This window comes from Streptomyces mobaraensis, from assembly GCF_020099395.1.
In the GTDB taxonomy this organism is placed as follows: domain Bacteria; phylum Actinomycetota; class Actinomycetes; order Streptomycetales; family Streptomycetaceae; genus Streptomyces.
In genome coordinates this window covers 7,136,351-7,191,886 of sequence record NZ_CP083590.1, presented here as the reverse complement: position 1 = coordinate 7,191,886, position 55,536 = coordinate 7,136,351, and the positions used below count along the sequence as shown (strand labels likewise).

General features: G+C 73.3%; 56 protein-coding genes (2 of these 56 only partly in view). 31 read left to right on the top strand and 25 right to left on the bottom strand.

Annotated elements, in window-relative coordinates; all coding sequences use genetic code 11:
- Nucleotides 1–512 carry the 5' portion of a hypothetical protein gene (locus K7I03_RS31630; protein ID WP_185944780.1) on the bottom strand. 346 nt of this gene lie to the left of the window's left edge, so the window shows 512 of its 858 coding nt (coding positions 1–512); the start codon lies at nt 510–512; the stop codon falls past the left edge of the window.
- 9 nt (nt 513–521) lie between these two features.
- The gene (locus K7I03_RS31625) at nt 522–1,082 is read right to left on the bottom strand and encodes a papain-like cysteine protease family protein (protein ID WP_185944781.1); all 561 of its coding nucleotides are present in this window, start codon (nt 1,080–1,082) and stop codon (nt 522–524) included.
- A 657-nt stretch (nt 1,083–1,739) separates the two neighbouring features.
- Between K7I03_RS31625 and K7I03_RS31620 the strand changes: the two genes are divergently transcribed.
- A complete protein-coding gene (locus K7I03_RS31620; RefSeq protein WP_185944782.1) occupies nt 1,740–2,174 on the top strand; it encodes a hypothetical protein in 435 nt (144 codons plus the stop codon).
- A gap of 126 nt (nt 2,175–2,300) precedes the next feature.
- Here the strand turns inward: K7I03_RS31620 and K7I03_RS31615 are convergent, their stop codons facing one another.
- On the bottom strand, nt 2,301–3,287 hold the full coding sequence (locus tag K7I03_RS31615; protein ID WP_185944783.1) for a hypothetical protein: 987 nt from the start codon (nt 3,285–3,287) through the stop codon (nt 2,301–2,303).
- 733 nt (nt 3,288–4,020) lie between these two features.
- Nucleotides 4,021–4,917: an AraC family transcriptional regulator gene (locus K7I03_RS31610; RefSeq protein ID WP_185944784.1), complete on the bottom strand. Its 897-nt coding sequence runs from the start codon at nt 4,915–4,917 to the stop codon at nt 4,021–4,023.
- A gap of 107 nt (nt 4,918–5,024) precedes the next feature.
- On the opposite strand from K7I03_RS31610, the gene K7I03_RS31605 reads away from it, so the two are divergent.
- Nucleotides 5,025–5,828, top strand: a complete 804-nt coding sequence (locus K7I03_RS31605) for an alpha/beta fold hydrolase (protein WP_185944785.1) — start codon at nt 5,025–5,027, stop codon at nt 5,826–5,828.
- Between the two features lie 64 nt (nt 5,829–5,892).
- Here K7I03_RS31605 and K7I03_RS31600 read toward each other — a convergent pair whose 3' ends face one another.
- Nucleotides 5,893–6,552 carry a TetR/AcrR family transcriptional regulator gene (locus tag K7I03_RS31600; protein WP_185944786.1) on the bottom strand — a complete coding sequence of 220 codons (660 nt, stop codon included), beginning with the start codon at nt 6,550–6,552 and terminating at the stop codon, nt 5,893–5,895.
- An 87-nt stretch (nt 6,553–6,639) separates the two neighbouring features.
- Between K7I03_RS31600 and K7I03_RS31595 the strand changes: the two genes are divergently transcribed.
- Together K7I03_RS31595 and K7I03_RS31590 are read left to right on the top strand one after the other, a co-directional pair.
- Nucleotides 6,640–7,569: a zinc-binding dehydrogenase gene (locus tag K7I03_RS31595; RefSeq protein WP_185944787.1), complete on the top strand. Its 930-nt coding sequence runs from the start codon at nt 6,640–6,642 to the stop codon at nt 7,567–7,569.
- 205 nt (nt 7,570–7,774) lie between these two features.
- Nucleotides 7,775–8,692 (top strand): hypothetical protein, encoded by a 918-nt coding sequence (locus K7I03_RS31590; protein ID WP_185944788.1) that lies wholly within the window; start codon nt 7,775–7,777, stop codon nt 8,690–8,692.
- 19 nt (nt 8,693–8,711) lie between these two features.
- On the opposite strand, the gene K7I03_RS31585 is transcribed toward K7I03_RS31590, so the two are convergent.
- On the bottom strand, nt 8,712–8,930 hold the full coding sequence (locus K7I03_RS31585) for a hypothetical protein (RefSeq protein WP_185944789.1): 219 nt from the start codon (nt 8,928–8,930) through the stop codon (nt 8,712–8,714).
- Nucleotides 8,931–9,112: 182 nt separating this feature from the next.
- On the opposite strand from K7I03_RS31585, the gene K7I03_RS31580 reads away from it, so the two are divergent.
- On the top strand, nt 9,113–10,477 hold the full coding sequence (locus tag K7I03_RS31580) for a cryptochrome/photolyase family protein (RefSeq protein ID WP_185944790.1): 1,365 nt from the start codon (nt 9,113–9,115) through the stop codon (nt 10,475–10,477).
- Nucleotides 10,478–10,608: 131 nt separating this feature from the next.
- A complete protein-coding gene (locus tag K7I03_RS31575) occupies nt 10,609–12,351 on the top strand; it encodes a pyruvate dehydrogenase (RefSeq protein ID WP_185944791.1) in 1,743 nt (580 codons plus the stop codon).
- A 409-nt stretch (nt 12,352–12,760) separates the two neighbouring features.
- On the opposite strand, the gene K7I03_RS31570 is transcribed toward K7I03_RS31575, so the two are convergent.
- Nucleotides 12,761–12,985 (bottom strand): hypothetical protein, encoded by a 225-nt coding sequence (locus K7I03_RS31570; RefSeq protein WP_185944792.1) that lies wholly within the window; start codon nt 12,983–12,985, stop codon nt 12,761–12,763.
- Between the two features lie 20 nt (nt 12,986–13,005).
- Nucleotides 13,006–13,284, bottom strand: coding sequence for a hypothetical protein (locus K7I03_RS31565; RefSeq protein ID WP_004941989.1), 279 nt, complete (start codon nt 13,282–13,284; stop codon nt 13,006–13,008).
- 268 nt (nt 13,285–13,552) lie between these two features.
- Here K7I03_RS31565 and K7I03_RS31560 point away from each other — a divergent pair, with 268 nt between their 5' ends.
- Nucleotides 13,553–14,233, top strand: a complete 681-nt coding sequence (locus K7I03_RS31560) for a response regulator (protein WP_185944793.1) — start codon at nt 13,553–13,555, stop codon at nt 14,231–14,233.
- A 10-nt stretch (nt 14,234–14,243) separates the two neighbouring features.
- Here K7I03_RS31560 and K7I03_RS31555 read toward each other — a convergent pair whose 3' ends face one another.
- From K7I03_RS31555 to K7I03_RS31540, 4 genes are all read right to left on the bottom strand, one after another.
- Nucleotides 14,244–16,643: a phosphoketolase family protein gene (locus K7I03_RS31555; protein ID WP_185944794.1), complete on the bottom strand. Its 2,400-nt coding sequence runs from the start codon at nt 16,641–16,643 to the stop codon at nt 14,244–14,246.
- Between the two features lie 454 nt (nt 16,644–17,097).
- The gene (locus K7I03_RS31550; protein ID WP_185944795.1) at nt 17,098–17,568 is read right to left on the bottom strand and encodes a hypothetical protein; all 471 of its coding nucleotides are present in this window, start codon (nt 17,566–17,568) and stop codon (nt 17,098–17,100) included.
- Between the two features lie 23 nt (nt 17,569–17,591).
- Complete coding sequence (locus K7I03_RS31545; protein ID WP_224347314.1) at nt 17,592–18,458, bottom strand: Hint domain-containing protein; 867 nt, start codon at nt 18,456–18,458, stop codon at nt 17,592–17,594.
- Nucleotides 18,346–20,580, bottom strand: coding sequence for an RHS repeat domain-containing protein (locus K7I03_RS31540; RefSeq protein ID WP_224347313.1), 2,235 nt, complete (start codon nt 20,578–20,580; stop codon nt 18,346–18,348). The genes K7I03_RS31545 and K7I03_RS31540 overlap by 113 nt, the downstream gene beginning before the upstream one ends.
- Before the next feature lie 173 nt (nt 20,581–20,753).
- Between K7I03_RS31540 and K7I03_RS31535 the strand changes: the two genes are divergently transcribed.
- Entirely contained in the window at nt 20,754–21,251 is a 498-nt protein-coding gene (locus K7I03_RS31535) for an NUDIX domain-containing protein (protein ID WP_185944796.1), read from the top strand.
- Between the two features lie 45 nt (nt 21,252–21,296).
- Here the strand turns inward: K7I03_RS31535 and K7I03_RS31530 are convergent, their stop codons facing one another.
- Together K7I03_RS31530 and K7I03_RS31525 are read right to left on the bottom strand one after the other, a co-directional pair.
- Nucleotides 21,297–21,635 carry an NIPSNAP family protein gene (locus K7I03_RS31530; RefSeq protein WP_185944797.1) on the bottom strand — a complete coding sequence of 113 codons (339 nt, stop codon included), beginning with the start codon at nt 21,633–21,635 and terminating at the stop codon, nt 21,297–21,299.
- A gap of 39 nt (nt 21,636–21,674) precedes the next feature.
- Entirely contained in the window at nt 21,675–23,426 is a 1,752-nt protein-coding gene (locus K7I03_RS31525) for a sensor histidine kinase (protein WP_185944798.1), read from the bottom strand.
- A gap of 311 nt (nt 23,427–23,737) precedes the next feature.
- Here K7I03_RS31525 and K7I03_RS31520 point away from each other — a divergent pair, with 311 nt between their 5' ends.
- The 3 genes from K7I03_RS31520 (at nt 23,738) to K7I03_RS31510 (ending at nt 28,675) form a co-directional block, all read left to right on the top strand.
- The gene (locus tag K7I03_RS31520) at nt 23,738–24,415 is read left to right on the top strand and encodes a vitamin K epoxide reductase family protein (RefSeq protein WP_185944799.1); all 678 of its coding nucleotides are present in this window, start codon (nt 23,738–23,740) and stop codon (nt 24,413–24,415) included.
- Between the two features lie 351 nt (nt 24,416–24,766).
- On the top strand, nt 24,767–26,449 hold the full coding sequence (ctaD, locus tag K7I03_RS31515) for an aa3-type cytochrome oxidase subunit I (RefSeq protein ID WP_221903407.1): 1,683 nt from the start codon (nt 24,767–24,769) through the stop codon (nt 26,447–26,449).
- A 267-nt stretch (nt 26,450–26,716) separates the two neighbouring features.
- Nucleotides 26,717–28,675 (top strand): ABC transporter ATP-binding protein, encoded by a 1,959-nt coding sequence (locus K7I03_RS31510; protein ID WP_313772170.1) that lies wholly within the window; start codon nt 26,717–26,719, stop codon nt 28,673–28,675.
- A 120-nt stretch (nt 28,676–28,795) separates the two neighbouring features.
- Here the strand turns inward: K7I03_RS31510 and lepB are convergent, their stop codons facing one another.
- Complete coding sequence (gene lepB, locus K7I03_RS31505) at nt 28,796–29,707, bottom strand: signal peptidase I (protein ID WP_185944800.1); 912 nt, start codon at nt 29,705–29,707, stop codon at nt 28,796–28,798.
- 336 nt (nt 29,708–30,043) lie between these two features.
- Between lepB and K7I03_RS31500 the strand changes: the two genes are divergently transcribed.
- Nucleotides 30,044–31,108: a methyltransferase gene (locus K7I03_RS31500; protein ID WP_185944801.1), complete on the top strand. Its 1,065-nt coding sequence runs from the start codon at nt 30,044–30,046 to the stop codon at nt 31,106–31,108.
- A 150-nt stretch (nt 31,109–31,258) separates the two neighbouring features.
- Here K7I03_RS31500 and galE read toward each other — a convergent pair whose 3' ends face one another.
- Nucleotides 31,259–32,269 carry a UDP-glucose 4-epimerase GalE gene (gene galE / locus K7I03_RS31495; protein WP_185944802.1) on the bottom strand — a complete coding sequence of 337 codons (1,011 nt, stop codon included), beginning with the start codon at nt 32,267–32,269 and terminating at the stop codon, nt 31,259–31,261.
- A gap of 323 nt (nt 32,270–32,592) precedes the next feature.
- Nucleotides 32,593–33,165: an NUDIX domain-containing protein gene (locus tag K7I03_RS31490; RefSeq protein ID WP_185944803.1), complete on the bottom strand. Its 573-nt coding sequence runs from the start codon at nt 33,163–33,165 to the stop codon at nt 32,593–32,595.
- A gap of 166 nt (nt 33,166–33,331) precedes the next feature.
- Between K7I03_RS31490 and K7I03_RS31485 the strand changes: the two genes are divergently transcribed.
- The 4 genes from K7I03_RS31485 to K7I03_RS31470 all read left to right on the top strand — a co-directional run bounded on the left by K7I03_RS31485 (nt 33,332) and on the right by K7I03_RS31470 (nt 35,064).
- Complete coding sequence (locus tag K7I03_RS31485; RefSeq protein WP_185944804.1) at nt 33,332–33,841, top strand: DinB family protein; 510 nt, start codon at nt 33,332–33,334, stop codon at nt 33,839–33,841.
- A gap of 33 nt (nt 33,842–33,874) precedes the next feature.
- The gene (locus K7I03_RS31480) at nt 33,875–34,324 is read left to right on the top strand and encodes a DUF523 domain-containing protein (protein ID WP_185944805.1); all 450 of its coding nucleotides are present in this window, start codon (nt 33,875–33,877) and stop codon (nt 34,322–34,324) included.
- Between the two features lie 91 nt (nt 34,325–34,415).
- Nucleotides 34,416–34,754: a DUF3140 domain-containing protein gene (locus tag K7I03_RS31475; RefSeq protein ID WP_185944806.1), complete on the top strand. Its 339-nt coding sequence runs from the start codon at nt 34,416–34,418 to the stop codon at nt 34,752–34,754.
- Nucleotides 34,755–34,872: 118 nt separating this feature from the next.
- Nucleotides 34,873–35,064, top strand: coding sequence for a CsbD family protein (locus K7I03_RS31470; RefSeq protein ID WP_185944807.1), 192 nt, complete (start codon nt 34,873–34,875; stop codon nt 35,062–35,064).
- 198 nt (nt 35,065–35,262) lie between these two features.
- On the opposite strand, the gene K7I03_RS31465 is transcribed toward K7I03_RS31470, so the two are convergent.
- Nucleotides 35,263–36,237: a quinone oxidoreductase family protein gene (locus K7I03_RS31465; RefSeq protein ID WP_185944808.1), complete on the bottom strand. Its 975-nt coding sequence runs from the start codon at nt 36,235–36,237 to the stop codon at nt 35,263–35,265.
- A 187-nt stretch (nt 36,238–36,424) separates the two neighbouring features.
- Here K7I03_RS31465 and K7I03_RS31460 point away from each other — a divergent pair, with 187 nt between their 5' ends.
- Nucleotides 36,425–36,991 carry a flavodoxin family protein gene (locus K7I03_RS31460; protein ID WP_185944809.1) on the top strand — a complete coding sequence of 189 codons (567 nt, stop codon included), beginning with the start codon at nt 36,425–36,427 and terminating at the stop codon, nt 36,989–36,991.
- Nucleotides 36,992–37,207: 216 nt separating this feature from the next.
- On the opposite strand, the gene cynS is transcribed toward K7I03_RS31460, so the two are convergent.
- Both cynS and K7I03_RS31450 read right to left on the bottom strand, forming a co-directional pair.
- Entirely contained in the window at nt 37,208–37,678 is a 471-nt protein-coding gene (gene cynS / locus K7I03_RS31455) for a cyanase (RefSeq protein WP_185944810.1), read from the bottom strand.
- 135 nt (nt 37,679–37,813) lie between these two features.
- A complete protein-coding gene (locus K7I03_RS31450) occupies nt 37,814–38,440 on the bottom strand; it encodes a carbonic anhydrase (RefSeq protein WP_185944811.1) in 627 nt (208 codons plus the stop codon).
- 127 nt (nt 38,441–38,567) lie between these two features.
- Between K7I03_RS31450 and cynR the strand changes: the two genes are divergently transcribed.
- Nucleotides 38,568–39,476, top strand: a complete 909-nt coding sequence (gene cynR, locus K7I03_RS31445) for a transcriptional regulator CynR (RefSeq protein ID WP_185944812.1) — start codon at nt 38,568–38,570, stop codon at nt 39,474–39,476.
- Between the two features lie 45 nt (nt 39,477–39,521).
- Nucleotides 39,522–39,989 carry a hypothetical protein gene (locus K7I03_RS31440; RefSeq protein ID WP_185944813.1) on the top strand — a complete coding sequence of 156 codons (468 nt, stop codon included), beginning with the start codon at nt 39,522–39,524 and terminating at the stop codon, nt 39,987–39,989.
- Here K7I03_RS31440 and K7I03_RS31435 read toward each other — a convergent pair.
- Both K7I03_RS31435 and K7I03_RS31430 read right to left on the bottom strand, forming a co-directional pair.
- On the bottom strand, nt 39,961–40,683 hold the full coding sequence (locus K7I03_RS31435; protein ID WP_185944814.1) for an alpha/beta fold hydrolase: 723 nt from the start codon (nt 40,681–40,683) through the stop codon (nt 39,961–39,963). The two genes, K7I03_RS31440 and K7I03_RS31435, sit on opposite strands and share 29 nt — an antisense overlap.
- 173 nt (nt 40,684–40,856) lie before the next feature.
- Nucleotides 40,857–41,345: a hypothetical protein gene (locus K7I03_RS31430; RefSeq protein ID WP_185944815.1), complete on the bottom strand. Its 489-nt coding sequence runs from the start codon at nt 41,343–41,345 to the stop codon at nt 40,857–40,859.
- Between the two features lie 94 nt (nt 41,346–41,439).
- On the opposite strand from K7I03_RS31430, the gene K7I03_RS31425 reads away from it, so the two are divergent.
- The gene (locus K7I03_RS31425) at nt 41,440–41,931 is read left to right on the top strand and encodes a hypothetical protein (protein ID WP_185944816.1); all 492 of its coding nucleotides are present in this window, start codon (nt 41,440–41,442) and stop codon (nt 41,929–41,931) included.
- Nucleotides 41,932–41,951: 20 nt separating this feature from the next.
- On the opposite strand, the gene K7I03_RS31420 is transcribed toward K7I03_RS31425, so the two are convergent.
- The 3 genes from K7I03_RS31420 to K7I03_RS31410 form a co-directional block, all read right to left on the bottom strand.
- Nucleotides 41,952–42,554, bottom strand: a complete 603-nt coding sequence (locus K7I03_RS31420; protein WP_185944817.1) for a GTP-binding protein — start codon at nt 42,552–42,554, stop codon at nt 41,952–41,954.
- Nucleotides 42,555–42,833: 279 nt separating this feature from the next.
- Nucleotides 42,834–43,457: a DUF4232 domain-containing protein gene (locus K7I03_RS31415; protein ID WP_185944818.1), complete on the bottom strand. Its 624-nt coding sequence runs from the start codon at nt 43,455–43,457 to the stop codon at nt 42,834–42,836.
- A gap of 75 nt (nt 43,458–43,532) precedes the next feature.
- Complete coding sequence (locus K7I03_RS31410; protein WP_185944819.1) at nt 43,533–44,735, bottom strand: 4-hydroxybenzoate 3-monooxygenase; 1,203 nt, start codon at nt 44,733–44,735, stop codon at nt 43,533–43,535.
- 460 nt (nt 44,736–45,195) lie between these two features.
- Here K7I03_RS31410 and K7I03_RS31405 point away from each other — a divergent pair, with 460 nt between their 5' ends.
- The 11 genes from K7I03_RS31405 to K7I03_RS31355 all read left to right on the top strand — a co-directional run.
- The gene (locus K7I03_RS31405; RefSeq protein WP_185944820.1) at nt 45,196–45,732 is read left to right on the top strand and encodes a hypothetical protein; all 537 of its coding nucleotides are present in this window, start codon (nt 45,196–45,198) and stop codon (nt 45,730–45,732) included.
- 58 nt (nt 45,733–45,790) lie between these two features.
- Nucleotides 45,791–46,879, top strand: a complete 1,089-nt coding sequence (gene gmd / locus K7I03_RS31400) for a GDP-mannose 4,6-dehydratase (RefSeq protein WP_185944821.1) — start codon at nt 45,791–45,793, stop codon at nt 46,877–46,879.
- Nucleotides 46,876–47,820, top strand: a complete 945-nt coding sequence (locus tag K7I03_RS31395; RefSeq protein WP_185944822.1) for an FkbM family methyltransferase — start codon at nt 46,876–46,878, stop codon at nt 47,818–47,820. Before gmd ends, K7I03_RS31395 begins: the two co-directional genes overlap by 4 nt.
- A complete protein-coding gene (locus K7I03_RS31390) occupies nt 47,808–49,547 on the top strand; it encodes an N-acyl-D-amino-acid deacylase family protein (protein WP_185944823.1) in 1,740 nt (579 codons plus the stop codon). Before K7I03_RS31395 ends, K7I03_RS31390 begins: the two co-directional genes overlap by 13 nt.
- A gap of 305 nt (nt 49,548–49,852) precedes the next feature.
- Nucleotides 49,853–51,022: an aspartate aminotransferase family protein gene (locus K7I03_RS31385; RefSeq protein ID WP_221903389.1), complete on the top strand. Its 1,170-nt coding sequence runs from the start codon at nt 49,853–49,855 to the stop codon at nt 51,020–51,022.
- Nucleotides 51,019–51,294 (top strand): acyl carrier protein, encoded by a 276-nt coding sequence (locus K7I03_RS31380; protein WP_224347312.1) that lies wholly within the window; start codon nt 51,019–51,021, stop codon nt 51,292–51,294. The genes K7I03_RS31385 and K7I03_RS31380 overlap by 4 nt, the downstream gene beginning before the upstream one ends.
- Complete coding sequence (locus K7I03_RS31375; protein ID WP_185944824.1) at nt 51,291–52,421, top strand: beta-ketoacyl synthase N-terminal-like domain-containing protein; 1,131 nt, start codon at nt 51,291–51,293, stop codon at nt 52,419–52,421. Before K7I03_RS31380 ends, K7I03_RS31375 begins: the two co-directional genes overlap by 4 nt.
- Nucleotides 52,421–53,635: a hypothetical protein gene (locus K7I03_RS31370; protein WP_185944825.1), complete on the top strand. Its 1,215-nt coding sequence runs from the start codon at nt 52,421–52,423 to the stop codon at nt 53,633–53,635. Before K7I03_RS31375 ends, K7I03_RS31370 begins: the two co-directional genes overlap by 1 nt.
- Nucleotides 53,636–53,637: 2 nt before the next feature.
- Entirely contained in the window at nt 53,638–55,008 is a 1,371-nt protein-coding gene (locus K7I03_RS31365) for a class I adenylate-forming enzyme family protein (RefSeq protein ID WP_224347311.1), read from the top strand.
- Between the two features lie 47 nt (nt 55,009–55,055).
- Nucleotides 55,056–55,346 carry an acyl carrier protein gene (locus K7I03_RS31360; protein WP_185944826.1) on the top strand — a complete coding sequence of 97 codons (291 nt, stop codon included), beginning with the start codon at nt 55,056–55,058 and terminating at the stop codon, nt 55,344–55,346.
- 84 nt (nt 55,347–55,430) lie between these two features.
- A protein-coding gene (locus K7I03_RS31355) for a BtrH N-terminal domain-containing protein (RefSeq protein ID WP_224347310.1) crosses the window boundary here: on the top strand, nt 55,431–55,536 show its start. It continues 842 nt past the right edge of the window; 106 of the gene's 948 nt are visible here — the first part of the coding sequence; the start codon lies at nt 55,431–55,433; its stop codon lies off the right edge, out of view.

Here is a 55,536-nt window from a genome sequence, read left to right as displayed (position 1 = left end):
CCGGCGTAGGTGGCGTCCGTGTCGCCTTCGCGGACGGCGGCCAAGTGCCAGCCGGTGGTGCCGGTGGGGGCGAGCAGGACGGTGGCGGTGCGGCCGGCCGAGGTGGTCACGCCGGCGACGGCGTAGGCGAGCATGACCGCGTCGGCGAGGGTGGGCTGGGCGGTTCCCGCGACGAAGGCCGGTGCGACCTCGTTCAGGGCCAGCGGGTCCTTGATGGTGAAGGACGGCACGCCCTCACAGGGGTCGGCCTTGGCGGGGAGCGTCACCGCCGCGCCGGGGGACGCGCCGTTGGGCACCGGTGCGCTGAGGAAGCGGCAGACCGCGTCGTGGGTGGCGGTCGACTTCAGCGTGTCCAGGGCCGCCTGGAGGTTGGGGAGGTCGGCCGGGCCCTTGGCCGCGCCGGCCGGGCCGGCTCCCACCGACAGCAGGACGGACGCGCCGAGGGCCAGGATGACGGGGAGGCGGGAGAAGCGGGCGGCCCGCCGCGTCGTGGACGTTCTCTGGTCGCACATGTCGCTCTCCTAGCCTGAGATGCCGGTGCGGGAGTGGGTCCACTTGAACGAGCTGTTGCTCACGTAGTCGTTGTAGTTCCACCACGTGTAGGTGGTCGTGTCCGGCCAGGGGTCGCCCACGCCGATGGTGTTGTTCGACGTGTCGTAGCCGTAGACGACGTTCATGTGCCCGCCGCCGGAGGTCCAGCCGATGCGTGCTCCGACGGGCCGGGGGCCCCGGACCTCGGTCTGGACCTCGCTGAACGTGGCCGCCCTGCTCAGTCCGGTGCCCGTGTGGGACATGCCGAGACTGCCCCAGGCCCTGGCCATGTCGTCGAGCGTGGCCGGCTGGTTGTTGCAGCCGTAGGCCGGGTTGGCGCGGGTGCAGAAGTCGGTCTGCGTCGAGCCGTAGCCCTGGTACTTGGCGATCGTCAGGCCGGAGGCCACCCAGCACCACTGGGTCTTCTCCTGCTTGAGCATGGTGATGTCGTCGTACGCGGCGTCCGCGTGCGCCGTGGCGGCGGTTCCGAGGAGCCCGGACACGGCCAGTGCCAGAGCCGACGCCGTGGTCGCGCGCTTGAGTCTGCTCATGTTCCTGCCTTCCCGTCGTGGGTGCGACGAGCAGATGGCCGGATCATCCGACCCCCTCCGTGGAGGGCAGTCATATGACAGCTCGCGTTGCCAAGGCTGACTAGCGCCTATCGCCGAGTTCAACACTAAAGAGTGCTATATCCGCTTATCGTTCTTATGCAAGATCTTTGCTCTCCGCCCCATTGCACTCCGTCACCAAGGGGCCATCTGTCCTTCTGTGGCGCCCACGCCAACACGCGCCCAGACGGCCTCTTTTCGAACGCGAAGGAAGTGGAAGCCCGCAGCGCTCAGCTGTGATCAGGCGTTGTCGAAAACCCACTGCGTGTCATGCCGTGGGCGATTGGAGCTTGATCGGGTGGTGATCGGGAAGCGCTCCAGCGTGATCGTTGTGACCGCCGCGGCCCGGCGCGGGTGCGGCGCGGGCACCCTCACGCAAAACCCACGCCGCCTCCGGAACACCGGCACCAGGAGACCACTCCCGGCTCACTGTGCAGCCCGCAACCCGGAGAGCGGCGTCACCGTGCAGGGCGGAACTGCCGCACGACCGGAGCACGGCGTTAGGTTCCGGAACGAAACGGCAGTTGTTCCGGAGCGCCGGGAAGCGCGTCCGCGCGGCCGGTTTGCGCCACAGACATTTCTTGCGAGGAGAGACCACCGATGTCCGAGAAGCCCATGGGGATGAAGAACAGGGTCGCGCTCGCGGTCCCCACCGTGCGCAAGCGCACCCTCGGCACAGCCGTGGCCTCCGGCGCCCTGGCCGTGGCCGCGGTGCTCGGCGCGGGCGGCCAGGCCCTCGCCGGCACCAACGGCCAGCAGATCCGCATAGTGGACTACACCGGCAGGGTCAACTCGGTGAAGATCATCGGCCAGGTCCAGAAGGGCCAGCCCCGCACCTACTGCCTGGCCACGCCCCACAAGGAGACCAGCCTCGTGGGCTGGTGGTGGCGCGACTACACCCGCCTGGCGAAGTGGACCGACTCCAGCTGCGGCGCCGACGGCGGCACCTACCTCGGCAGCCAGGACGAGTGGGTGAAGGCCACGCAGTACGACAGCGACTGGACGGGACTCACCATCTACACGAACACCTACTGATCCCCCGGGTGCGGGCGGCTTCCACCGCCGCCCGCACCCGGTTCTCCCGGAGGACGCGTTCCTCCCGGCGGATCCGGACGCTGACGCCCGACGCCCGACGCACCCGGGCTACCCGACGCACCCGGGCTACCAGGTGACGATCATGTACCCCTTGCCGCCGGACCCGCCCCGGACCCCGTCGCCGCCATTGCCCCCGGGGTCGGCGGCGGAGTGGTGCAGCACCGCACCCGCGCCCGAGGACCCACCGCGCCCTCCGCGACCGCCGGTGCCCCCGACGCCGACGCCCTGGGGCAGCTTCGTTCCTCCGGGCCCCACGGTCTTGGCCGGTTCGCCGCCGGTCCCCGGCCAGTACTGCTTCGTCCCGTGCTGACCGGCGCCGCCCTGGAGGGATTCCGCCACCGTGCCTCCGGGGCACCTTCCCGGCCACGCCTTGCGCGTGGCCCCGCCGGCGGCACCCGCCTTGCCGTGGCGGGCCCGGCCACCGCTCCTGCCGCCGCCCTCGCCGCCGGTGCCTTCCAGCCCACGGAGGCCGGCGGGCCCTGCGTCGACATTGGCCACCTGCACGTCCTTCGTCGTGTCGAACAGCTCGGTCCGGCGCCGGGCCTCATTGCCGTTGTTGCCGGGGCGGCCCGACCGGCCGTTCTGCCCGTCCTGACCGGATTTACCCGAACCGGCCGCACCGCCCTGGCCCTTGAGGCCGCCTTCGCCCCCGCTTCCGCCACCGGCGACGGTCACCTGGTAGGTGTGGGAGGCGTCCAGTGTGATGTGGCACGCCAGGTAGGAGCCGGCACCGCCGCCACCGCCCGCCCCTCCCGCTCCGCCCGAGCCGCCGTCGCGCCCGTCGGCCCCGGTGTTGGGGTCCAGGACGTCCTTCACGGGGGCCTCGCCGCCGCCACCGCCACCACCGGCCCCTCCCCCGCCACCCGTGCCGCCGGCGCCCCAGATGTAGACGGTCGCCTTGCTCACTCCCGCCGGGGGCTTCCACGACGTGGACGACTCGAAGGTCTTCTGCCGCTCGGAGGGGGCGGCCTCGGCATCGGGACTCGGGGAGACCGCCAGCAGGTGGGCGACGACCAGCGCGGCAGTGGCTCCCCATGCCGCACGGCGTCTCACCGAGGGCAGTCGCAGGTGCTTCGTCCGCGTGTTCCTCTCCGTCCGACCGTCCACCGGACCATCCATCCGACCGTCCATTGGGGTCTCCCTTCGGCTGCTCATTCGGCTGCTCATTCGACGTGTTCCTTCCGGAGGAGCCGGGGGCGCCGCGGGATCCGGCCCGAGCCCGTCAGGGCGCCGCGGACCACCGCCTTCCGGCAACGGCGGGAACGCGGCGGCTGCGAGCAGCCGGGCGGCGGGCAGTGCCGTCGCCAGGGACCGTCCGGCGGCAGGTCTGTTTCTTACGGTCACAGCGCAAGCCGGTCAAATGATCCGACGAGCAGGCCGAAAGCGATCCCTTACACGTGTATGGAGTTCGACCTGACGTGCCGGTGCGGTACCGCCCCGGCGTCACCCGCCAGTCGATCGGAGGGCTGCCTCAAACCCTCCGCCGACGTACCGAAGGAGTGAACCCGGGTCCCGCAGAGAACCCCGGGCGTCCGCCGGCAGGCACATCGTCCCCGTCGGGATGACCCGGTCCACTCCACGCGACCGTCTCACCTGTACGAGGGCCGGGCGTGACCCGGCCGCCGGTGGGACGGGGGTGGAAGCCGCTCCCGTCGCATATAAGGGCGAGGACGCCGGGACGGCACCGGTGAAGCGACCCCTCGCACCCGAAACTCGACGCGACATCGCCCCGAACGGCACCACGAGGTTCCCGCGTCGCCCGCGACCGGACCACGCGCGGAGGAACTCAGGCCCCAAGGCCGCCGGTTGCCCCGTGGGCGGCACGCCAGGCGGCCGGCGGTACGGCGGCCTGGCGCCGGAAGAAGGTGGTGAAGGCGGCGGCGTCCCGGAAGCCGAGCCGCCGGGCGCAGCCGGCGACCGGCAGGTCGGTGTGCGCGAGCAGCCTCTTGGCCTCCAGCAGGACGCGCTGGTCGAGGAAGACCTTGGCGCCCGTGCCGGTGGCGGCGCGTGTGGCCCGGGTGAGGGTGCGCACGTCGTAGCCCAGCGCCCGGGCGTAGTCGGCCACGTGGTGCCAGTCGGTGAAGTGCTCCTCCACGGCGGCCCGGTAGCGGCGGAACACGTCCGCGGACCGGCGGTGGTCGGACGCGGCCGCGGCCGCGTCCGTGCGGGCGAGCGTGTCGGGGAGCGCGCGCAGGAACAGTGCCGCCAACAGGTGGGTGAGCAGCGCGGGAGACGCCGCCAGGTGCGGTGCGCGCACGGCCGTGTCGTGCTCGCGACCGAGGTGCCCGGCCGCGAACAGGGCGAGCTCCAGGCGCTGTCGGTCAAGGTGCCAGCACGCCGGCGTGGCGGCCTCCGCCGCGGTGAAGCCGGGGAGGAAACCGGGCCGGAAGAGGATCAGCGGGCCGTCGCAGGCGTCGGTGTCGCTCCAGCGGTGCACCATGCCGGGCCGTATCCATACGGCGCTGCCTTCCGTCAACCGGTAGGTGCCGAAGTCCGCTTCGTGGCTGCCGGTGCCGGAGGCCACCAGGGCGAGGACGTGGAAGTCGGGGCGCTGAGGCAGTACGCGACGGCGGCGGACGTCCATGCGCCGCAGCGCGGCGAAGTCCAGGACCTCCACGCCGCGGGACGAGCCGACGGCGGGCGAGTAGCGCAGCTGCCGCACCGCCGGGTGTCCGTTTTCCACAAGGACCGTGTTCCTTTCCTCCGGGCGGCGGATCCCGCCGCTCGTACGGTCGGACATGTGCCCGGCAACCGGGCCGGGACCCACGCAGGTTACGTGTTCGAGGTGTGATGACGATGGAAACGACAAGGCCGGTGGCGGTGGCGGGCGGGACCCTGGACGTACGGGTCGGAGGCCGTACCGGGCCGGCGCTGGTGTTCGTCCACTACTGGGGCGGCTCCGCCGACACATGGAACGGTGTGATCGCCCGGCTCCCGTCCGGGCGGGCGACGGTCCGCTACGACCAGCGCGGCTGGGGCACCTCCCGGTCGCTGCCCGGTCCCTACGGCCTCGGCCGGCTCGCCGACGACCTCGCCCGCGTGCTCGCCGCGTGCGTACCGGGCCCCTTCGTCCTCGTGGGGCACTCCATGGGGGCCAAGGTGAGCCAACTCCTCGCGGCCCGCGGGCCCGCCGGTCTGGCCGGCCTGGTACTCGTCGCGCCCGCGCCGCCCGAGCCGCCCGGCACGGTGACCGAGGAGTACCGGCGGGGGCTGTCCCACGCCTACGACTCACCCGCCGCGGTACGGCACGCCCTCGACCATGTCCTGACCGCCACACCGCTGCCCGAACCGGTGCGGGCCACCGCGGTGCGCGACAGCGTCGCCGCCGGACCCGAGGCACGGAGGGAGTGGCCGCTGCACGGCATCGCCGAGGACATCACGGCCGCCGCCCGCCGCATCGCGGTTCCGGTGACCGTGCTGACCGCGGAGCACGACGTGGTGGAACCACCGGACGTGCTGCGGGAGTTCCTGCTGCCGCACATTCCGCACGCGGCCCTCGTCACCGTCCCCGACGCCGGCCACCTGCTCCCCGTGGAGCGCCCCGACGCCGTCGCGGCGGCGATCGCCGACTTCCTCGCGGTCCTCCGGTCCTGACCGCCTCGCCCCGACCCTGCTCGGACCGGACCCCACCGCCCCCGGACCGGCCCCGGCCACCCGCCTACGCGGTCCTCGGCTCCGCCGAGAAGGTCAATGCCCCCGGGACGACCTCGAAGACGCGCCGCAGTTCGGCCGCCAGGGCGTCGCGGCCCGGGGCGCCGGGGAGGGTCACCCACGCCTCCAGGGCGTGCCGGTGGGCGGCGACGAAGAAGTCGAGCGCGAGGCGGAGGCGGATGTCGTCCCGAGGGTCGTCGATTCGCAGCCGACGCGTCAGGATTCCGGCCGCCCTGCGCACGGTGCGGTCGCAGAAGTGCAGGCCGTGGGCGTCCATGGACGGTGTCTCGGCGGCCAGTCGGCGGCTGAGGCGGATGCTTCGCGCCCAGCCCTCGGCGGTCATCCGCTCCAACGCGCCGTACAGCGACGCCTGCAGCGTCTCCAGAACGGTCCCGCCGCTCGGCTCGCGGGTCTCCAGGTCGTCGAGGAACGCGGCCCACAGGTCCTGGGTCGGTGCCATCGCCACGTCTTCCTTGCTGGAGAAGTAGCGGAAGAAGGTGCGCTTGGACACCTCGACGGCGTCGCAGAGTTCGTCCAGCGTCGCGCCGTCGAAACCGCGTTCCGTGAAGAGCTCCAGGGCGGTGTCGGTCAGCGCCTGACGGGTGCGCAGCTTCTTGCGCTCGCGCAGCGGCAGGCGTTCCGGGGTGGGTGCGTCGGTGGCGGCCATCGCTCTCAGTGTAGCGCGGGCGCTTATGCCACTTGTAGGTTTATGCCACTGAGAGGCACAATCGACTCCCGGAAGGGCTGCCCTGCCATGCGCGCACTCCTCGTCGACCCCACCGCCCCCGCCCGTCTGCGCCTCGGCGAGGCGCCGGAACCCGAACCGGCGCCCCACCAGGCGCTCGTCCGCACCGTCGCGACGTCCCTCAACTCCGGCGAGATCCATCACGCCCTGGCGGAGGCGCCCGCCGGGGCCGTGCTCGGCTGGGACGCGGCGGGAATCGTCGAACGCGCGGCGGCCGACGGCTCCGGCCCCGCGGCCGGCACCCCCGTCGTCACGCTGGGCGCGGACGGGGCCTGGGCGGAACTCCGCGCGGTCGACACGGACCGCCTCGGCACCGTGCCCGAGGGCGCGGACCTCGGCGCGATCAGCACGATCCCGGTGGCCGGCGCCACCGCCCTGCGCGCGCTCCGGCGCCTCGGCCCGCTCCTCGGCCGCCGCGTCCTCGTCACCGGCGCGACCGGCGGCACGGGCCGGTACGCCGTCCAACTCGCCCGCCGCGGCGGCGCGTACGTCATCGCGTCCACCGGCGACCCCCGCGCGCACGGCGACGGCCTGCGGGCGCTCGGCGCACACGAGGTCGTGACCGGCCCGGAAGACCTCATGGAACCGGTGCACGGCATCGTCGACATGGTCGGCGGACGACACCTCGTCGAGGGCTACGCCCGGCTCGCCGAACACGGCACCCTCGTCAACGTGGGCCGCGCGGCGCTCGCCCCCGACACCTTCCCGCCCGGCGCCTTCTCCGGCGCCCCCGAAGCCCACGACCGGGCACTGGTCAGCTTCTTCCTCCTGCGGTGCACGGGACTCGACGAGGACCTGACCCTCCTGGCCGCCCTGGTGGCGTCCGGGGAACTGGACGCCCAGATCGCCTGGCGGGGCACATGGGACAGGGCGGCGGACGCCATCGACCTGCTGACCGGACGACGCCTGCACGGCAAGGCGGTGCTGGACCTGTCCTGAACACGACCGGAGCCGGTCCACCTCCACGGCCGAGACCCCGTCCCGGTCGGCCGGCCGACGAGGAGGAGACGGGGAAGGGCCTACCGTGGCGGCCACGAGCCGAGCGCACACCGGACCGCCCCGCATCAGCGGACCGAGCACCTGAGTACCGATACTGAGTACGAACGCTCAGGTCCGACCGCCTGCCGGGCGGCAGGCTGGAGGTATGACCACGCCGCTCACCGGACCCCAGTCGTACCCCGCTCCCCCGCCGTTCCCCGCCTTCCCGCCGCCCTTGCCGCCCGTACCGCCGCGCCGGCGGCGGCGTGGGCTGGTCGCCGGGGGTGTCGCCCTGGCCGTCCTGGTGGGAGGCGGCGGCGCCGGGGCCTGGTGGTTGACGCGGGACGGGGACGGCTCACCGCTGGCCGGGCGGCCGCGGGTGGCGGACGGCGCGGCCGGGCTGTCCTACGCCATCCCCAAGGGCTGGGAGCGCGACTCGAAGCACGAGCTTATCGACGCCTTCACCACGGCGATCGGCCGCAAGAAGCAGGACGACCACCACATGGCCGTCGTGCTGACCGGCCGTTCGAGCGCGATCCCCCAGGACCGGCTGCGGCTCTGGGCCGAGCGGTCCGCCCGTTCGAACGCGGAGTTCTTCTACCCGGACCGGCCCGTCACGCCCGAGGAGTCCCGCCCGACCTCGGTGGACGGGCATCCCGCCCACACCGTGGCCCTGCGGGTGGACGCCGAGGAGGGCGGCCCCGCCCGGCTGCGGATGACCCTCCTGCAAGTGGACGGCACCCGGACCGCTTTCCTCCTCGGGATCGACCAGCCGGCCGGGGGGCCGGTGGAGGAGGAGGTCGACCAGGTGCTGGAGAGTGCCGAAGTGACGGGGGGTGGGAAGGCGCCGGAGGGCCGATCGGGGGGCGGGGGACGGCCCGAGACCGCGGGATGGTCGGAGGCCGGGGGCCGGCCCGAGACCGCGGCATGGTCGGAGGCCGGGGAACGGCCCGGGCCCGCGGCACCGTCGGAGGCAGGGGGCCGGTCCGGGCCCGCGGCACGGTCGGAGGCCGGGGACCGGTCCGGGTCCGGCACGCCCTCCCGGGCGCTTCCGGAGTACGGGACCGACCGCCGCCGCCTCTGACCCCCTCCCCGCCCTCACGTCACTCCTCGAAAAACTCCCGCACCACCCGTTCCGCCGCCTCGTCCGCCGCCGCCGCGGGTGACAGCTCACTCAGCGTGTCCAGGTCGGTGTCCTCACTGAGTTCCGCCTCCCAGGCGGCGGCCAGTTGCTCCTGCCGTTCGGGCGGCTGGCTCTCGACCTTCTTCCGGCTCGCGGGGCTCAGGGCCGCCAGGAAGCGGGGCAGTTCGTCGGCGGGCATACGGGCCTCTCTCGTCGCGGTCGCTCCTCCCCCGCCGCGCCCGGGGCGCGTGGGGTTCCTGATCAGGTGTTCCAGGCCCCGGCCCGGCATCCCTGCCCGGGGCCGCCCGCTCACCCGAACGGCCCCCGCGCCGCGCCTTGTCGCGTCCCCGGCCGCCGCGGGACGCGCCGTAGCCTGGCGCCATGCCCGTCGCCCTCGCCCTGTTCACCTCCGACCTGCGGCTGCACGACAACCCCGTGCTGCGGGCGGCCCTCCGCGCCGGCGACCGCGTCGTCCCGCTGTTCGTCGTCGACAGCGGCGTCGCCGCCGCCGGCTTCGCCGCGCCGAACCGGTCCGCGTTCCTCGCCGGCTGCCTGGCCGACCTCGACGAGGGGCTGCGGGCGCGCGGCGGCCGGCTGGTCGTCCGCCGGGGTGACGTGGTCGAGGAGACCTGCCGGGTGGCCGCCGCGACGGACGCGGCGGAGGTGCACGTCGCCGGCGGGGTGAGCGGCTACGCGCACCGCCGCGAGGAGCGGCTGCGCGCCGCGCTGGAGGCGGACGGGCGGCGGCTGCGCGTGCACGACGCGGTCGTCACGGTGGTGGCGCCGGGCGAGGTGTCGCCCACCGGGAAGGACCACTTCGCGGTGTTCACGCCGTACTTCCGCCGCTGGTCGGCGGAGCCGCCCCGGGCGGTCGTGGACCCGCCCCGGCGCGTCGACGTCCCCGAGGTGGACGGGCTGCCGGTGCCCTCGGCCGCGGACCTCGGGGCCGGCGGCGCGGCGCCCGGCCTGCCCGCGGGCGGCGAGCGCGAGGGCCGGCGGCGGCTGACGGCCTGGCTGCGCGACGGCGTCGACCGTTACGCCGAGCTCCACGACGACCTGGCCGCCGACGCCACGTCCCGCCTCTCCGCGTACCTCCACTTCGGCTGCCTGTCACCGCTCGAGGTGGTGACGCGGGCGCGCGGGGACTCGCCGGGCGCCGAGGCGTTCGTCCGCCAGCTGGCCTGGCGGGACTTCCACCACCAGGTGCTGGCCGCCCGCCCCCGGGCCGCCTCCGCCGACTACCGGACGCGCCACGACCGCTGGCGGCGGGACGCCGGCGAGTTCGACGCCTGGCGGGCCGGGCACACCGGCTACCCGGTCGTCGACGCGGCGATGCGCCAACTCGCCCACGAAGGCTGGACGCACAACCGGGCCCGGATGATCGTCGCCTCCTTCCTCGCCAAGACCCTCCACCACGACTGGCGGGAGGGCGCCCGGCACTTCCTCCACCACCTGGTCGACGGCGACCTGGCCAACAACCAGCTCAACTGGCAGTGGATGGCCGGCACGGGCACCGACACCCGCCCCAACCGCGTCCTCAACCCGGTCGTGCAGGGCCGCCGCTTCGATCCCGGCGGCGACTACGTCCGCCGCTGGGTCCCGGAACTGGCCGGTGTGCCCGGCCCCGCCGTCCACGAACCGTGGAAGCTGCCCGCCGCCGTCCGCTCCCGGCTGCGCTACCCGGAACCGCTCGTCGACCTCGCCGAGGCCCTGGCCCGCTTCCGGGCGGCACGCGGCCTGGACTGAGCGGGCCCGGGGCGCGGCCGGCCCGCACGAAGATGCATGACCAGGTGTTCCGTGGGTGGATGGGGGCAGGGGCGCGAGTGACCGGCCACGCGCCGGTCGCGTACGACACGGCGGAACGGAGGAGCGTTCTCATGGCCAAGCAGACGGTGGCGGAGCAGTTCGTCGACATCCTGGCGCGGGCCGGGGTGCGCCGGCTCTACGGAGTCGTCGGCGACAGCCTCAACCCGGTCGTGGACGCGGTGCGCCGCAACGCGGCCATCGACTGGGTGCACGTCCGCCACGAGGAGGCCGCCGCGTTCGCCGCGGGCGCGGAGGCGCAGCTCACCGGCAAGCTGGCGGCCTGCGCCGGTTCCTGCGGCCCCGGGAACCTGCACCTGATCAACGGCCTGTACGACGCCCACCGTTCCATGGCGCCCGTGCTCGCGCTGGCCTCGCACATCCCGAGCGGCGAGATCGGCAGCGGCTTCTTCCAGGAGACCCACCCGGACCGGCTGTTCCAGGAGTGCAGTCACTACTGCGAGCTGGTGTCCACCCCGCAGCAGATGCCGCGCGTGCTGCGCACCGGCATCCAGAACGCGATCGGGCGTGGCGGCGTCGGCGTCATCGTGCTGCCGGGGGACGTCGCCGGCCAGCCGGCCGCCGCGCCCACCGGGGACCACGCGCTGGTCACCACCCGGCCGTCGGTGCGTCCCGGGGACGCGGAGATCGACGCGCTGGCGCGGATGGTCGACGAGGCCGGCAAGGTGACGCTGTTCTGCGGCGCCGGCACGGCGGGGGCGCACGACGAGGTGATGCGGTTCGCCGAGCGGGTGAAGGCGCCCGTCGGCCACGCGCTGCGCGGCAAGGAGTGGATCCAGTACGACAACCCGTACGACGTCGGCATGAGCGGCCTGCTCGGCTACGGCGCCGCCTACGACGCCACGCACGAGTGCGACCTGCTGATCCTGCTGGGCACCGACTTCCCGTACACCGCGTTCCTGCCCGACGACGTCAAGATCGCCCAGGTGGACGTGCGGCCCGAGCACCTGGGCCGGCGGTCCGCGCTGGACCTCGCGGTGTGGGGCGACGTCCGCGAGACGCTGCGCTGCCTCACACCGAAGGTGCAGGTCAAGAGCGGCCGGAAGTTCCTCGACAAGATGCTCAAGAAGCACGCGGACGCCCTGGAGGGCGTCGTCAAGGCGTACACGCGGAAGGTGGAGAAGCACACGCCGATCCACCCGGAGTACGTGGCGTCGGTGCTGGACGAGGAGGCGGCGGACGACGCGGTGTTCACCGTGGACACCGGCATGAACAACGTCTGGGCCGCCCGCTACCTCACCCCCAACGGCCGGCGGCGTGTCATCGGCTCGTTCACCCACGGCTCGATGGCCAACGCGCTGCCGCAGGCGATCGGGGCGCAGTTCCTCGACCCCGACCGGCAGGTGGTGTCGATGTCCGGGGACGGCGGGTTCTCCATGCTGATGGGCGACTTCCTGACGCTGGTGCAGTACGGGCTGCCGGTGAAGGTGGTGCTGTTCAACAACTCGTCGCTGGGCATGGTGGAGCTGGAGATGATGGTGGGCGGCCTGCCGTCGTACGGCACGGCCAACCGCAACCCGGACTTCGCGGCCCTCGCGACGGCGGCCGGGGCGTACGGGGTGCGGGTGGAAAAGCCCAAGCACGTGCGCGGCGCGCTGCGGGACGCGTTCCGGCACAAGGGTCCGGCGCTGGTGGACATCGTGACCGATCCCAACGCGCTCTCGATGCCGCCGAAGATCAGCGCGGACATGGTGAGCGGGTTTGCTCTGTCGGCGGGGAAGATGGTGCTGGACGGGGGTGTGGGGCGGATGGTGCAGATGGCGCGCTCGAATCTGCGGAACATCCCGCGGCCCTGACGGTTCCTGCCCTGTCGTCATCGTCCCAGTGACCCGTCCGGCGGCCCGTGCGCACCCGCCGGACGAGCCGGTCCACGACCGCTTCGCGTCCGCGCCCCGCCGCCTGCCCCCCGTCCGCTGCCGCTGAACGCTCGCTGCCGCCGGCCGTCCGTTGCCGACGGCCGTGCGCTGCCGCCGGCCATGTCCTGCCGACGGCCGACGGCGACCGCTGGCGCCGGGTCGCCGGGACGTCGGACCGCCCGGCCACCGGACCGCCGGGTCGTCGGGTCGCCGGGTCGTCGGGTCGCCGGGTCGTTAGGCTGTCGGACCGCCGGATCTTCGGACCGCCGGACCGCCGGGTCTTCGGGCCGTCAGGCCGCAGGGCCGTCAGGCCGCAGGGCCGTCAGGCCGCAGGGCCGTCAGGCGACCGCTATCGCCGGGCCAGCCGGGCCCCGCCGGACGCGTCGTCCACCCGATAGCGGGCGGCCAGCGCAGCGAGAGGCTTCCCGACGCACTCCTCCGGCACCGTGAATTCCGCCATCTTGCGGTCGTCACCGGGCACCGGGCGGACCCCGATGCGATCGTCGCCCTCCTCCACGATCTCCGCCAGGGCGAGGATCTCCCCGTTCTCGTCGAATACCGCGTGCACGCGCATGAGCGAACCGTCCGTTTCCGTCACGGGGTCACAAGGACGAGGGTGAAAATGAACTCGGAGTTCCCGGTCGCCCGGAGGGTTACCCCCCAGAACGGCGGGATCGGGTCGTTGAAGTCCCAGAACGAGAACTCGGACACGTACTCCAGCTGCGCGTTCCGGTCGCTGAACGACGTGTGGTTCACGCAGGGCCGGATCCAGGAGCTGCCGGGCGGGACCTTGCCGAAGTCGAAGGCGAAATTGTTCTGTTGACCGTTGCCGAGGAACAGCAGCCCGCTGCTCTTGACTTCCAGACCGGCCATGTTCCACCGCCTTTCCGCAATCGCCGTGCGCGGGAGGAAGCACTGTGGGCACAGCGTGCGCCGGGCCTTCGGGCGCCGTGAACAGCCGTGACGCGGACACCACCCGTTCGGCTCCGCAGGACGGGACGGTGGTGGCCCGTGCGCTGTGAGGACACCCTCCGGTTACGGAGGTGGGGCCGTTCGGCCCATGGCACCACCCCGTACGATCGACCACGATCGACACGAAGCGTGACCGGTACGACCGGCGCGGACGGTGACAGGAGGGGCAGTGGAACAGGCAAGGGTCTTCTCTCCGGAGAAGCCGATCCGGGTGTTCCTCCTGGACGACCACGAAGTCGTCCGGCGGGGCATCCAGGACCTGCTGGACGCCGAGGACGACATCACGGTGGCCGGCGAGGCCGGCACGATCGGCCAGGCCCTCGCCCGGGGCCCCGCGCTGCGCCCGGACGTCGCCGTGCTGGACGTCCGGCTGCCCGACGGCGACGGCATCTCGGTCTGCCGCGAACTGCGGTCGCGGATGCCGGACCTGGCCTGCCTGATGCTCACGTCGTTCGACGACGACGACGCCCTGCTGGACGCCATCATGGCGGGTGCGGCGGGCTACGTCCTCAAGCAGATCAAGGGCTCCGACCTGGTGGCGGCGATCCGCACGGTCGCCTCCGGGCAGTCCATGCTCGACCCGGCCACCACCGCCCGGCTGATGAGCAGCCTGCGCGGCGACGAGGGCGCCCACCCGGAGGACGACCGGCTGGCGGGCCTGTCGCCGCGTGAGCGCGACATCCTCGCGCTCATCGGCGAGGGCATGACCAACCGGCAGATCGGCCGGCAGCTCTTCCTCTCCGAGAAGACCGTCAAGAACCACATTTCGCGGCTGCTCGCCAAGCTGGGCGTGGAGCGCCGCATCCAGGCGGCGGTGATCGCCTCGGAGGCGGCCCGGGCGGGCGCCTGAGCCACCGCGCTCACCCGTCCCAGCTCCACTCCTCCACCTCGGGCAGGTCCGTGCCGTGCTCGCGGATCCAGGCGTGGTGGCGGGTCCGGACGTCCTCCATCGCCTGCCGCACGGCGGCCGCGCGGACGGCGAGCCCGGGGACGCGGTCGATGACGTCCATGACGAGCCGGTAGCGGTCGAGGTCGTTGCTGACGACCATGTCGAAGGGCGTGGTCGTGGTACCGGACTCCTTGTAGCCGCGGACGTGGAAGTTCGGGTGGCCGGTCCGCCGGTAGGCGAGGCGGTGGATGAGCCACGGGTAGCCGTGGTACGCGAAGACGACGGGCCGGTCGGTGGTGAAGAGGGCGTCGAACTCGTGGTCCGGCATGCCGTGCGGGTGCTCGCCGTGCGGCATCAGCCGGGCGATGTCGACGACGTTGACGACGCGGACGGCCAGGTCGGGCAGGTGCCGCCGGAGCAGGCTCGCCGCCGCGAGGACCTCCTGTGTCGGCACGTCCCCGGCACACGCCAGCACCACGTCCGGCTCCCGCCGCCCGTCCTCGGTGCCGGCCCACTCCCAGACGCCCGCGCCCCGCGCGCAGTGGGCGCGGGCCTGGTCGAGGGTGAGCCAGTCGAAGCAGGGCTGTTTGCCCGCGACGATGACGTTGACGTAGTCGCGGCTGCGCAGGGCGTGGTCGGCGACGGACAGCAGGGTGTTGGCGTCGGGCGGCAGATACACCCGCACGACTTCCGGACTCTTGTTGAGGACGTGGTCGACGAAGCCGGGATCCTGATGCGAGAACCCGTTGTGGTCCTGCCGCCACACGTGCGACGTGAGCAGGTAGTTGAGGGAGGCGATCGGCCGCCGCCAGGGCAGCCGCCGGGAGACCCGCAGCCACTTGATGTGCTGGTTGACCATCGAGTCGACGATGTGCACGAACGCCTCGTAACAGGAGAACAGCCCGTGCCGCCCGGTGAGGAGGTACCCCTCCAGCCACCCCTGGCAGGTGTGCTCGGACAGGATCTCCATGACGCGCCCGTGCCGGTCGAGATGCTCGTCGGTGGGAACGGTGGCGGCCTGCCACGCCTTGCCGGTGGCACCGTAGACCGCCTGCAGCCGATTCGAAGCGGTCTCATCGGGCCCGACGACGCGGAAGTCCCGGCGGTCGGCGGTCGCGGCCATGACGTCGGCGAGCAGCCCGCCGAGGACGGCGGTCGGCTCGTGCCGCCCGGCGCCGGGCCGGTCGACGGCGACGGCGTGCCGCTCCAGGGGCGGGACGGGCAGATCGCGGAGGAGCAGCCCGCCGTTGGCGTACGGGGTGGCGCCGAGCCGCCGCGCCCCCTCGGGCACGCACTCCAGCACGTCCGGACGCGGGCGTCCGCGCTCGTCGAACAGCTCCTCCGGCCGGTACGACCGCAGCCACGCCTCCAACTGCCGCAGGTGCTCGGGGTCGTCCCGGACCCCGGAGAGCGGCACCTGATGGGACCGCCAGGTGCCCTCGACGGGCAGCCCGTCGACCTCAGCAGGCCCGGTCCACCCCTTGGGCGTCCGCAGCACGATGACAGGCCAGGAGGGCCGGTCGCCAATGCCTTCCTCCCGGGCGGTACGCCGAATGGCGGCAATATGATCCAAGGCGGTGTCCATGGCGACGGCCATGGCCCGATGCACGGCGGCCGGATCGTCACCCTCAACGCGCAGGACGTGGTACCCGTACCCGTGCAGCAACCGGTCGAGCTCGTGCTCGGGCAGCCGGGCGAGGACGGTGGGATTAGCGATCTTGTACCCGTTGAGATGCAGAATCGGCAGTACAGCACCATCCCGAACGGGATCGAGAAACTTGTTGGAATGCCAGGACGCGGCCAACGGCCCGGTCTCGGCCTCCCCGTCCCCGATGACGCAGGCCATGAGCAGCTCGGGCCGGTCGAACGCGGCCCCGTAGGCGTGCGAGAGCGAGTACCCGAGCTCCCCGCCCTCATGAATCGATCCGGGCGTCTCGGGCGCCACATGACTGGGCACCCCGCCGGGAAACGAGAACTGCCGGAACAGCCGCCCCATCCCGTCCGCGTCCCGGGTGACGTCGGGATACGTCTCGCTGTAGCTCCCCTCCAGCCACGAGTTGGCCACCACGGCCGGCCCGCCGTGCCCGGGCCCCCACACACAGAGCGCCTCGATCCCCCGCCGCTTGATCACCCGGTTGAGGTGGGTGTACACGAGGTTCAGCCCGGGCGAGGTCCCCCAGTGCCCGAGCAGCCGCGGCTTGATGTGCCGCGGCCGCAACGGCTCCGCCAGCAGCGGGTTCCCCATCAGATAGATCTGCCCGACGGCCAGATAGTTCGCGGCCCGCCAGTGCGCGTCCAGCGCGGCGACCTCATCATCGGACGGAGGCCGCGCATCGTCGGCGCGCTCCTGAGACTGCTTGGGCTCCGGCATGCTCCCACGGTTCCACTTCCCGGAGCTGGGCGCTACGGGACGGGCGCCGTGCGGGGCGGCACCTGGATCGTCGGATTCTTAGGACACCGGAAATGTGCCCCCGGACCCCCTCAGAGAACGACCACGCCGACCTGGACAAGCGCAGGTTCGCCTTCTGCGGAGATGACCACGCTGAGGCGAACACGCACTGTTAAACGCCTGCTGGAGCTGCGCAGGCGGCGCTCAGCACCCGGAGACGCCGAGGCATCACGCTGTGGCAGCGACGAACTGTCATCCCGCGTCGCCTTCGTCCGCTGCTGCACCGGCACCCCGTGCCGAAGCCCCGCCAGGACGCACGTGACGGAGCTTCGGATTCACAGATCTTTACCCGTCGCAATAGAACTGAATTCCAACGGGTCGGAAATCCTGAGAACGCAAAGCTCGGCTCTTTTTACCACCGAGGGCTACGCACCAATCATGGCAACTTACCGCCATGACTTTCGGCGAAACTGCGAGAAACTTCCCGAATTTCGGGATCGCCACTCTCGGCAGCTTTACCAATCACGGCGCCCAGAGCCTCCCACGCTTCAACCTCGACCAGCACGTCAGCCAGCCGGAGGTAGTCGTCGACTTCACCGCCAGATAGACACTCTAGCGCCACCCGCGCGAATTGCGATTGATCAATTTCTTGCCGAGCTGCCCGGATCGTCTCGCAAGCCGGCAGTACCCACCCGGTCGACATGGAAACGTCAATCAGGAGACCGAGCAGCTTCGGAACATCTTCAGGGAAGAGATGGAGGAAATCCAGGGCGGCAGACCGATCCCACGCCGAACCGCTCGAAAGCGCCTTCGCCAGCAAGTCCACACGCGAGGGCAGCTGGTTCACCTCGGCCCGACATCGAGCAACCTCTTGCTCGGCTGCTACCAAAGCACGCCACTCCTCCATCCCCAGGGCATCTCTTTCTGGACTCACAACTTCTTCCCTATGTTCTGCCATTTCATCCCTTTGATGAGGTCCACATACTCATCAAACGACATGCGACGCGTTGGGTAAATGGTGTGGTGACCAAGTGCGCGCGGGCCTCCGACCCCTTTACCGTCGGCGATCACACCCAGCCCGTCGGGAAGTGGACCCGTAGGAGTACGAAGCTGCCCCTTCAGTCCGACACGACTTGCGTTCGCTACCGAATCAAACGTGGAGAGCCCCTGCACGTCCAAAGATTTCAACTGCTCAGCAGTAGGCCCATTCACGAAGCCGGCTGCATCCACATCGATATCTTTCCCTGGGCGAACCCTCGGCCCACCCACTGTGTAGAGAGAGCAGTTGCTGTTGTGAACGAGTACCGGAGCCTTACCCGCCAACACATAGTACGCGTGCACGCCGCTGACTGTCAGGTCATGTGTGCGCTGCCGCTTGACGAAGTGTCGGGTTCCCTTGACCCGGAGCGTTTCACCCTTGGGGGTGAGAAGGTAGGAACCGGGGCGCAGTTCACCGGCATCGACCCACTTCTTGCCCACAGCCTCCCAGAACGGGTGGGTATCCGTAGCGATGATGCTCGCCGGGCCCCGCTCTGTTTCGACCGTCAGGTCAGTGAAGTCCTTGTCGTGCTCGGTGTCGAACGTGGCGACGACCTCGCGTGGTGTCTCCTTGCCCGTATCCGGATCTGTCGCCAGGACTATGTCGCCTGTCCTGACCTCTTCAATGGGCTTGCTGCTGCCGTCTTCAAGCAGGACTTCGGTCCCGGGTGTGAAGCTGTGGAGGCAGGAACCCTTTCCTGAGCCCCGTCCGCCGGCCCGGGATCCGCCACCCAAGCCACGCCCCGACTCGCCTTCCACGCCGGGGATACCCCACAGCGCCGCTCCGGCCAGGAAGCCGTTTTTTCCAAGATCCCAAGCTGCTGGGGCAACTGAGACCAGTGCAGGAAAGGTACGCAAGGTACCGGACTCGGTTCAGCGCCGTATCCGCCTCCGGGCCGCCCCGGTTGATGGCGTCGCTCCAGCAGTTGATCGATTCGCCCATGCAGGAACGGATGATCTCCTGGTAGAGCGTCTCCTGGAATTTCTTCTTGTCCTTCCAGTTGATGGGAACCTCGACGCCCGCGTAGATCTCCTCCATTCCTCGGCTGGCCGGTGATTCGTATCCGCCCGACTCATCGCCACCGCCGCCGTAACCGCCGCCGTCATCCCCGCCGTCGTCTCCCCACGGGTCCTCGTCCCGTCCACGCTGCTCCCACTTGCCGCCGGACTTCCTCGTGCACTGGATCGGAAGGAGGATGCAGTCCGCCGGCTGCAAGCCCGAAGGGTCGGACAGGGTGGCCGGGTTGTTGTGGGCGTAGGTGTAGCCGTGGTTCTGCTGGGGGTCGCCCAGGTCCATTACCGGGTCGACGCTGATGAACCGGCCGATGCCGGGGTCGTATTCGCGGGCACCCAGGTGCGTCAGGCCCGTCGTCGTGTCGTTCGTTCCGCCGACGAAGCCCTTGGTGCCCGGCCAGTTCTTAGGCTGTTCACCGCGCGGGCTGCCGAAGGGAGTGGTGCGTCGGTGGGCCGCCGAAGTTCCCTTCGCGTCGATGGCGAGTTGGCCCGTACCCACGTGGTCCCCGACGACGAACGAGCCGCTGCCGTCGTCGTTCTGGACGGCCTGGACCCCGTTGCCCAGGTCGAGGTAGCGGGTGGCCTTCGGTGTCTTGGCGCCCTTGGCGAGGGTGATCTCCGTGGCGCCGAGGTAGAGCGTGGTCTCCGTGTCCGTGCGGCCGATCAACCGCTGGCCGTCCGCGTCGTAGACGTAGGAGGCGCTGTCGGCGGCCTTGTCGTTCCGGAACTGGACGGCCTTCGCCAGGTGCCCTTCAACATCCCAGTCCAGGGTCTGCTTGTCGCCGGCGATCGTCCGGGTCGTGGTGTTGCCGATGGGGTCGTAGGCGTAGGAGTCCTTGGCCGTTCCCGTGGGTTCGGTCGTGTCCACCGCCGTCAGCGTGTGCGGCTGCGGGCCGCCTGCCGGCGGGTAGGAGTAGGTGCGCTTGGTGTCCTTGGCGCTGTCGCCGCCGGTGTCGTGGCGGGTTTCCGTGAGGCGGTTGCCGGTCTTGTCGTAGGTGTAGGAGTTCCAGTACGGGGCCGGGCCGCCGATCGACTTGCCGTCCGGAGTGCCGGAGCAGGTCGGTGTGGGCTGGGTCCATTCGTCCGTGACGCGCCGCAGGTAGTCGTAGGTGAAGCACTGGGTGTCCAGGCCACCGGACACGGCGTCGGAGACCGCGCGGACGTTGCCCGTCTCGTCATACGTGTACGTGGCGGCCTTGTCCGCGGCGGGCGCGTTCTCGCGGTCGACACGGGTGGTGGCCAGCCGCTGTGTGCCCCACTCGTAGCCGTTGGTGAGCTGGGTGAACTTGCCGCCTCCGGTCACCTTCGCCTGGAGCGGCTTGCCCGTGAGGCTGTAGCTGGTGACGCTCGCCTTGAGCCCGCCCGAGCCGATGACCTCCGTGGGGCGCAGCAGTTTGTCGTAGCTGTAGACGACGCCGTCGCCCGACAGGGAGCCCGCCTTGGGGAGCATGAGGCCCTGGACGCTGCCGGAAGGGTTGTAGGTGGTGCCGAAGTAGTACTCCCCGGCCAGGGCGCCCTCGTTGGAGGGGATCGCCACTCGTGACCGCGTGGCGCGGTACAGCGAGTCGTATTCGTCGATGCGGTTGGTGTAGGCGTTGCCGTTCTCGAAGCGGGTGGAGGTGGCGGGTTGGCCCTTGCCCCGGTTGACCGTGTCGTACGTCCACTCGGCCAGCTTCGTGCCGTTGGCCGAGCCCTCGCGGAGCTCGGTCTTGCGGCCGAGGTTGTCGTAGGCGTAATAGAGCGTGTTCTTGGCCTTGCGGGAGTTGGTGACGCTGATCAGCTGACCGCGGTCGTCGTACGTGCTGGTCACCGGGCCCTTGTCCGGGTCCTCGGAGGAGACATGGCGGCCGAGCTGATCGTAGATCAATCTCCGATGTGTCAAGCATCACAGGCGCACTTGAGCCGTCCCTCCGGACGGAGGCGGGTGACCACCCGCGACCGGCCGGTTCACTCAAGAGGCTGAACCCTCGCCGCCAGCCCGGCCGGCGACAGTACGCTGACGGGCCAGTGGTCCGTGAAAGTCGTGGCGAAGGCGGGCAGTTGACCAGACATCCGCAGTTTCCCCGAGCCGAGTGGCTCGCACAGCGGGCGCGCATCCTGGGGTGTGCCGCCTCCCTCGTCCACGACGACGAGAGGCGGATCATGCTGCTGCACACCTCGTGGGGCGACGCGTGGCAGCTGCCCGGGGGCGGTCACGACGACGGCGAGGATCTGTGGCAGACGGCCGTGCGGGAGACGTTCGAGGAGACGGGGTTGACCATGCCGGACGTCCCCGAACTGCTGGCCGTTGACTGGGGTGTGCACCCCGAGGGGATTCCCGAGGTCTTCGCTCTCTTCAAGGGCCCGCTCGTCGACGCGGAGAGCGTCAAGGTGAGGCTCTCCGACGAGCACGACGCCTGGCGCATGCTCACCGCGGACGAGTGGGCCCCGCTCGTCCCCGCGCGGCAGGCCCGGGTGCTGGCCGCCGCGACGGAGGTGCTGATCGGGGGCCGGTGTCCGTATCTCCGGGAGGCCGGGCATCTGGCCGATGTTCCGTAGTGGGCCGTCGACTCGCCGGTGGGGGGTGGGTCGGGCGGCGGTTCGTTACGCGGACGTCTCCGCCGAAGCGTCCTCCGTCCCCGCGTCGAGCGGGCGCAGGAAGCGGCGTTCGTAGCGCTTGATGCAGCGGGTGGTGCGGGCCAGTTCGAAGGCGGCTTGGCAATCCGGGTCGGTCGTGCTGTCCGTGCGGTAGCGCTCGTACGCGGCCATGCTGGGGAAGGAGAAGAGGGCGTACGCGATGTCGCTGTCGCCCTCGCTCGGCAGGAAGTAGCCGTGGTGCGTGCCGCCGAGGCGGTTGACGAGCCGGATCCAGCGGCGGCCGTACTCCTCGAAGTCGGCGAGCTTGTCGGCGTCGATCTCGTACTTCAGGTGAATGCTGATCACGACCGCATGATGCGGGGTGTGGCGCGGGGACGAAAGCGGTTATCGGGCGGCGGCTCCTCCTCCGTCCGGCGTCCCGTGGCCCATCGGGCAGCGGCCGCCGGTCAGCGGGATGCGCCATTCCAGGTGGGTTCCGGTGCCGCTCGGTGGGGTGGACAGGGTGAGGGTGCCGCCGTGGCGTTCGGCGCGTTCGCTGAGGTTGCGGAGGCCGCTGCGGCGGGTGGCGGTGGGGGGCATGCCGATGCCGTCGTCCGCGACGGTCAGGACGAGGGCCCCGCCCTCGTTGACGACGGCGACGTCCACCGCGCCGGCCTGCGCGTGCCGGGCGACGTTGGCCAGGGCCTCGGCGAGGACGGCGACGGCGTCGTCGGCGGCCTCGCGGGGGACCTGGGTGTCCAGCAGGCCCTCCATGCGCAGGCTGGGCGCGAACCCGAGCGCGGTGCCGGCCTCGGCGACGGCGCGGACGGCGCGGGTGCGCAGGCCGTGCTGGGGGGCGGTCTCGCGGGAGCGGAGGCCGAAGATGGTGGAGCGGATGATCTTTATGGTCTCGTCGAGGTCGCCGACGGCGCGGCGGACGCGTTCGGCGGCCTCGGGGTGGTCGATGAAGCGGTCGGCGCTCTGCAGGGTCATGCCGGTGGCGAACAGCCGCTGGATGGCGAGGTCGTGGAGGTCGCGGGCGATCCGGTCGCGGTCCTCCAGGAGGGCCAACTGGGCGGTGTCCGCGCGGCGTTCGGCCAGCTCCATGGCCAGACCCGTCTGGCCGGCGAAGGCCAGCAGCGGTTCGGCCTCCCACTCGGCGAAGTCGCCGGCGCCCGCGGCCCGGACGAGCAGCAGCACGCCGTGGACGACGTCGTCGCCGGAGGTGACGGGGACGGCCAGGGCGGGCCCCGGGCCCGCCGGACCCGCCGGTACCTCCTCGGCGTGGCCCCGGGCGGGGCGCGCGTCGGTGAACGCGGTGCCGCTAAGGGTGCCTTGGAGCGGCAGGACCAGGTGGCGGAGCCCGTCGGCGCCCGTTCCCGTGGCCGCCTCGACGGTCAGCGCGTCGTCCCCGGGCTCCGGCAGGGAGAACACGGCGAGGTCGGATCCGGTGATCTCGCGGGCGAGCGCGGTGATGCGGGCGGTGACCTCGGCGCGCGGCCGGTCGGACATCAGGGCGGTCGTCACCTCGGCGCCGGCCCGCAGCCACCGTTCGCGCCGGGTGGACTCCTCGTACAGGCGGGCGTTCTCGATGGCGATGCCGGCGGCGACGGCGAGGGTGGCCAGCACCTCCTCGTCCTCGTCCTCGAAGTCCGCTCCCCCGCGCTTCTCCGTCAGGTAGAGGTTGCCGAAGACGTGGTCGCGGACCCGGATGGGCACGCCGAGGAAGGTGTTCATCGGCGGGTGGCCGGGCGGGAAGCCGTACGAGGCCGGGTGGTCGGCGATCTTCGGCAGCCGCAGCGGTTCCGGGCGGCGGATCAGCTCGCCCAGGATGCCGTGGCCGCAGGGGTACGGGCCGATGGCCGCGATCTCCTCGTCGGTGAGCCCGACGGTGAGGAACTGGGACAGCCGCCGGCCGTCCGGCCCGATGACGCCGAGGGCGCCGTAGCGGGCGTCGACCAGCACCACGGCCGCGTCGATGATGCCGCGCAGCACCTGTTCCAGCTCCAGGCCGCGGCCGACCGACAGGACGGCCTCCAGCAGCTTGTGCACACGGTCGCGGGTGCCGCGGGCGGCGTCGAGCCGGGCCTGGACCTCGTCCAGCAGTTCGTCCAGTCTGAGCTGCGGCAGCCGTACCGCCGACCCGGTGTTCTCCACGCCTCTCCTCGCCTCTTCCGGGCCCCCGCCGGTACCGCGCGTCGGCCGGGACGTCCGGATACGGCCCCTGACGGCCGATCAGCCCTGTTCAGGGCCCCGTCCACCGTATCGCCGCGCCTTCCGGTGGGGCCGACCGGCCCCTGTCCCCCGCCGCCGCGGGCCCGTTCAATGGAGGCGACGGGTCCGCCGCCGAGTGGCGCGGCGGCGGGCCCGCTCCGCCCTGCCCGGCGGCCCGTCGTCCCGCCGGGAGGGCGGGTCCCGCCGGCACGGGCGCCCGAGTGCCCAGGGACCAGGGACCAGGAGGGACAGCCATGACCGAGACCGCGCTCGACCGCCGAGCCGACGGGCCCGCCGACCGGCCCGCCGACGGAGGCGCCAGGGAGGCACGGGACGCCCGCGACGCCCGCGGCGCCCGGGACGCCGCCGGGGCCGGCCGGGCCCTGGCCTGGCTGCTGGTCGTCGCCGGGGCGCTGGGGCTGCTCGCCTCCTTCCAGATCACCGTCGACAAGGTCCGGCTGGCGGAGAACCCCGGGTTTCGGCCCGCGTGCAGCCTCAACGCCGTCGTCTCGTGCACCAATGTGATGCTGAGCGACCAGGCGTCGGTGTTCGGCTTCCCCAACCCGCTGATCGGCCTGGTCGCCTACGCGGTGGTCGTCGCGCTCGGCGTCGTCCTGCTGACGGGCGCCCGGCTGCCGCGCTGGTGCTGGCTGGGGCTGAACCTGGGGACGCTGGCCGGGGCGGTGTTCTGCATGTGGCTGATGTCCCAGGCGCTCTACGTGATCGGGGCGCTGTGCCTGTGGTGCTGTCTGGCGTGGGCCGTGACGATCGCCCTGTTCTGGTACACGACCGCGCACAACCTCCGGCACCGGTTCCTGCCGGCGCCGTGCGGGCTGGTGCTGGGGGTGCTGGAGTTCCACTGGGCCGTGCCCGCCGCCTGGTACGGGGTGATCGCGCTGCTCGTGGTGCAGCGGTTCTGGGCTCCCTGGTGAGGCCGTCCCGGCCTGGTGACGCCCCGCGAACGCCCTGGTGACTCCCAGTCCCAGGGGCGCCCCGGTGACTCCCGGAGGCGCCCTCGTGACTCCCGCGAACGCCTTGGTCACTCCCGGGGGCTCCCGGGTGAGGCCGCTCCTCGCCAAGACCGCCCCCGAAGAGGGCCGTTCGGCCCTGCGCCGGGCCCCGCCCGGCCCCTGCCCCGGCCCCCGGCCGCCGCCGATCATGAACGAGGCCGGACGGGCCCGCGGCCCCCGCGCCGCGCGCCCTCCGGTCCGTGGAGAACTTTCGGCAGATGCGGAGCAGGTGTGCCAGTGGACGGCGTCGAGGTGCGGAGCGGGCGGAAACCCCTGACGGAACGCCCCATCGGGGAGGCGGCCGCGGGTTCCCGGCCGAGGAGTTCACCCGTCGAGTGGCTGACGACCACCGACCACAAACGGATCGGGACCCTCTACCTCGTCTCGGCCTTCGTCTTCTTCATCGTCGGCGGGGTGCTCGCCCTGCTCATGCGCGCCGAACTGGCCCGTCCCGGCTCGCAGATCATGTCGAACGAGCAGTTCAACCAGGCGTTCACGATGCACGGCTCGATCATGCTGCTGCTGTTCGCGATGCCGCTGTTCACCGGCTTCGCGAACTGGATCATGCCGTTGCAGATCGGCGCACCCGACGTGGCGTTCCCGCGCCTGAACATGCTGTCGTACTGGCTGTTCCTCTTCGGTTCGCTGATGGCCGCCGCCGGCTTCCTCACCCCGCAGGGGGCCGCCGACTTCGGCTGGTTCGCCTACACGCCGCTGTCCGACGCCCAGCACTCCCCCACCCTCGGCGCGGATCTGTGGATCATGGGCGTGGCGCTGTCCGGCTTCGGCAGCATCCTGGGCGCCGTCAACTTCATCACCACCATCATCTGTATGCGCGCCCCCGGCATGACGATGTTCCGGATGCCGATCTTCACCTGGAACGTCCTGCTCACCGCGCTGCTCATCCTGCTGGTGTTCCCGGTGCTGGCCGCCGCGCTGTTCGCACTGGAGATGGACCGCAAGTTCGGCTCGCACATCTTCGACCCGGCCAACGGCGGGGCGCTGCTGTGGCAGCACCTGTTCTGGTTCTTCGGCCATCCCGAGGTGTACGTCCTGGCGCTGCCGTTCTTCGGGATCGTCTCCGAGGTCATCCCGGTCTTCTCCCGCAAGCCGATGTTCGGTTACTGGGGTCTGATCGCCGCGACGATCTCCATCGCCGGCCTCTCGGTGACGGTCTGGGCGCACCACATGTACGTCACGGGCGGGGTGCTGCTGCCGTTCTTCGCCTTCATGACCTTCCTGATCGCGGTCCCGACCGGGGTGAAGTTCTTCAACTGGATCGGCACCATGTGGAAGGGCTCACTGTCCTTCGAGACGCCGATGCTCTGGGCCACCGGCTTCCTGATGACCTTCGTCTTCGGCGGTCTGACGGGTGTGCTGCTGGCCGCCCCGCCGCTCGACTTCCACACCTCCGACTCGTACTTCGTCGTCGCGCACTTCCACTACACGCTCTTCGGCACGGTCGTCTACGCGATGTTCGCCGGATTCCACTTCTGGTGGCCGAAGTTCACGGGCAAGATGCTGGACGAGCGGCTGGGCAAGGTCACGTTCTGGACGCTCACGGTGGGCTTCCACCTGACGTTCCTGGTCCAGCACTGGCTGGGCGCGGAGGGCATGCCCCGCCGGTACGCGGACTACCTGGCGGCGGACGGCTGGACGGCGCTCAACACCCTGTCCACCATCGGCTCGTTCCTGCTCGGGCTGTCGTTCCTGCCGTTCTTCTACAACGTCTGGAAGACCGCCAAGTACGGCGAGAAGGTGGAGGTCGACGATCCGTGGGGCTGGGGCCGGTCGCTGGAGTGGGCGACCTCCTGCCCGCCGCCGCGGCACAACTTCCCGTCCCTGCCGAAGATCCGTTCCGAGTCCCCGGCGCTCGACCTGCACCGACCGGGCCTCGAGTCGGGTGACGCGCGGACGGCGGCGGAGCGCGAGCCGGCGGTGACGTCGGCCGGCTGACGGCCGCACGCACCACCGGGGCCCGGGGACGCGTAGACAGCGCCCCCGGGCCCCTTGGCGTCGCGGACGCAACCACTCCCTCACCCTTTCGTGTGAGTTAGTCCGGAGAACGACCGTCATCGTCAACGGTCCGCCCACTCACGGCGCATTGAGGCACTTCGCGGCGCTTGCCCGCTTTCGGGCGCCGCCGTGTCCTTCCCCCATTTGGCGCAGTTGGTCACGGGACCGCCGGAAACGGCACCCGAACGAGTGGAGGGAGCACCAATCGTGACGACCGACCACGAGCTCAAACGGACGGCGCCCCCGCCCGGCCACCCTGAGACGCCCGAGGTGAACAGGGCGACCGGGACGGCCGAGGCGACCGCACCAGCCCGCCCGCCCCTGCCCGAACCGAAGGAAGTGCGATGCCGCGACGCCGGGCTGCGGAACGCGTTCGAGACCGCGTCCTTCCTCCAACTCTGCTCCCGCATCCCCGCCCTGCTGGCCCAGATCGCCCGTATGGCCTGGGAGGTCGACCGCCGGGACGTCCTGGTCCTGGTGGGCTGCCAACTGCTCTCCGGCACGGCGGCGGCCGTCGGTCTCGCGGCGACCGCGCGGGCCATGACGCCCGTGCTCGGCGGCGGTCTGGTGCCCGACCGCATCCGCGAGGCCCTCCCGGCCCTGATCGTCGTGGCGGTGGCCGCAGCCGTCGCCCGCGTCACGTACGGAGTGGCGTCCTGGGCCGTGAGCCGGCTCAAACCCCGGCTGATGACGGCCGCCGACGTCGCCCTCGTCGAGGCGGTCGTCTCGGTGGAACTGGCCGCGCTCAACCGCGCCGACTTCGCCGACGAGCACGAGGCGGCCGAGACGGGAGCGATCCGCTGCGACCGGATGCTCCACGACGCGCAGGCGTTCATGTCCGCCCTCATCCGGCTCGTCGCCGCCTGCGGGGTACTGACCGTCCTGCACCCGCTGATGCTGCCGGTGCTGGTGCTGGCGGTGCTGCCGTCCGGGGCGGGCGCGGTCGCCGAGGCGAAGATCGAGCACCGCACCCACTACGCCAATGTCTCCCGCCGCAACGTCAAGGGGATGATGCGCTGGCACGTCACCACGCCGCGGCTGGCGGACGAGGTACGGGCCAACAGCATGCGCGAGTACCTGATGTTCTGGTACCGGACGGTCTCCCACCGCATCGACGCGCGCATCGTCGAGGCGGCCGGCCTGGGGCTGCGCGTCAACCTGCTCGCGGCGGTCGCCGGCGGCGCCTGCCTGACGCTGGCCTGGACGACGCTGCTGTGGCTGACCGTCACCGGCCGGGTGTCGTTCGCCGTCTCCGCCACGGCCGTCGTCGCCGTCCGCGCCGCCCTGGGCAACCTCACCAACGTCGTGCACTACTGCACCAGCCTCTTCCACTCCACCCTCTACCTCGGCGACTGGAAGCGGTTCGTCGACCGCACCCGCGCCCTCGCCCCCAACCGCGGCCGGGAAACGGCCCCCGCCCACCCGGAGACGATCCGCTTCGAGAAGGTCACCTACTCCTACCCGAACAAGGCCCGGCCCGCCGTCGACGGCCTCGACCTGACGCTGCGCCGAGGCGAACTCGTCGCGGTGGTCGGCGAGAACGGCTCCGGGAAGTCCACCCTGATGCGGCTGGTGACCGGACTGTTCACCGCCGACAAGGGGACGGTGTCCTGGGACGGCGTCGACCTGGCGAACGCCGATCCGGACACGGTCTGGGCCCGCACCGGCCTCGTCCCGCAGTTCTTCGCCTACTGGCCGCTCACCGCCCGCGAGAACATCACCCTGGGCCAGCCCCTCACCTGGGACGACGACCGGGTCTGGGAGACCGTCGACCTGGTCGGACTGCGCCCGACCGTCGAGGAGTTCCCCGAGGGGCTCGACATGCTGCTCGCCCGCGAGCTGTGGGGCGGCGTCAACCTCTCGGGCGGCCAGTGGCAGCGCATCGCCTGCGCCCGGGCCCTGTACCGCAGGCCCCCGGTGCTCATCCTGGACGAGCCGACCAGCGAACTCGACGCCCGCGGCGAGCACATGATCTTCCAGGCGCTCAAGGACATGGCCAAGGACCGCATCACCATCGTCGTCACCCACCGCCTCGACAACACCCGGATCGCGGACCGCATCGTGGTGATGGAGCACGGCCGGATCACCGAACAGGGGCCGTTCGACCGGCTGGTGACGGCCGGCGGCCTCTTCCAGGAGCTGTACGCGCTCTCACAGGACCGCTGAGGACCCGCCACACACCGTCATGCGAAAGACGTACACCGTCATACGGCGGAAAGGCGCCCGGCCGCCGGACCGGAAGGTCCGGCGGCCGGGCGCCTGCCGCGTCGTGTCGTCCCGTCTCCGCTATCCGCGCCGCTCCGCGCGGCGGACGGCCACGCGCCGGCGCAGCAGCACCAGCGGTACGGCGCCGACGAAGGCCACGGCGGTGGGCGCCGTGGCGGCCGCCTTGTCGATGCCCTTCTGGTCGAAGGTGTCGGGCACCGGCAGGGTGGACCAGCGGTCGATCGGCCAGGCCACGACGATCGCCCGGCCGACGACGTTGCCGACGGGGACGAAGCCGTTGCCCGGCTCGTCCTGGTGGAAGCGGGAGTCGGCGGAGTTCTGCCGGTGGTCGCCCATCACCCAGAGCCGGTCCTTGGGCACAGTGATCTTGAACTGGCCCCACTCGCCCAGACTGCACGGCGTGTTCCCGGGAAAGACGTACGGCTCCTGGAGCGGCTTGCCGTTGACCTTCAGGGGGCCGGTCCCCTTGCACTCCACGGTGTCACCGGCGACCCCGATGACCCGCTTGATCAGGTCCTTCTCGTTGGCCGACGGCATCAGCCCGATGAAGCTCAGCGCCTTCTGCACCAGGTTGGGCTCCGGCGTCGGCTCGTCCCTCAGCCAGGTGCCGGGGTCGTGGAAGACGATGACCTCGCCGCGCTCGGGCTCCGCCCCGAACCACGGGGTCAGCTTGTCGACCAGCACCCGGTCGCCCCGCTGGAGGGTGTCCTGCATGGAGTCCGAGGGGATGGAGAACGCCTGCACCAGGAACGTCTTGATCAGCAGCGCCAGCACCAGGGCGACGACGACGAGGAGGGGCAGCTCCTTCCAGAACGGCCGCTGCTGTCCGGCCTTCTTCTTCGCCTTCCCCGACTTCTCGGCCTGCTCGGCCTGCCCGGCCTGATCGGCCCGCTCGGTCGCACCGGCCGCCCCCACGGGCTCCTCCTCCGGCCCGCCCCGCTCCGAACGCGCGCCCACCGCCACGTCCCCCACATCCACTCCTCACTTCGACCACCGCCCGTTCCGTGCGCGGCCCGGGCCCCGGCGTCCCCGTCGAGCGGGAGATTCCGGCGGGGTCAGCCTATGCGAAGCGGGGATGCGGACGTTCCGGGCGGCGGCCGTGCGCGCCGTGACGGGCCGTCGGCGGCGCGGCGGATTCCTCCGTACGGGGCGCCGGATCCCGCCCGTCCTCCCCCATTGCCGGGACCGATCACCGCGACCTAGGGTTGCCTCGCCTCCGCGCCGCGGACCACGCGTACACCGTTCACCCCGTCGTCGCGGCCTCCCCCCGGACAGCCGCCGCCGACGGCCTGCCGAAGGGAACCAGGGATGGCAACGGAACCGGACCGGACGAACGGCGGCCTCGCCGGCCCCCCGCCGCAGGCGATCCTCCAGCGGCTGATGTGGGGTCACGCGGTCTCCATCCTGCTGGACACGGTGCTGCGGCTGGGCGTGGCCGACCGGCTCGGCGACGGGGAGGCCACCGCCGAGGAGCTCGCCGCCCACTGCGGCACCCTGCCCGACCCGACCCTGCGGACCCTGCGCGCGACGGTTCCGCTCGGCCTGCTCGACGAGGTCCGGCCGGGCGTCTTCCGGCTCACCCCGGCCGGCGCCCTGCTGCGCGAGGACCACCCGGAGAGCATGGCCGCCGTCCTCCGCGTCTACGCCAACCCGGCCATGGTCCGCGCCTGGGAGCACCTGGCCGACGGGCTGCGGACCGGTCTGCCCACCTTCGACACCCTGCACGGCCACGACTACTTCACCCACATCCGGAAGGACCCGGCACTCTCGGCCGACTTCAACACGGCCATGAGCCAGGCCACCCGGACGACCGCCGAGGTCCTGCCCGGCCACTACGACTTCGGGCGCTTCGGCACCCTCGTGGACGTGGGCGGGGGCGACGGCACGCTGCTGGCGGCCGTCCTCGCCCGGCACCCGGGGCTCCGCGGCGTCCTCTACGACTCCGCGGAGGGGCTCGCGGAGGCCGCGCCCCGGCTGGAGCGGGCGGGCCTGTCCGGCCGGTGCTCCCTGGAGACCGGCGACTTCTTCGTCTCCGCCCCGGCCGGCGGCGACCTGTACCTGCTCAAGAGCGTGCTGCACGACTGGAGCGACGAGCGGTGCGGGGCGATCCTCGACGGGATACGCCGGGTGATACCGGACGACGGCCGGCTGCTCGTCGTCGAGCCGGTGCTGCCGGCACCGGGGACCGCCCGGGCCGACACGGACCCCGGCCCCTATCTGAGCGACCTCACCATGATGCTCGGCCTGGGCGGCAGGGAGCGCACGGCCGAGGACTTCACGGCCCTGTGCGCGGCGTCGGGGTTCGCGGTGACGTCCGTGAGCCCGCTGCCGGCGCCGAGCACGTTCTCTCTCGTGGAGGCCGTGCCGGTGTGAGAGTGCCCGTGCGGCAGGCCGGTGCGACGGGCGGACGCCGGTAATGCCGTCCCCCCGCCCGGAAGCGGCGGGACGGCCCCGGCGGCTCGCGGCGGGCGGGACGGCGTCAACTAAGACGTCAGCACCGGCTGCGGCACCGGCTCCGCGGGCTCACGCCCCGGGGGCGACCCGCGTCCCCCGCTCGCGCCGGGCGTGCGGGTGCCGGAGGCACCAGCCCTCCCAGGCGGAGGCGACCATGGCGCGGACGGTGTGCCGGGCCCGCCAGTCCAGCTCCCGCTCGATGGGCGAGGAGTCGGCGACCACGCGCGCCGGGTCGCCCGGCCGCCGGGCGGTGACGACGGGGGCGGTGTCGTGGCCGGTGACCTCACCGATGACGGAGATCAGCTCCCGCACCGAGAGCCCTTCGCCGCGGCCGACGTTGAACGTGCGGGCCACGCCCTGCCGGCCGCGCAGGAAGCGGGTGGCGGCCAGGTGGGCGGAGGCGATGTCGGCGACGTGGATGTAGTCGCGGACGCAGGTGCCGTCCGGGGTCGGGTAGTCGTCGCCGAAGATCACCGGGGCCTGGCCCGCGGTGAGCTTCTCGAAGACCATGGGCACCAGGTTGAGCACCCGTTCGTCGGCCAGCCGCGGTTCCGCGGCCCCGGCCACGTTGAAGTACCGCAGGTTGACGAAGTCGACGCCGTGGGCGCGGTGCGCCGCGGCGGCCAGCCACTCGCCGATCAGCTTGGTCTGGCCGTAGGGGCTGATCGGGTCGCAGGGGGTGGCCTCGGTGACCAGGTCCTCGTCGACCATGCCGTAGACGGAGGCGCTGGAGGAGTACACGAGCTTGCGCACCCCCGCGTCGTCCATGGCCGCGAGGAGCGTCCGGAAACCCTCCACGTTCTGGCGGTAGTGCAGCAGCGGCAGTTCGACGGACTCGCCGACCTGCGTCCGGGCGACGAGGTTGACCACGCCCTCCACCGGGAACCGCCGGAAGACCCCGGCGAGCGCCTCCGCGTCGAGGATGTCGGCCTCGATGAGGGGGACGCCGTCCGGGACGGCGTCCCGGCTCCCCGTGGACAGGTCGTCCACCACGACGACCCGCTCCCCCGCCTCGCGCATGGCCCTGACGACGTGTCCGCCGATGAATCCGGCGCCGCCCGCGACGAGCCAGTACGACATGTCCCACTCCCTTTCGTTCCATGGCCGGGCCCCGGCATCCCGGTGTCACGGGCGCGGCGGCGCCGCGCGGCGGACGGGACGGGCGGGCTGCCGCGGCCTGGGGAGATCATCGCGCCGGCCCGCCGGTCGCCGCTCACCGGCCCCGGCCGCGGCCGGCCGGGCGGTCCGGGTGTGCCGCGGGGCGGGGCGGGTCGCCGCCGGGCACGCGGCGGGGCGCATCGGGCGGCGGGCGTACGGGGGTTCGCGGTGCGGGGCCGCGTACGGCCGGGTGGCCGCCGGGGCCGGCCCGCCGCTCCCCGTACCCCCGCCGGACGAGACGAAGCTCACGCTCGGCCGGCGGGCGTCACCGGGAGCAGCCGTGCCGCCAGGAGCAGCCCCATCACCGTCCCCGCCTCCGTCAGGGCACCGCTCGCGGCCATGCGGACGGCGTCGTCGAGCGGCAGCCAGCGCACCCGCATGCCGGCCTCGGTCGGATCCCGCCGGAGGGTGCCCCGGTGCAGGTCGGTGCCCAGGAAGAGGTGGGTGACGGCCGACGTACGGGACGGGAGCGGGTGGACGACGCCCAGCCGGCGGAGTGCGCCGGGGCGCCGGCCCGTCTCCTCCTCGCACTCGCGCGCCGCCGCGGCCTCGGGGTCCTCCCCCGCGGCGACGGCCCCGCCCGGAATGTGCAGCAGGCGCCGGCCGATCGGTGCGAAGGCGTCCTCGACCAGGGCCACCCAGCCGTCGTCGTCGACGGCGACGACCCGGGCGCCGTCCGCCAGAGTGAGGCGTTCGTACGTCCCCTCCGCGCCGTCCGGCTGGACGACGCGGTCGCGGTGGAGCGTCAGGTGCCGCCCGCGGTACAGCACTTCGGTGCCGAGGCGGTACCAGCCGCGGCACCCGTGGTCGTCGGACATGGTTCGGTGTTCCCCCTGGACCGGTGGCGGCGACATGGCGCCCTGAGAACGACCCGGCCGCCCGGCGGTTCCGGGGCGTCGGGACTTGTGTGCGTCGACGACTTGTGTGCGGTGACGCCCCGGGATACACCTGCCCCACCACCAAAAACGTACAGGAGTACGACACATGACCCCCGACGAGCGCGTTCCCCCTCCCACCACCGGCGGCGAGCGGGAGACGCTGCGGGCCTACCTCGACTACCACCGCGCCACCCTGGCCCGGAAGTGCGAGGGGCTCACCGACGAGGAGCTGCGCCGCCGTGCGATGCCGCCGTCGACGCTGACCCTGCTCGGCCTGGTCCGCCACCTCGCCGAGGTGGAACGCACCTGGTTCCGCCGGGTGTTCGAGGACAACGCCCTGCCCCTCCTCTGGTCCGACCGCATGGACTTCCAGGCGGCGTACGACGCGTCCGGCTCGACCCGCGCCGAGGCCTTCGCCGCGTGGGACGCCGAGGTCGCCCGCTCCCGCCGCGTCGAGGCCGCGGCGGCGTCCCTCGACACGACGGGCCTCCAGCCGCGGTGGGGGCGGCGGGTCTCGCTGCGCATGGCGATGGTCCACGTCCTCCTCGAATACGCCCGCCACAACGGCCACGCGGACCTCCTGCGCGAGGGCGTCGACGGCACGGTGGGGGCCTGAGGCGGGCGCCCGCCGGCCGGTTAGCCTGGCGGCATGGAAGCGATCCTGGTCAGCGCGTGTCTACGGGGAGTGCCCTGCCGGTTCGACGGGCGGGACAAGGCGTCGTCGGAGGTCGCGGAGGCGGTGGCCGGACGCGCGGTGGTCCCGTTCTGCCCGGAGGTCGCGGGCGGGCTCGCGACGCCGCGGCGGCCCGCGGAGCTGGTGGGCGGTGACGGGCACGGCGTGCTCGACGGGACGGCACGCGTCGTCGAGGACACCGGGCGGGACGTGACGGCGGAATTCGTGGCCGGGGCGCGGCGCGCCCTCGCGGCGGCGCGGCGGGCGGGGTGCTCGGAGGCGCTGCTGATGCCGCGCAGCCCGTCGTGCGGGCGGGGCGCGGTGTACGACGGCTCGTTCGGCGGGGGGCTGGTGCCAGGGGACGGGGTGACGGCGGCGCTGCTGGAGCGGAACGGGATCACCGTGCGCCCGGCGCCCGGGGTCTGAGCCGCCCGCCCGGTCGCGTCCGGGCCCGTTTACCGGCCCGGCGATCGGCAACGCGTGCCCCGACGGCATTTTCCGGCCATGAGGAGGCACCGTGGCAGCGTCCGGCAACGTGAGCACCGAGCTCTGGGACGAGTTCCACACGGCGGTGAACATGACCTCGCGCGAGCTCCAGGACTGGCTGAACGTCCAGGGGGCCGGCGAACGGGCCGAGGAGGTCCCCGACCGCGCCGGGCCGCCCGCCGGGCGGCAGGTCCTCGACATCCTGGCCAAGCGCCGCACCGACCTCACCGAGGACGACGCCCGCGTCATGCGGCGCGTCTGCGACGTCGTCCGCTCCCAGCGGAGCCCGGACCGGGAACCGGAGGCCGGCGGCACACAGTGGCGGCACGGCCTGATGAACATCGGCCACGACCCGCTGAAACCGTCCTGACCCCGCGTGCCACGGCCACGGCGTGCGCGCCGGGCCACGGCGATCGACACTGGAAGCCGGGGAGCGGGCGCCGCCCGCCCTCCCAGCCCCTGCAAGCGAAGCGAAGGGCAGCGCCGACATGAGCGCCAAGGACAGGACGAAGGCCAAGGCCGATCAGACGAAGGGCCGCCTGAAGGAGACCCTGGGCCGGATGACCGGCGACCGCCGGACCCAGAGCGAGGGCCACCTCCAGAAGGTCAAGGGCGAGCTCCACGACGCGGTCGCGAAGGCCCGGCACGCGGCGGAGCGGAAGCAGCACAAGGGCAGGTGACGCCGCGCGCCCGGCGGCGGCCGGGTGCGGGGTGCCGGCCGTCCGCCGCGGGCACCCGGCGGCGGGGGGACTGGTCGGCCGTGCGGTACGACGGCGGTCCGGCCGCCGGCGCGGACGCGTGCACGGGCCGGGCCGCGCCGCTTGCTCGCGCCGCCCGGTGATCGCCCGGTAGCCGGCCGGCGGTCGGCCGACCCGTACTCAGCCGGCCACCCGCAGGAGCAGCTTGCCCGTGGTCGTGCGCGTCTCCATCAGCCGGTGCGCGTCCGCCGCCTCCGCGAGGGGGAACTCCGCCGTGACGGGCAGGCGCACGGTCCCCTCGGCGACCGTGCGGAAGGCCCGCGTCGTGAGCGCGCGCACGGCCTCCGGCTCGGTCGCCACGAGCGTGAGGAGCGAGAAGCCCGCGACGGAGACCGCGCCGGGGAACAGCTCCCGCTGCCCCAGCCGCCACGGTTCCGCCGCGCTCGCGTTGCCGTAGGAGACGAGGCGGCCGAAGGGCGCGAGCGCCTCCAGGCTTCGCCGGAACGTCTCGCCGCCGACGGGGTCCAGCGCGAGGTCCACGCCCCGGCCGCCGGTGGCGGCGCGCACCTCGTCCGCGAAGTCCCCGACGAAGACCTCGTCGTACCCGTGGGCGAGCGCGTACTCGGCCTTCGCCGCCCCCGACACCACGCCGAACACCCGTCCCGCGCCCGCGGCCTCGGCCAGCTGGCCGAGCACCGTGCCGACGCCGCCCGCCGCTCCCTGCACGAGCACGGTCTCGCCCGCGCGCAGCCGGCCCGCCTCGTGGAGGAGCGCGTGCGCGGTCGGCAGGACGGTGGGGAGGGTGGCGGCGGTGCGCAGGTCGATGCTGTCCGGCAGGGTGAAGACCGTCGTGGCGTCGACGACGACGGTCTCCGCGTAGCCACCGCCCGGGGTGAACGCCGCCACCGGCCGGCCGGCGTCCAGTCCCGTGACGCCGTCGCCGACCGCCCGGATCCACCCGGACACCTCGAGGCCCGGCACGAAGGGCAGCGAGGGCACGCGGTAGCCGTCGCTCCGCGACTTGACGTCGGCGAAGTTCACCCCGGCGTACGCGACGTCGATGGCTACCTGCCCGGGGCCCGGCCGGGGGGCCGGGACCCGGGTCTCCGTCAAGACCTCCGGGCCACCGAACTTCTCGAACCGGACAACACGCATGGCAGCCACCCCTCATCGAGTGTTCAACACGAAACGAACACTCGAAGTGTATGGTCACCATCGAACACCCGGCAATCGGCGCGACCGGGAATGAGATCGCGGACGGCGATGTTGCGACCCTCGACGGAAGGCCGTGACCGCCACGGCCTTCGGCACGTCACCGACACGGCCAGGGGGATACATCACCATGAACGACGCCGACCGGCGCTTCCTCTTCCTGCTCGGCAGTTCCCGCACCGGCGGGAACACCGAAGCGCTCGCCCGGCACGCCGCCGACCAGTTGCCGCCGCGGGTGACCCAGCGGTGGCTGCGGCTCGGCGACCTCCCGCTGCCCGCGTTCGACGACCTGCGCCATGCCGGGCGGGACCGCGACGAGCCGGCGGGCAACGAAAGAGTGCTGCTAGACGCCACGTTCGAGGCGACGGACCTCGTGATCGCCTCGCCGCTGTACTGGTACAGCGTGTCCGCCTCCACCAAGCTCTACCTGGACTACTGGGGCGGCTGGCTCAACACGCGGGAGCTGCGCTTCCGGGACCGAATGCGCGGCAAGACGATGTGGGCCGTCACGACGACGAGTCACGACGTCGACACGATGGCCGACCCCTTGCTGGGCACCCTGCGGCTGTCCGCCGAGTACATGGGCATGCGCTGGGGCGGTTCCCTGATCGGGCACGGCAACCGGCCCGGCGACATCCACCGCGACACCACCGTCCTGGCCTCCGCCAAGACGTTCTTCGCGGCCGGGGACCACTGACGGCGGCCGCGTCCCGGCACCTGCCGCCGCCCCCGCACGGGAGGCGGACGTCCCGCGCTCACCGGTGGTACCGGTGCCACCGGTGAGCGCGAGCCCGTGCGCCCAGGGGCCGGAAGGACCTCGGGTTCAGAAGGACCTCGCAGGTCAGAAGGGCTTCGTGGGTCAGAAGGGCTTCGTGGGTCAGAAGGGCTTCGTGGGTCAGAAGGGCTTCGTGGGTCAGAAGGGCTTCGTCGGCAGGTACTTGCCGTCGAGCGTGATGACCGCGCGCTCCCCGCCCTCCGGGTCGGCCACCTTCTTCACGTCGAGCCGGAAGTTGATGGCGCTGATGATGCCGTCGCCGAACTCCTCGTGGATCAGGGCCTTGAGGGTCGTGCCGTAGACCTGGAGCATTTCGTAGAAGCGGTAGATGGTCGGGTCGGTCGGGACGCCGGCGCCGAGGGAGCCGCGGGTCGGGATGGTCCGCAGCAGCGTCACCGCGTCCTCGTCCAGGCCGAGCAGCTCGGCGACGGACCGCGCGGACTCCTCCGGCAGGGCGTGCTGGCCGAGGACGGCGGCGGTGACGAAGGCGACCGAGAGGCCGGCGGCGTCGGCTATCTGCTGCCAGGTCAGATCGCGGCGGGTCTTGGCCGCCACGGCGGCTTCGGCGAGCCGCAGGCGGGCGGTGGGGTCGAACTGGGCGTGCTGCATGGACGGTTCCTTTCAGGGGTGCCGGTCCGCGGGTGCGGCGGCCGGGTGTCAGGGCTTGATATGGGGCGCGGGCTCATCACGTGGGAGGATCCGCGCTCGCCGTCGGAAGCCGGGCCTGCGCGGCCGGGGCGGGGCTCAGGCCGGCAGCGTGGCGCGCGAGGGGACGGATCCGGTGGCGGAGCCGTTCACGGGCAGTTCCTCGACGGTGCCGGTCGCGATGTCGAAGACCCAGCCGCGCAGGGTGAGCGCGCCCCGGGCCAGCGCTCCGGCGACGCACGGGTGGGTGGCCAGGTTCGCCAGCTGCGTGTGGACGTTGGCGCGCACCAGGGCGTCCACGGTCCCCGCCGCGGGCGCCTCGGCGGAGACCCGCGCCCGGGCGGCGTCCGCGTGGCGCAGCCAGTCCGCGACGGCCGGGGTGGCGCTCAGGTCGCGGCCCTCCGCCAGCGCGGTCATCGCCCCGCAGTACGAGTGTCCGCAGACGACGACCTCGGCCACGCCGAGCACGCCGACGGCGTACTCGATGCTCGCCGCCACGCCGTCCGCGCCGGGGGCGTACGCCGGGACGATATTGCCCGCGGTCCGGACGACGAAGAGTTCGCCCGGCTCGCCCTGGGTGATCAGCTCGGGCGGGACCCGGGCGTCGGAGCAGCCGATGAACAGGACTTCCGGTGCGTGGCGGCCGGCCAGCCGGGCGAAGAGGCGCGCCTTGGCCGGGAAGACGTCGCGTCGGAAACGGGCGACGCCCCGGGCGAGGTCGTGCATGATCGCTCCCTTCGGTGGGGGTCAGCCTCGGGGATGGGCTGACGTTCCTCACCCTGCACGACCAGCACCCATAGCGTCCAAGAGCTGCTGCCCATGTGTCCCATTGATGTCATCTATGGTGGGGTCCATGGCCCTGGAACTGCGTCACCTGCGCTATCTGCTCGCGGTGGCCGAGCACCGCAACTTCACCCGAGCCGCCGAAGACCTGCACATCTCCCAGCCGACCCTCTCCCAGCAGATCAAGCAGCTGGAGCGGACGGTGGGCGCCCAGCTGCTGGACCGCACGGGCCGCGCCGTCCGGCTGACCGACGCCGGGGAGGTCTACGTCCGGCACGCCCGGCGCGCGCTGCGCGATCTCGCCGCCGCCGAGCGGGCCGTGCGGGACGTCCGGGACCTGTCCGAGGGGCGGCTGCGGCTGGCGGCGACCCCGACGTTCACCGCGTACCTCATCGGCCCCCTCACCGCCGAGCTCCACACCCGCCACCCGGGCATCACCCTCACCTTCCGGGAGATGGCCCAGGACGAGCTGGAGGCGGCCCTGCTCGCCGACGACCTCGACGTGGGCATCGCCTTCGACGGACCGCACCAGCCGGGCATCGCGGCGGCCCCGCTCTTCACCGAGACGCTGAGCCTCGTCACAGGCCCCCGGACCGACGGGCCGGCCGCCGCCCCTCCCCTCTCCCCGCACGAGCTCGCCCGCGTCGAACTCGCCCTTCTCAGCGCCGACTTCACGACGCGCGGGCATGTCGACGCCTACTTCGCGCTCCACCGGGTGAGCCCGCGCATCGCGGTCGAGGCCAACTCCCTCCAGGCGCTCACCGAGATCGTCCGGCGCACCGGGCTGGCCACCGTGCTCCCGGACGCCATCGCGGAGGACGATCCGCGGCTGATCCCCGTCGCCGTACGGCCGCCCCTCCCCTCCCGCACGGTCGCCCTGCTGCGCCGGGAGGCCGCGTACCACAGCGCCGCCGCCCACGCGTTCACCCGCCTCGCCCACGACCACGTCCGCACCGCCGGCCACGCTCCTCCGCCATGAAGGTCCCCGTGGCCACACCGGCCCCTCACGTGATCAGCTGACGCCATGGAAGCGATCTGGACGAGTGCCGTGGCGGTCGTGGGGACGCTGCTCGGCTCGGTGATCACGCATGTCCTCCAGCGCCGGGTGTCGGAGCGCGGCGAGTCGTTCGCCCGGTCCGAGGCGCTCCGGCGCGAGCGCATGACGACCTACAGCGCGTTCGCCGAGGCGATGGAGGACTACCGGCACGGCCAGGCGGACCGCTGGTACAGCGGCCGGGAGGCCCCGGGCACCGAGGCGTACGTCGCGGCGCGGGACGAGGCCCACCGCCGCCGCACGGCGGCCCGGCAGGCGCTCTACCGGGTCCGGCTCCTCACCGACGACCCCGAGGTGAACGCCGCCGCCGAGCGCGCCTACGCGAGCACGTGGGAGATCTCGACCGCCCGGGACCAGAGCGGCCGGGACGCCCTCGACGCCCGGTCGAGGCGGGCCATAGAGGAGTTCGTCAACAGGGCCGCTCCGCTGGTGCGTTGAGGCCCGCCGCGTCGAGGAGCACGTCCGCCAGCTCGCGCGGCCGGGAGAACATCGGCCAGTGGCCGGTGTCGAGGTCGGCCCGCCGCCAGAGTGGCCCCGTCAGCAACCCCCGCACGGCATCGCCCGGTTCGTCGCCGGCGAGGCGGCAGAGGACGTACGTCGCCGGCAGCTCGTCGAGGGGCCGGGCCAGGACGGCGGGTTCGGTGAGCGTGGCGCCGGGGTGCGGAGTCGCTCCGGCCACGATCCGGGCGATCTGCTCTTCGGTGAGCCCGTGCCCCGCGTAGTGGGCGGCGGGCACGGCGGGCCAGAAGCCGCCGTGCCCGTCGATCTCCGCCGTCACCGCCGCCCCGCCGTCGGGCCAGGCGGAGACGAACGACGCGCCGTCGGACGGTACTTCGGCGTCGACGAACACGACGCGCCGCAGCCGGTCGCCGATCCGCCCGGCGGCCTGGCCGACCGGGATGCCCGCGTAGCTGTGGCCGACGAGGACGACGTCGCGCAACTCCCGCCGCTCGACCGCGTCCACGATGTCCCGGACATGGGTCCGCTGCCCGGCGGGCACACCGCGCTTCTCGGCCAGCCCGGACAGCGTCAGCGGATGGACGCCGTGCCCGGCCGCGCGGAGGTGCGGCACCACGTCGTCCCACGCCCACGCGCCGAGCCGGGCGCCCGCGACCAGTACGAAGTTCACCATGGGCGCACGGTAGTTGCAGGGCCCGCGCGGCGCGCGCGAATTTCCGGAGGCGGTATAGCTGGTGCCGGCGCGGCGGAGGGTGGCCCCGGCCCCTCCCCCAGAGGGGGCACCCCCATTTCACCGTTTCCTCGGGAGGGCCCGCACCCCGGTGAAAGCGGCTTCGCCGCTTGTCCTCAATCGCCGGACGGGCTGGTTTCCAGCACCCGCACCCGGTCGGCTGCCGGGTCGTAACCCAGCACCGGGTTCGCGTAGTCGCCCCCGCCGCTCATGCCGACCGGCTTGCCCAGCCGGCGGCCGAGGGTGCGGAGGAAGGCGCACAGGGTGTCGACTCCCCACTGCCCTTGGAGCTCCCGGAGGTCGACGTCGAAGTCGATCTCGTCGGCGGACATCAGCCAGAAGATCACGGTGACGCCGGGAACCGGCTGGACGTGCAGGTCGGCCGAGTCCGCGTCCGGGGGGCGCGACAGGACGTCGGCGGCGGGCGGCAGCGGCGCGGGGACGCCGCCCACCCGGAACTCCCACTCCCACCCGCTCGACCGGACCAGGTCGAACACCGCCTGCCAGTCCTCGGCCGAGGTGCCCGGCACGGTGAGGTACGGGAGCTCCCCCATCAGGTCGGGGTCGAAGAGGTTCCTGACGTCGTTCCACAGCAGATCCGGCATCCCGCCATCGTGCCCGTACGGCCGCCCGGGCGCAGCCGGATTACGGCCGCCGCCCGGCGCGGCCCGCCCTGCGCGCCGGTCGTAGGGTGACGGGATGGGCAACACCTTCTTCGCCGGTGACGACGGCCTGTACCTCAGCAACGGGGGCACGGCGGTCTTCGTCGACGTGCTCACGCTGGCGGTGTCCGCGCTGGCGGAACGGCCGTGGGACTACCGGTTCGCCGCCCTGCTGGCCCGGCAGGACCAGTCCGTGATGGGGCGGGGAGCCGTCGGCTTCGACCTGGCCGACCTCGACTGGGGGCGGACCGGCCCGGAGCGGGCGGAGGCCAAGGACTTCGTGCTGCGGGTCACCGACCTGGCGCTGCGGCGGCACCGCTGGGACGAGCTGAACTACTTCCCGCCGTTCGCGGAGAAGTACCTGCGCCGGTTCCGGGAGTTGGTCGAGGCGTTCGACCCGGCCGCGGCCCGGGACGACGGGTACACCTTCCCCGGGCCGGACGAGGCGGCGACGGCCTCGTGCGTACGGCACCGGGTGCTGAGCTCGCTGCCCCTGCTGGAGGGCTGCGTCTTCTGCTTCGCGGGCTGACGGCCGCGGGCGCGGTCGCGTCAGACGTGCATGCGGGCGTCCAGGGTCTCCATCAGCTCGATGACGGACGCCTCCCAGAACAGGTCGCCGGCCAGGGCTTGGAGGGCGGAGCCGCGGACGATGGGCACCCGTTCGTCGTCGAGCCCCTGTTCGCGGAGGAACGCGCGGACCGCTCGCTCGGCCTCGTCGGCCGCCTCGGGGTCGGCGAGCGCGTCGCACTTGTTGAGGTAGACCGCGAGCCGGCGCACCCCGGCCCCCCGGGCGAGCCGCAGGTGTTCGCGGGCCTGCGGGGGCACGGCACCGAGGGCCGAGACGACGAGGACGACCCCGTCCAGCGGCGTGTGGCCGAGCAGGTCGCCGACGTGGCGGGCCTCCGTGTCGAAGTGGGTGTAGTGGCACCCGGGTGTGGCGTAGGCGCTGTGGGTGCTGTACGGGGCGAGCGCGGCGCGGGTGCTGCCCGCGGCCTCTACGATCCGCTCCACGGCGCCGGCGTCCTGCCGGTATGCCTTCGCCGCGGCCTTCCCGGCCGCGACGGCCAGCGTGGTCTTCCCGTGTCCCCGGTGCCCGATCGTCCCGATCGTCCGGTGTTTCCGGTGATGTGGTCGTCCGCGTTCCCCGGCCATGATCCCGGCCTCCTTCCGGCCCTTCCGGGCCCGTCCTTCGGTGGCGTACCGCGCGGGTGCCCCGGGCCTCCGGCCGGATGCGGGGGCGTACGGAGTGCGGAAGGTCGCGGACGGAGCGGAATCGTCCGGGTGCCGGGCGGTGCCGTGCGCCCGGCCGGGGGTTCGGCTCCCCGTAGGGGCTTAACCGGCGCTGTGTGTGCGGTGGTTCGGCCGCCGGGCCGCTCGCCCGCCCACCGGAACCGCCGTTCGACGTCCGTACGCGCCGTCGGCCCCGGAGCGTCAGCCCGCCGGCTTCCACGGGCCGACCGCCACCTTGCCCGTGCTGCCGAGGTCCAGGCCGCCCTCCGGTTCGACCGTCTGCGCGGGGACGCCCGGGGCCGGGGTCACCTCCAGGTGCCGGCCGAGCAGCGGGGGCCGGCGGGTGTCGTCGTACGTGTTGCGCCACAGGACGACGGCCACCGCCGCCGCGCCGGGGCGCAGGGTCAGCGGCCGGGCCGGGGTGGCCGGCCCGCCCGGGCGGGTGGCGGCCGTGAGGTCGTCGTGCACGGCGACGTCCAGCGCCTCCCCCTTCTCCCCCAGGACGCGCAGGCGCGGGCGGCCTTCGAGGGTGCGGGGCGCGGTGCCGCAGTTGTCCAGCCGTACGCTCATGCTGCGCAAGCCCATGGCGGCGTCGACGGGCCCGGCCGTGACGCGCAGGCCGTCGCGCGGGCATGCGGCGGCGGACGCTCCCGGCACGGCGGGGGTGCTCCGCGAGGGCCCGGCGGAGGGGGTGCGCGGGCCGGGCCGGCCTCCGGGCTCGTCCCGGACGGTGGGCGCGGGGGCCGGCCGCGCGCACGCGAGCGGCGCGGCCGTGCAGACGATCAGCAGCGCGGCCAGGGAGAGGGTGCGCGGTGTCCGGTTCATCCCTTGATCGTCTCACGGGGGTGCGCGCGTCCGGCGTTCGGCGGGGGCCCGGCCGCTCCCGCGTCGCCGGGGCTTTCATGGCCGCCGAGCGGGCACCACTCGCCCCGTGTACCCCTCCGCGAGGTGTGTGGACGCGGCCGTGGAGCTTACCAGGGCGGCGAGTTCGCCGAGTTGGCGGCGTTCGTCGAAGGCGGTGGCGCCGGGGAGGCGGTGCAGCAGGTTCGTCATCCAGTAGGAGAAGTGCTGGGCCCGCCAGGTGCGGCGCAGGGCGCGGGGGCCGTAGGCGTCGAGGTGCCGGAAGTCGCGGGCGGCGACGGCGCGTTCCACCGCCTCGGCGAGGAGGCGGGCGTCGGAGAGGGCGAGGTTGAGGCCCTTGGCGCCGGTAGGCGGGACGGTGTGCGCGGCGTCGCCGGCGAGCAGCAGGTTGCCGTACCGCAGCGGTTCGCAGACGAAGCTGCGAAAACGCAGCACCGAGCGGTCGAGCACCGGCCCCTCGGCGAGGGCGAACCCGTCGGCGCCACGCACCCGCGCCTGGAGTTCCGCCCAGATCCTGTCGTCCGGCCAGCCGGCGGGGTCCTCGTCCGGGTCGCACTGGAAGTAGAGGCGCTGGACGGACTCCGTGCGCCGGCTGACGAGCGCGAACCCGCGCGCGGAGTGGGTGTAGACGAGTTCGCCGGCGCTGGGCGGTGCCTGGACGAGGACGCCGAACCAGGCGAAGGGGTACGTGCGGACGAAGTGGGTGCGCGCCGCCTCCGGGACGGCGGGCCGGCACACTCCCCGCGAGCCGTCCGCGCCGACGAGGACGGCGCAGCGCACCTCGCGGGGCACACCCTCGGCGTCGGTGAACAGGATGCCGGGGCGGTCCGTGGGGAGGTCGGTGACGCGGGTGCCGGTCACGCCGTAGCGGACGTCTCCCCCGTCGCGTTCGCGGGCGGCGGCGAGGTCGGCGAACACGTCGGTCTGCGGGTAGAGCCATACGTTCTCGCCGACGAGGTCCCGGAAGTCGACGCGGTGGCTCTCGCCGCCGAAGCGCAGGGTGATCCCGGCGTGCGGCCGGCCCTCGCGGCGCACCCGGTCGGAGACGCCGCTGTCGGTGAGCAGGCGGGCGCTGTCCGCCTCCAGGATGCCGGCCCGCTGGGTGCCGCCGATCTCGGCCCGGGTGCGGTGGTCGACCACCACCGAGTCGATGCCCGCCCGGGCCAGCAGGTGGGACGCCATGAGGCCGGCCGGGCCGGCGCCGACGATGCCGACGGTGGTCCGGGTGAGGGCCGGGGGCATGGGGCGTCCTTTCCGGTGCCGGCCGGGTGGCTTTCCGCGAGCGGTGGTACGCGGAACCGCTTTCCCCTACCACCTTGATTAATCAGCAAAACGCACAAGACGACCGCGCACGTTTCCTTCCCCCTCGATAACCCCTCGATATCCCCCCGATACCCCCGACAGCGCCCCGACGGTGTCGGTTCTCCCCCGCCATCCCGACGAGACCCGCGGCGCACCGCGAACCCCCTTTCCAGGAAAGCAGAAGCGGACGCCTCAGGGAAAGACCGGGCGACCGGAGCGAATCCGCACCGCCGTCGCCCCGGGGGCGTGCGACCGCACAAGTTTGCGCGATCGGGCGCCGCTTGACCGTCCGCTTCCCGGCCTCATAGCCTGCTTGGCACCTGATTGTCCGAAGATGCATTCTTCGGCCGGCATTCCCGGGTTCCGGTCTTTTATATGTATGTCATGAAGCGGTGGTGAGATGACCGAACGGCTCGGGGAATTCTCCTCGGCACCACCGCAGACGAGGATGCTCGTGTGCGCGGACGGCTCCACGACGGTGCTGCTCGACGCCCTCGTCGGCGAACGGCTGCGCGTACGCGTCGACCACCAGCGGCAGGTGCGCGCCGCCCGCGTCCGGCACATCGGGTGCGACGTCCTGGGGGCCGCGCCCGACGCCCTGGTGGTCGACCGGCGGTCGCGGATCCTCACCCCGGCCCTGGACGTCATCAGCGTCAACCGCGTCGTGATCGCGGCCCGGCGGTGCGGCCAACTGGTGCCGCCGGACGACGAGTTACTGGGCCCCTACCTCAAGGCCATGGGCCTGTCGCTGACCCGGGAGCCGATCGCCGTGTCGCGCGGCGTCTGGCCGCTGGGCGGGACGGCACCCGCGTGCGTCAGCAAGGAGTACGTCATCGAGTGCGGCGGCGCCGGACGGGTGTACGTCCACGAGCGGTTCAACCCCCGGTACGTGCCCCTGGAGCCCGTACCCCCGGAGCAGGACGGAGCGGCGACATGACGGATCCGGCGGCCGGACGCGGCACGCCGCCCGGCCGGCAGGCCCCGGGGGGAACGCCGTGAAGCGGGCGCTGATCACCGGCATCACCGGCCAGGACGGTTCGTACCTCGCCGACCTGCTGCTGGACAAGGGCTATGAGGTCCACGGCATCGTCCGCCGCAGCTCGACCTTCAACACCCGCCGCCTGGACCACATCTACCGCGACCCGCACGACGCCGGGCGGCGGCTGATCCTGCACTACGGCGACGTACGCGACGCCAGCCGCCTGGTGACGCTGCTCGGCCGGATCCGGCCCGACGAGGTGTACCACCTGGCCGCCCAGTCGCACGTCCGGGTGAGCTTCGACGAACCGGAGAACACCGGCGACATCACCGGCATGGGCACCACCCGGCTGCTGGAGGCCGTCCTCATGACCTCCCGGGACCGGGACATCCGCTACTACCAGGCGTCGTCGTCCGAGATCTTCGGCGCCGCGCCGCCGCCACAGGACGAGCGGACCGCCTTCCGGCCGCGCAGCCCGTACGCCGCCGCCAAGCTCTACGGCTACTGGATGACCCGCAACTACCGTGAGGCGTACGGGCTGTTCGCCGTCAACGGCATCCTCTTCAACCACGAGTCGCCCCGCCGCGGCGAGACCTTCGTGACCCGTAAGATCGCCCGGGCCGCTGCCCGCATCAAGGCCGGCCTGGAGAAGCACCTCTACCTCGGCAACCTCGACGCCGTCCGCGACTGGGGGTACGCCCCCGAGTACGTCGAGGGCATGTGGCGGATGCTCCAACTCGACCGCCCGGACGACTACGTGCTGGCCACCGGGGTCGGCTCGACCGTGCGGGAGTTCGCCGGGCACTGCTTCTCCCACGTCGGCCTCGACTGGCGCCGCCATGTGCGCCACGACGAGGCGTACCTGCGCCCGACGGAGGTCGACGCCCTGGTCGGTGACGCGGGCAAGGCGCGCCGGGCGTTCGGCTGGACCGCGCGGACGCCGGTGCGCCGGCTCGCCCAGATCATGGTGGACGCCGAGCTGGCCGGGCTGGCCGCGGACCGCCGCGAGCCCGGGACGCCGATACCGGTGACCGAACCCCCGGACCACCACGAACGGCCCGAATCCCCCGCGTACGCCCAGGACTTGGAGCGGCCAGGCCCATGACCACCACCGACCGGACCGCCTGGCGGGCCGCCCTCGACCGGCGCGCGCGCACGACCGGGCTCCGCGGGCTCGCACAGCGCCTGCGCCACCCGGTCCGGACGACGTACCCCAGCACCCGCGCGCTGCGCCGGCGGCGGCACCGCGGCGAGGGGCGGCCCTCGGCCGCCCGCACCTTCTGGGGCCAGGAGATGACGATCGCGCTGCCCGAGGAGGTCTCCGTCGCCCTCCACCGCCGCGGCTTCGTCGACTACGACCTCACCGCCTTCCTCCTGTCCCATCTGCGCCCCGGCGCGACGGTGCTCGACGTCGGCGCGCACATCGGCTACTACACCGTGCTCGCCGCCGCCCTGGTCGGCCCCGGCGGGACGGTCCGGGCCTTCGAGCCGACGCCGTCCACGCTCACCGTCCTGCGGCGGAACGCCGGCCGCTTCCCGCAGGCCCGGGTGGTGCCGGCGGCGGTCTGGTCGCGCCACGACGAACTGGTCCTCTACGACCACGGCCTCGGCTACAGCGCCTACAACTCGGCGTTCGAGGCCCGCCTCCCCGAGGCCGTCCGGGCCCGGATCCCGTCCGACCCGTTCACCGCCGAGACGGTCGCCCTCGACGACTACGTCCGCGCCGAGGGGCTTGCCCCGGACCTGGTGAAGATCGACGCGGAGAGCGCGGAGGCGCACGTCCTGGCCGGGATGCGCGGCCTGCTGACCGGGCCGCGGCCCGTCGTCTCGCTGGAGGTGGGCGACCTGGAGGTGGCGGGCGCGCCGCCCAGCCGCACGCTCGTCGACACCCTGACGGCCGCCGGCTACGCGCCGTGGGAGCTGCGCGCCGGCACCCCCGTGCCGCACCGGCCACGGGACCACTACGCGTACGAGAACCTGCTGTTCGCCCCCGCGGGCCACCGGCTCGCACCGCGCGAGGAGGCCGGCCCCCCATGCACGACCTGATCGTCCGCGACGGCACGCTGTACGACGGATCCGGCATCCCCGCCCGCCGCGCCGACGTCGCCGTCGACGGGGGTGTGATCACCCGGGTCGGCCGGGTGCCGGACCGGGGCCGGACGGAGCTCGACGCCGGCGGCCGGATCGTCACCCCCGGCTTCGTCGACATCCACACCCACTTCGACGGGCAGGTCAGCTGGGACCCGCTGCTCACGCCCAGTTGCTGGCACGGCGTCACCTCGGTGGTGATGGGCAACTGCGGGGTCGGCTTCGCGCCCGCCCGCCCGGACCGGCACGACTGGCTCGTCGGGCTGATGGAGGGCGTCGAGGACATCCCGGGCGCCTCGCTGTCCGAGGGCATCACCTGGCAGTGGGAGACGTTCCCCGAGTACCTCGACGCGGTGGAGCGCGTCCCGCGCGTCCTGGACGTCGCCGCGCAGGTCCCGCACGGCGCGCTGCGGGCGTACGTGATGGGCGACCGGGGCGCCGCGAACGAGCCGCCGACCGAGGACGACCTGCGGCGGATGTGCGCGCTCGCCCGCGAGGGGATCGAGGCCGGCGCCCTCGGCCTCTCCACCTCCCGCACCCTCACCCACCTCGCCATCACCGGCGACCCGGTGCCCGGCACCTTCGCCGCCGAGGAGGAGCTGTTCGCCCTGGGCGGGGTGCTCGGCGCGGCCGGCACCGGCGTCTTCCAGCTCGTACCGCTGGGCGCGGGCGGCGAGAAGGTCGACGACCCGCTCGGCGAGATCACCTGGATGCGACGGCTGTCGGCGGCGGTCGGGCGGCCGGTGACGTTCGGCCTCTTCCAGAACGACAACAACCCCGCCGGATGGCGGGAGTTGCTCCAGATCGCGGAGGACGCGGTACGGGACGGCGCGGACCTGCACCCGCAGGTGGCCGGGCGCCCGTTCGGCGTCGTCATCAGCCTGGACTCCACCCACCCGTTCCATAAACGCCCGTCCTACAAGCGGATCGCGCACCTGCCCGCGCCCGAGCGCCGGGCGGCGATGCGCGACCCGGCGCTGCGCGCACGCGTCCTCGGCGAGACGCCGGAGAACGCCGACCCCCGCTCGGCGCTGTTCCCCCAGGGCTACGCGCGCCACTTCCCGATGGACGCGACCGGGCCGGACTACGAGCCCGCCGCCGACCGGTCGTTCGACGCCCTCGCCCGCCGCCTCGGGCGCGACCCCGAGGCCCTGATCTACGACTTCCTCACCTCCGAGGAGACCAGCGGCATGATCTTCCGGCCGCTGCTGGGCTACGCCGAGTACACGCTCGAACCGATCCGCGAGATGCTGCTCCACCCCCAGGCCGTCCTCGGCCTGAGCGACGCCGGCGCGCACTGCCGGCTCATCTGCGACGCCAGCACCCCCACGTCGATGCTCACGCACTGGGCGCGCGACCGCAGCCGGGGGGACCGGCTGCCACTGGAGTTCGTCGTCCGGAAGCAGACATGGGAGCCCGCGCGGCTGTACGGGCTGCGGGACCGCGGGCTGCTGCGGCCCGGCTACCGGGCGGACCTCAACGTCATCGACTTCGAGCGGCTCGCGCTGCGCTCGCCGGAGTTCGTCCACGACCTTCCGGCGGGCGGCGGGCGCCTGATCCAGAAGGCGGACGGGTACGCGGCGACGGTCGTCGCGGGCGAGATCACGTTCCGCGACGGGGAGCCGACGGGGGCGCTGCCCGGCCGGCTCGTCCGCGGCGCCCGGCCCGGGCCGGGCCGCCGGTGAGCGGGGTGGGGCCGGCGGTGAGCACGGCCGGGCCGGCGGACACGACGGACGCGGCGGACGGACGCGGCGGCACAAGCGACGCACCAGGCGACGGACCAGGCGACACGACGAGCGGGCCGGACGGACAGCGGACGACCGGCCGCGGAGGGGAGCACGCCGTGACCGACCCGACGAACTCAAGGGACTCAACGGGCTCAAGGGACTCAACGAGCTCAACAGGTTCAACGGCCTCAACGGGCCCGGCGGACCCGCCCGGAGCCCTCCGGCTCGACAACTCGGCGAAGCTGCTCGCCCGCGGCCGGCTCGTGGACGCGACGCTGTCGGAGAAGGACTACGTCATCGAACGCGACCGGCTGGTCGACGGTGCCTACCCCGTCTACGGCGAACGGGCCCGGGGCGCCCGCGTCTGGGACGCCGACGGCAACGAGTACCTGGACTACATCCTCGCCTACGGCACGATCATCCTCGGCCACGCCGACCCGGCGGTGACCGAGGCCGCCCTCCGGGAGATCGAGGAAGGTTTCTCGATCACCCTCCGCAAGCGGACACAGATCGAGCTGGCCGAGCGGCTGGTCCAGGTGATCCCGGGCGCGGAACGGGTGTTCCTGCTCAAGACCGGCTCCGACGCCACCAGCGCGGCCGTGCGCCTGTCCCGCGCGTTCACCGGGCGGGACCGGGTCGTGCGCTGGGGCTACAACGGGTGGCACGACTGGGCGGCACAGCGGCCGGGCGGCATCCCGGACACCGTCCGGACGCAGGTCGACACCTTCCGGTACAACGACCTGGACAGCCTGCGCGAGGCCTTCCGGCGCCACCCCGGCGAGGTGGCCTGCCTGCTGCTGATGCCCTTCGAACTCGACGCCCCCGCACCGGGTTTCCTCCAGGGTGCCGTCGACCTCGCGCACGAGCACGGCGCGCTGGCGGTCTTCGACGAGATGCGGTCCGGGTTCCGGGTGGCCCTCGGCGGGGCGCAGGAGCTGTACGGCGTCCGGGCCGACCTGGCGACGTTCAGCAAGGCGATGGCGAACGGCTGGGCGGTGTCGGCGCTGACGGGCCGGGCCGACGTGATGGCCATGGTAGGCCGGACGCACATCTCGTCCACGTTCTACTCCAACACCGTGGCGATGGCCGCCGCGTTGGCGACGATGGACCGGCTGGCGGACGGGACGCTCCTGGAGCGGGTGCGGACGCTCGGGACACGGCTGCAGGAGGGGCTGGCCGGGCTGGCGCGGCGGCACGGGGTGCCGGCCCGGGTGCGCGGGGTGCCGCAGATGCCGTTCCTGACCTTCGAGCACCCGGATCCCGGCCGGTCCCGGGTGCTCCAGGACGCGTTCTTCACGGAGACGACCCGCCGGGGCGTGCTGCTGCACCCCACCCACCACTGGTTCGTCTGCGCCGCCACCACGGACGCGGACCTCGACCACACCCTGGCCGCCTGCGACGAGGCGTTCCGGGTCGCGGCGGAGGCGGCGTGACGGCGGACGACGCGGTGGCAGGCGAAGTTCAGCAGGCGATGCTCGCGCGGGTACGGGCCGGGCTCGCGCGCCGGCTGGGCGAGGAGCCGGGCCTGCCGTGGCTGGACGACACCGAGCCGCTGGCGGCCGCGGGCGTCGACTCGGTGCTCCTCATCTCGGTGATCGGGGAACTGGAACAGGAGTTGGGCGTGTCCCTGCCGGACGACACCGTCCTGGAGTCGGCGAGCCTCGGCTCGCTGGCCCGGGCGCTCAGCCGGGGCGGTCGGCGGTGACCGGCGCGGGCCGGCGGCCGGTCGCCGTCACCGGGCTGGGCTCGTGCGGGCCCGGCGGCGTCGGGGTGCCGGCGCTGTGGGAGGCGCTGGGCAGCGGGCGAGCGCACCGGCCGCCCGTCACGGAGTTCGACGTGGCCGGCGCGACGCTGCGGGCGGCGGGCCGGGTGCCGTCGGCCGTCGGCGGGGACGGGGAGTGGCGGGCCCTCGACCTCGCCGGGGCCGCCGTGCGGGAGGCCGTCGACGGGCTGGACGCCGGCGGGCTCGGGCGCGTCGCGCTCGTCCTCGGCACCACGGACCCGGGCGCGGTCCCGCCCCTGCCGGGCCGCTTCCCCGGCGACCTGGCGGCGGCCTGCGCGGAGCGGACCGGGCTGGGCGGCGAGGCCGTGACCGTCGCCAACGCCTCGGCGTCCGGCGCCGCGGCCGTCGCCGTGGCCCGGGACATGGTGGCCGCCGGGGACGCCCCGGCGGCGGTGGCGGGCGGCGCGGACGCCGTGACGGACCTGGCCCTGCTGGGCCTCAACTCGCTGCGGACGCTGGGCCCGGAGGGCTGCCGGCCGTTCAGCGCCCGGCGGCGGGGCATCGGCCTCTCCGAGGGCGCGGCCGTGCTCCGGCTCCAGCCCCTGGACGCGGCGGCGCCCGGGACCGTCCTGGCGGTGCTGGCCGGCTGCGGCCTGACCAACGCCACCGGCCACCTCGCCGCCCCGGACCCCGCCGGCATCGAACTGGCCGTCCGCCTGGCCCTGACGGACGCTCATATCGATCCCGGCGACGTGGACTTCGTCAACGCCCACGGGCCGGGCACCCGGCGTGGCGACACGGCGGAAGTGGCCGCGCTGCGCGCGGTGTTCGGCGACCGGCTGCCCTCGGTTCCGGTCAACAGCGTCAAGGGCGTGCTCTGGCACCTCCAGGGCGGCGCGGGTGCCGTCGAGGCCGTGACGTGCGTGCTGTCGCTGGTCCACCGCGCGGTCACCCCGACATGGGGCGCGGCGCCCGTCGATCCGGCGTTCGACGACCTCGACCTGGTCCTGGAGGACCGCCCCCGGCCCGTGCCGGATCTGCGGACCGCGCTGAGCGTGTCATGCGGCCTGGGCGGGATGAACACCGCGCTCGTCTTCCGGAGGCCGTGATGGAGTCCCCGAGCGATGTCGTGATCACCGCCGCGTTCGCGGACGACATCGACACCGCCGAGCTCTGGCGCGCTCACGCGGCGGACGCCGAGGGCCGCCGGGACGTGAACAAATGGACGGCCGAACTCCCGGAGCGCATCGCCGCCACGGCGGGCCGGGCGCTGGCCCTGGCAGGCGAACTCCCGCCCGCTACCGGCTGCTTCGTCGGCTCCCTCTACGGCTCGGGCCACGTCGCGGAGGCCATCCGCGCCCGCCTGGACGCGGACGCGCGGTCCGCGCTGGCCCCCGAGTCGTTCGTCTACTTCAACGCGCACGGCGTCACGTCACTCATCTGCCTCCGCCACGGCCTGCGCGGCCCCTCCGCCACCCTCGTAGGCCCGGGCGCTGGCCTCCAGGCCCTCGCGGCGGCCCGCCGCCGCCTCGTGCTCGCGGACGACGCCCCGGTCCTGTGCGGCGCCTACGACCTCCTCAGCCCGGCCGCCGCGCGCGCCCGGGGCGGCGCGCCGGTAGCGGGCGCGGCGGTCTTCGTCGTCCTGGAGACGGCGGCGGGGGCGGGGGCGCGGGGGGCACGGGTGCTGGGGCGGCTGGAACCGGTGGAGGTGTTCCGGTGGGAGGGCTCGGGGGTGGGGGTGAGGTCCGGGTGGGCGGAAGAAGGCTCTGCGGCGGACGGCGTCGCGGCGGGTGGTGGTCCGGCGGGTGGTCAGGTGCCGGGCGGCCCGACGGCGGACGACCGGTCAGGGACCGATCGGGCGGCGGACTGTGAGGCGGACCGCACCCTCACAGCGCACGGCAGCGCGACGGGCCGACCGGCACCGGGCGACCCGGCGGCGGGCGACCGGCCGGCCAACGCCCCGGCGCCGGACGGACAGGCGAGCCGTGCCCTGACAGCGGACGATCCGGCCGGAAGCAGGTCATCGAGGGGCGCCAGGACAGCGCGCGGCCCGATGAGTGACGGCCCGGCACGCGGTGGTCCGGCGGCCTATGGCCCGGTGGGACACGGCCGGCCGGAAGGCGCCCCGGCAACCGGCGTCCCGGCCGGGGCGGGCGATCAGGCCGGCGGCGCCCTGTCCGCGGACGTGCGGGCGACCGCGCCGCTCGTCGCGCTGGTCGCCGCGCTCGCGGGCGAGGGTCCGGCCGGCGCGGGGCCGGCCCTCACCGTGACCGCCGCGGGCCGGCGGCACGGATACCGCTGCACCGTGTACCGGGAGGGCTGACCGTGGACGACGCACCGGACACCCCGCTGGACGTCCTCGCCGGGCACCGCCGCGCCGGCCGGGGAGACCGCCCGGCCCTGGCGGACCGGCGGCGGTCGGTCACCTACGCCGAGCTGGAGCGGGACGTCGGCGGCAGGATGCGGGAGTTGGGGGAGGCCGGCATCGGCGCCGGCGTGCCCGTCGGTGTCGTCCTCACCTGCCTGCTGGAGTCCGTGGCCGACTTCGCCGCCGCGCTGTCGCTGGGGGCCGCCGTACTGGTGCTGCAAGAGCGCGCCGGTGGCGCCGAGCGGGCGGCGGCGCTGGACGACTTCGGGGCCGAACTGCTCGTCACCGACGGGCGGGTGGAGCGGCTGAGGACGGACACCGGGGACGCCGGGGGCTCACCCGCGTTCGCCGTCGCCAGCTCGGGGACCGGCGGCCGGCCGAAGGTGATCTCCCGGGAGTGGCCCGGCACGTTCCGCAACTCGGCCGTGTTCGCCGCCGAGTCGGGGCTGGACGCCGACGACGTCGTGCTCACCACCAGTCCGCTCGGCCACAGTTACGCGATCGAGGCGGGCACCCTCGCCGTCCTGGCGGCGGGGGCCTGCCAGGTGGTGCCGTCCGGCCCGCTGACCCCGGCCCGGGCCGCCGCCCTGGCCGAGCGGCACCGGCCGAGCGTGCTGCAGACGGTCCCGCTCGTCCTCGACTGGTGGGGGCGGGGCGGCGTGCCGCGCGCGGGCCGCTGGAAGCGGTGCGTCAGCGCGGGCGAGGCCCTGCCGGCCGCCGCGGCCGCGCCCTGGCACGACGCCGGGGTCCCCGTCCTCGACCACTACGGCAACTCCGAGCTGGGCCAGCTGACCCTCGGCCCGGCCGGTGACGGCGGGGGCGTCGGCCGCCCGCTGCCCGGCGTCGGCCTGCGGGCCGGCACCGACGGGCCGGGGCCGGTGACCGCGCGCTTCCCCGGCCTCTCCCCCGTCCGCATGCGGCAAGGGCGCCCGACGCCGCTCGCCGACGCGGACGGCTGGGTCGCCACGGGCGACCTCGGCGTGCTCGACGCCGACGGCGGGCTCCGGCTGACCGGCCGCGCCGACGCGCTCATCAACGTCGCGGGCAACAAGGTCTCGCCCACCGAGGTGGAGGCCGTCCTGCGCGGCCTGCCCGGCGTGGGCGACTGCGCCGTCGTGGGACGGCCGGGCCCGGCGGGCGGGACGCAGGTGTGGGCGTTCGTCGAGGCCGACGCCCGCGACTTCGACGCGGCGGCCCTGCGCCGCCGGGCCGGCGAGCTGCTGACGCCTGTGAAGGTGCCCTCGGTCATCCGCCGGGTCGACGCGCTGCCCAGAACGCCCAGCGGGAAGATCCGCCGCGGCCCGCTCCTGACGGACGACGGCGGCTGACCCCGTCCGTCCCGTACGACACCTCCACCGGTGAAAGGGAACCGAAGATGACCGACGCCGCCACCCCCCGGCTGCCCGACCGCGAGGACGTGATGAAGCTCGTCACGACCGTCCTCGCGGAACGCCCCCACCTGCCCGACCGGCTCGACGAGAGCACCACCCTGGACGAGATCGGGATGGACTCCCTCGATCTGATCGTGGTGTTCTCCCGCTTCGAGGACGCGTGGGGCGTGCCCTACAGCGAGGAGGAGACCGACTGGACGGTCTTCGACAACCTGGGGCACCTGGCCGACACCCTGGTCGCCCGCGCCCGGGCCGCCGCGCGGGAGCCGCGGTGACGGGCACGGCCGCCGCCGTGCCGCGGTTCGACCCTGGCGCGGCGCTGGGCTGGGGGGGACCGCGCGCTGGACGGGCTGAACTGCGTGCTCCGCTGCGTCGAGGCGGTGCTGCGGTTCCGGGGCCTGGGCCCGCTGGCGGTCGCGCGGGCGCTCAACGGTCCGCTGGACCCGGTGGGCCGGGACCTGGCCA

Coding starts and splice junctions, on each gene's coding strand:
- K7I03_RS31585 (WP_185944789.1), bottom strand. CDS start 8,930: ATGCCCGCCGACGAACTGCCCCGCTTCCTGGCGGCCCTGAGCCCCGCG.
- K7I03_RS31440 (WP_185944813.1), top strand. CDS start 39,522: ATGGAAGCGATCTGGACGAGTGCCGTGGCGGTCGTGGGGACGCTGCTC.
- cynS (WP_185944810.1), bottom strand. CDS start 37,678: ATGCAGCACGCCCAGTTCGACCCCACCGCCCGCCTGCGGCTCGCCGAA.
- cynR (WP_185944812.1), top strand. CDS start 38,568: ATGGCCCTGGAACTGCGTCACCTGCGCTATCTGCTCGCGGTGGCCGAG.
- K7I03_RS31360 (WP_185944826.1), top strand. CDS start 55,056: ATGACCGACGCCGCCACCCCCCGGCTGCCCGACCGCGAGGACGTGATG.
- K7I03_RS31420 (WP_185944817.1), bottom strand. CDS start 42,554: ATGGCCGGGGAACGCGGACGACCACATCACCGGAAACACCGGACGATC.
- K7I03_RS31390 (WP_185944823.1), top strand. CDS start 47,808: ATGCACGACCTGATCGTCCGCGACGGCACGCTGTACGACGGATCCGGC.
- K7I03_RS31520 (WP_185944799.1), top strand. CDS start 23,738: ATGACCGAGACCGCGCTCGACCGCCGAGCCGACGGGCCCGCCGACCGG.
- K7I03_RS31470 (WP_185944807.1), top strand. CDS start 34,873: ATGAGCGCCAAGGACAGGACGAAGGCCAAGGCCGATCAGACGAAGGGC.
- K7I03_RS31480 (WP_185944805.1), top strand. CDS start 33,875: ATGGAAGCGATCCTGGTCAGCGCGTGTCTACGGGGAGTGCCCTGCCGG.
- K7I03_RS31550 (WP_185944795.1), bottom strand. CDS start 17,568: ATGGAGGAGTGGCGTGCTTTGGTAGCAGCCGAGCAAGAGGTTGCTCGA.
- K7I03_RS31575 (WP_185944791.1), top strand. CDS start 10,609: ATGGCCAAGCAGACGGTGGCGGAGCAGTTCGTCGACATCCTGGCGCGG.
- K7I03_RS31410 (WP_185944819.1), bottom strand. CDS start 44,735: ATGCCCCCGGCCCTCACCCGGACCACCGTCGGCATCGTCGGCGCCGGC.
- K7I03_RS31605 (WP_185944785.1), top strand. CDS start 5,025: ATGACGATGGAAACGACAAGGCCGGTGGCGGTGGCGGGCGGGACCCTG.
- K7I03_RS31425 (WP_185944816.1), top strand. CDS start 41,440: ATGGGCAACACCTTCTTCGCCGGTGACGACGGCCTGTACCTCAGCAAC.
- K7I03_RS31450 (WP_185944811.1), bottom strand. CDS start 38,440: ATGCACGACCTCGCCCGGGGCGTCGCCCGTTTCCGACGCGACGTCTTC.
- K7I03_RS31370 (WP_185944825.1), top strand. CDS start 52,421: ATGGAGTCCCCGAGCGATGTCGTGATCACCGCCGCGTTCGCGGACGAC.
- K7I03_RS31500 (WP_185944801.1), top strand. CDS start 30,044: ATGGCAACGGAACCGGACCGGACGAACGGCGGCCTCGCCGGCCCCCCG.
- K7I03_RS31600 (WP_185944786.1), bottom strand. CDS start 6,552: ATGGCCGCCACCGACGCACCCACCCCGGAACGCCTGCCGCTGCGCGAG.
- K7I03_RS31485 (WP_185944804.1), top strand. CDS start 33,332: ATGACCCCCGACGAGCGCGTTCCCCCTCCCACCACCGGCGGCGAGCGG.
- K7I03_RS31460 (WP_185944809.1), top strand. CDS start 36,425: ATGAACGACGCCGACCGGCGCTTCCTCTTCCTGCTCGGCAGTTCCCGC.
- galE (WP_185944802.1), bottom strand. CDS start 32,269: ATGTCGTACTGGCTCGTCGCGGGCGGCGCCGGATTCATCGGCGGACAC.
- K7I03_RS31570 (WP_185944792.1), bottom strand. CDS start 12,985: ATGCGCGTGCACGCGGTATTCGACGAGAACGGGGAGATCCTCGCCCTG.
- K7I03_RS31430 (WP_185944815.1), bottom strand. CDS start 41,345: ATGCCGGATCTGCTGTGGAACGACGTCAGGAACCTCTTCGACCCCGAC.
- K7I03_RS31580 (WP_185944790.1), top strand. CDS start 9,113: ATGCCCGTCGCCCTCGCCCTGTTCACCTCCGACCTGCGGCTGCACGAC.
- K7I03_RS31555 (WP_185944794.1), bottom strand. CDS start 16,643: ATGCCGGAGCCCAAGCAGTCTCAGGAGCGCGCCGACGATGCGCGGCCT.
- K7I03_RS31415 (WP_185944818.1), bottom strand. CDS start 43,457: ATGAACCGGACACCGCGCACCCTCTCCCTGGCCGCGCTGCTGATCGTC.
- K7I03_RS31620 (WP_185944782.1), top strand. CDS start 1,740: ATGTCCGAGAAGCCCATGGGGATGAAGAACAGGGTCGCGCTCGCGGTC.
- K7I03_RS31590 (WP_185944788.1), top strand. CDS start 7,775: ATGACCACGCCGCTCACCGGACCCCAGTCGTACCCCGCTCCCCCGCCG.
- K7I03_RS31435 (WP_185944814.1), bottom strand. CDS start 40,683: ATGGTGAACTTCGTACTGGTCGCGGGCGCCCGGCTCGGCGCGTGGGCG.
- K7I03_RS31490 (WP_185944803.1), bottom strand. CDS start 33,165: ATGTCCGACGACCACGGGTGCCGCGGCTGGTACCGCCTCGGCACCGAA.
- K7I03_RS31405 (WP_185944820.1), top strand. CDS start 45,196: ATGACCGAACGGCTCGGGGAATTCTCCTCGGCACCACCGCAGACGAGG.
- K7I03_RS31595 (WP_185944787.1), top strand. CDS start 6,640: ATGCGCGCACTCCTCGTCGACCCCACCGCCCCCGCCCGTCTGCGCCTC.
- K7I03_RS31565 (WP_004941989.1), bottom strand. CDS start 13,284: ATGGCCGGTCTGGAAGTCAAGAGCAGCGGGCTGCTGTTCCTCGGCAAC.
- K7I03_RS31465 (WP_185944808.1), bottom strand. CDS start 36,237: ATGCGTGTTGTCCGGTTCGAGAAGTTCGGTGGCCCGGAGGTCTTGACG.
- K7I03_RS31395 (WP_185944822.1), top strand. CDS start 46,876: ATGACCACCACCGACCGGACCGCCTGGCGGGCCGCCCTCGACCGGCGC.
- K7I03_RS31625 (WP_185944781.1), bottom strand. CDS start 1,082: ATGAGCAGACTCAAGCGCGCGACCACGGCGTCGGCTCTGGCACTGGCC.